This window comes from Oceanimonas smirnovii ATCC BAA-899 (assembly GCF_000381965.1).
Lineage (GTDB): Bacteria > Pseudomonadota > Gammaproteobacteria > Enterobacterales > Aeromonadaceae > Oceanimonas > Oceanimonas smirnovii.
The window spans coordinates 1-57,671 of the sequence record NZ_KB908465.1; the positions used below are offsets into that span (position 1 = coordinate 1).

53 protein-coding genes, 1 tRNA gene and 1 CRISPR repeat array (1 of these 55 running past the window's edge) are annotated in these 57,671 nt (G+C 56.3%); of the genes, 45 read left to right on the forward strand and 9 right to left on the reverse strand.

All coding sequences use genetic code 11. The features are described from left to right. Positions 1-120 precede the first annotated feature (120 nt). Entirely contained in the window at positions 121-1,521 is a 1,401-nt protein-coding gene (asnS, locus tag G364_RS0112185; RefSeq protein WP_019935428.1) for an asparagine--tRNA ligase, read from the reverse strand. Between the two features lie 111 nt (positions 1,522-1,632). Between asnS and G364_RS0112190 the strand changes: the two genes are divergently transcribed. From G364_RS0112190 to maiA, 20 genes are all read left to right on the forward strand, one after another. Then, on the forward strand, positions 1,633-1,980 hold the full coding sequence (locus tag G364_RS0112190; protein ID WP_040614637.1) for a hypothetical protein: 348 nt from the start codon (positions 1,633-1,635) through the stop codon (positions 1,978-1,980). A gap of 49 nt (positions 1,981-2,029) precedes the next feature. Further along, positions 2,030-2,419, forward strand: coding sequence for an HI0074 family nucleotidyltransferase substrate-binding subunit (locus G364_RS0112195; RefSeq protein WP_019935430.1), 390 nt, complete (start codon positions 2,030-2,032; stop codon positions 2,417-2,419). Beyond that, the gene (locus G364_RS16550; RefSeq protein WP_019935431.1) at positions 2,406-2,717 is read left to right on the forward strand and encodes a nucleotidyltransferase family protein; all 312 of its coding nucleotides are present in this window, start codon (positions 2,406-2,408) and stop codon (positions 2,715-2,717) included. Before G364_RS0112195 ends, G364_RS16550 begins: the two co-directional genes overlap by 14 nt. Before the next feature lie 144 nt (positions 2,718-2,861). Next, positions 2,862-4,007: an RNA-guided endonuclease InsQ/TnpB family protein gene (locus tag G364_RS0112205; RefSeq protein WP_019935432.1), complete on the forward strand. Its 1,146-nt coding sequence runs from the start codon at positions 2,862-2,864 to the stop codon at positions 4,005-4,007. A 182-nt stretch (positions 4,008-4,189) separates the two neighbouring features. Further along, the gene (locus tag G364_RS0112210) at positions 4,190-5,488 is read left to right on the forward strand and encodes a L,D-transpeptidase family protein (RefSeq protein ID WP_019935433.1); all 1,299 of its coding nucleotides are present in this window, start codon (positions 4,190-4,192) and stop codon (positions 5,486-5,488) included. Positions 5,489-5,781: 293 nt separating this feature from the next. Beyond that, the gene (locus G364_RS0112215; protein WP_019935434.1) at positions 5,782-5,997 is read left to right on the forward strand and encodes a Flp family type IVb pilin; all 216 of its coding nucleotides are present in this window, start codon (positions 5,782-5,784) and stop codon (positions 5,995-5,997) included. Positions 5,998-6,048: 51 nt separating this feature from the next. Beyond that, positions 6,049-6,567: an A24 family peptidase gene (locus G364_RS0112220; protein WP_083928719.1), complete on the forward strand. Its 519-nt coding sequence runs from the start codon at positions 6,049-6,051 to the stop codon at positions 6,565-6,567. A gap of 60 nt (positions 6,568-6,627) precedes the next feature. After that, positions 6,628-7,863: an ATP-binding protein gene (locus G364_RS0112225; RefSeq protein WP_019935436.1), complete on the forward strand. Its 1,236-nt coding sequence runs from the start codon at positions 6,628-6,630 to the stop codon at positions 7,861-7,863. A gap of 44 nt (positions 7,864-7,907) precedes the next feature. Next, entirely contained in the window at positions 7,908-8,705 is a 798-nt protein-coding gene (cpaB, locus tag G364_RS0112230) for a Flp pilus assembly protein CpaB (protein WP_019935437.1), read from the forward strand. A 51-nt stretch (positions 8,706-8,756) separates the two neighbouring features. Then, positions 8,757-10,142, forward strand: coding sequence for a type II and III secretion system protein family protein (locus G364_RS0112235; RefSeq protein WP_245541427.1), 1,386 nt, complete (start codon positions 8,757-8,759; stop codon positions 10,140-10,142). 22 nt (positions 10,143-10,164) lie between these two features. Further along, positions 10,165-10,434 (forward strand): hypothetical protein, encoded by a 270-nt coding sequence (locus G364_RS0112240; protein WP_019935439.1) that lies wholly within the window; start codon positions 10,165-10,167, stop codon positions 10,432-10,434. Positions 10,435-10,461: 27 nt separating this feature from the next. Then, positions 10,462-11,937 carry a pilus assembly protein TadG-related protein gene (locus G364_RS0112245; RefSeq protein ID WP_019935440.1) on the forward strand — a complete coding sequence of 492 codons (1,476 nt, stop codon included), beginning with the start codon at positions 10,462-10,464 and terminating at the stop codon, positions 11,935-11,937. Beyond that, a complete protein-coding gene (locus G364_RS0112250) occupies positions 11,937-12,410 on the forward strand; it encodes a TadE/TadG family type IV pilus assembly protein (RefSeq protein ID WP_019935441.1) in 474 nt (157 codons plus the stop codon). The genes G364_RS0112245 and G364_RS0112250 overlap by 1 nt, the downstream gene beginning before the upstream one ends. Further along, the gene (locus tag G364_RS0112255) at positions 12,410-12,868 is read left to right on the forward strand and encodes a TadE/TadG family type IV pilus assembly protein (RefSeq protein ID WP_019935442.1); all 459 of its coding nucleotides are present in this window, start codon (positions 12,410-12,412) and stop codon (positions 12,866-12,868) included. The genes G364_RS0112250 and G364_RS0112255 overlap by 1 nt, the downstream gene beginning before the upstream one ends. A gap of 11 nt (positions 12,869-12,879) precedes the next feature. Next, positions 12,880-14,088, forward strand: a complete 1,209-nt coding sequence (locus G364_RS0112260; protein ID WP_019935443.1) for a CpaE/TadZ family protein — start codon at positions 12,880-12,882, stop codon at positions 14,086-14,088. Positions 14,089-14,108: 20 nt separating this feature from the next. After that, positions 14,109-15,416, forward strand: coding sequence for a TadA family conjugal transfer-associated ATPase (locus G364_RS0112265; RefSeq protein ID WP_019935444.1), 1,308 nt, complete (start codon positions 14,109-14,111; stop codon positions 15,414-15,416). Between the two features lie 9 nt (positions 15,417-15,425). Further along, positions 15,426-16,394, forward strand: a complete 969-nt coding sequence (locus tag G364_RS0112270) for a type II secretion system F family protein (RefSeq protein ID WP_019935445.1) — start codon at positions 15,426-15,428, stop codon at positions 16,392-16,394. Between the two features lie 2 nt (positions 16,395-16,396). Next, on the forward strand, positions 16,397-17,335 hold the full coding sequence (locus G364_RS0112275; protein WP_019935446.1) for a type II secretion system F family protein: 939 nt from the start codon (positions 16,397-16,399) through the stop codon (positions 17,333-17,335). 94 nt (positions 17,336-17,429) lie between these two features. Further along, on the forward strand, positions 17,430-18,374 hold the full coding sequence (locus G364_RS0112280) for a tetratricopeptide repeat protein (RefSeq protein ID WP_019935447.1): 945 nt from the start codon (positions 17,430-17,432) through the stop codon (positions 18,372-18,374). Between the two features lie 143 nt (positions 18,375-18,517). Beyond that, positions 18,518-19,156, forward strand: a complete 639-nt coding sequence (maiA, locus tag G364_RS0112285; RefSeq protein WP_019935448.1) for a maleylacetoacetate isomerase — start codon at positions 18,518-18,520, stop codon at positions 19,154-19,156. Positions 19,157-19,176: 20 nt separating this feature from the next. Here the strand turns inward: maiA and bioA are convergent, their stop codons facing one another. Then, positions 19,177-20,445, reverse strand: coding sequence for an adenosylmethionine--8-amino-7-oxononanoate transaminase (gene bioA, locus G364_RS0112290; RefSeq protein ID WP_019935449.1), 1,269 nt, complete (start codon positions 20,443-20,445; stop codon positions 19,177-19,179). 108 nt (positions 20,446-20,553) lie between these two features. Between bioA and bioB the strand changes: the two genes are divergently transcribed. From bioB to G364_RS0112370, 16 genes are all read left to right on the forward strand, one after another. Beyond that, positions 20,554-21,576, forward strand: coding sequence for a biotin synthase BioB (gene bioB, locus G364_RS0112295; protein ID WP_019935450.1), 1,023 nt, complete (start codon positions 20,554-20,556; stop codon positions 21,574-21,576). A gap of 125 nt (positions 21,577-21,701) precedes the next feature. Further along, on the forward strand, positions 21,702-22,838 hold the full coding sequence (bioF, locus tag G364_RS0112300) for an 8-amino-7-oxononanoate synthase (protein WP_019935451.1): 1,137 nt from the start codon (positions 21,702-21,704) through the stop codon (positions 22,836-22,838). Positions 22,839-22,846: 8 nt separating this feature from the next. Continuing rightward, complete coding sequence (gene bioC, locus G364_RS0112305; protein ID WP_019935452.1) at positions 22,847-23,602, forward strand: malonyl-ACP O-methyltransferase BioC; 756 nt, start codon at positions 22,847-22,849, stop codon at positions 23,600-23,602. Next, positions 23,595-24,278, forward strand: a complete 684-nt coding sequence (gene bioD / locus G364_RS0112310) for a dethiobiotin synthase (protein ID WP_019935453.1) — start codon at positions 23,595-23,597, stop codon at positions 24,276-24,278. The genes bioC and bioD overlap by 8 nt, the downstream gene beginning before the upstream one ends. Before the next feature lie 75 nt (positions 24,279-24,353). Further along, on the forward strand, positions 24,354-25,229 hold the full coding sequence (htpX, locus tag G364_RS0112315) for a protease HtpX (protein ID WP_019935454.1): 876 nt from the start codon (positions 24,354-24,356) through the stop codon (positions 25,227-25,229). A 184-nt stretch (positions 25,230-25,413) separates the two neighbouring features. Beyond that, positions 25,414-26,769, forward strand: coding sequence for a type II toxin-antitoxin system HipA family toxin (locus G364_RS0112320; protein WP_019935455.1), 1,356 nt, complete (start codon positions 25,414-25,416; stop codon positions 26,767-26,769). Next, positions 26,766-27,089 (forward strand): helix-turn-helix transcriptional regulator, encoded by a 324-nt coding sequence (locus G364_RS0112325; RefSeq protein WP_019935456.1) that lies wholly within the window; start codon positions 26,766-26,768, stop codon positions 27,087-27,089. Before G364_RS0112320 ends, G364_RS0112325 begins: the two co-directional genes overlap by 4 nt. A gap of 71 nt (positions 27,090-27,160) precedes the next feature. Continuing rightward, on the forward strand, positions 27,161-27,997 hold the full coding sequence (locus tag G364_RS0112330) for a helix-turn-helix transcriptional regulator (RefSeq protein WP_019935457.1): 837 nt from the start codon (positions 27,161-27,163) through the stop codon (positions 27,995-27,997). 99 nt (positions 27,998-28,096) lie between these two features. After that, positions 28,097-29,074 carry a type I-F CRISPR-associated endonuclease Cas1f gene (gene cas1f / locus G364_RS0112335; RefSeq protein WP_019935458.1) on the forward strand — a complete coding sequence of 326 codons (978 nt, stop codon included), beginning with the start codon at positions 28,097-28,099 and terminating at the stop codon, positions 29,072-29,074. Continuing rightward, positions 29,071-32,373: a type I-F CRISPR-associated helicase Cas3f gene (cas3f, locus tag G364_RS0112340; RefSeq protein WP_019935459.1), complete on the forward strand. Its 3,303-nt coding sequence runs from the start codon at positions 29,071-29,073 to the stop codon at positions 32,371-32,373. Before cas1f ends, cas3f begins: the two co-directional genes overlap by 4 nt. A 47-nt stretch (positions 32,374-32,420) precedes the next feature. Further along, a complete protein-coding gene (gene csy1 / locus G364_RS0112345; RefSeq protein WP_019935460.1) occupies positions 32,421-33,716 on the forward strand; it encodes a type I-F CRISPR-associated protein Csy1 in 1,296 nt (431 codons plus the stop codon). Further along, a complete protein-coding gene (gene csy2, locus G364_RS0112350) occupies positions 33,709-34,668 on the forward strand; it encodes a type I-F CRISPR-associated protein Csy2 (protein WP_019935461.1) in 960 nt (319 codons plus the stop codon). Before csy1 ends, csy2 begins: the two co-directional genes overlap by 8 nt. A gap of 2 nt (positions 34,669-34,670) precedes the next feature. Continuing rightward, complete coding sequence (gene csy3 / locus G364_RS0112355; RefSeq protein WP_019935462.1) at positions 34,671-35,708, forward strand: type I-F CRISPR-associated protein Csy3; 1,038 nt, start codon at positions 34,671-34,673, stop codon at positions 35,706-35,708. A gap of 1 nt (position 35,709) precedes the next feature. Then, positions 35,710-36,273 carry a type I-F CRISPR-associated endoribonuclease Cas6/Csy4 gene (gene cas6f / locus G364_RS0112360; RefSeq protein WP_019935463.1) on the forward strand — a complete coding sequence of 188 codons (564 nt, stop codon included), beginning with the start codon at positions 35,710-35,712 and terminating at the stop codon, positions 36,271-36,273. A 129-nt stretch (positions 36,274-36,402) separates the two neighbouring features. Continuing rightward, positions 36,403-38,471: a CRISPR direct-repeat array (repeat unit 28 nt; unit sequence GTTCGCTGCCGCACAGGCAGCTCAGAAA). Between the two features lie 90 nt (positions 38,472-38,561). Continuing rightward, a complete protein-coding gene (locus G364_RS16555; RefSeq protein WP_019935464.1) occupies positions 38,562-38,999 on the forward strand; it encodes a DUF4144 family protein in 438 nt (145 codons plus the stop codon). Between the two features lie 19 nt (positions 39,000-39,018). Beyond that, positions 39,019-39,411, forward strand: coding sequence for a septal ring lytic transglycosylase RlpA family protein (locus G364_RS0112370; RefSeq protein ID WP_026344885.1), 393 nt, complete (start codon positions 39,019-39,021; stop codon positions 39,409-39,411). Here G364_RS0112370 and G364_RS0112375 read toward each other — a convergent pair. From G364_RS0112375 to cobT, 3 genes are read right to left on the reverse strand one after another with little or no spacing between them, the layout of a single operon-like run. After that, on the reverse strand, positions 39,368-39,937 hold the full coding sequence (locus G364_RS0112375; protein ID WP_019935466.1) for a histidine phosphatase family protein: 570 nt from the start codon (positions 39,935-39,937) through the stop codon (positions 39,368-39,370). The two genes, G364_RS0112370 and G364_RS0112375, sit on opposite strands and share 44 nt — an antisense overlap. After that, complete coding sequence (gene cobS, locus G364_RS0112380; protein ID WP_019935467.1) at positions 39,934-40,698, reverse strand: adenosylcobinamide-GDP ribazoletransferase; 765 nt, start codon at positions 40,696-40,698, stop codon at positions 39,934-39,936. Before cobS ends, G364_RS0112375 begins: the two co-directional genes overlap by 4 nt. Beyond that, a complete protein-coding gene (gene cobT, locus G364_RS0112385) occupies positions 40,695-41,747 on the reverse strand; it encodes a nicotinate-nucleotide--dimethylbenzimidazole phosphoribosyltransferase (RefSeq protein WP_019935468.1) in 1,053 nt (350 codons plus the stop codon). Before cobT ends, cobS begins: the two co-directional genes overlap by 4 nt. A 79-nt stretch (positions 41,748-41,826) precedes the next feature. Between cobT and G364_RS0112390 the strand changes: the two genes are divergently transcribed. Then, on the forward strand, positions 41,827-42,828 hold the full coding sequence (locus tag G364_RS0112390) for a metal-dependent hydrolase (protein WP_019935469.1): 1,002 nt from the start codon (positions 41,827-41,829) through the stop codon (positions 42,826-42,828). Here G364_RS0112390 and G364_RS0112395 read toward each other — a convergent pair whose 3' ends face one another. Beyond that, positions 42,829-45,933, reverse strand: a complete 3,105-nt coding sequence (locus tag G364_RS0112395; protein ID WP_019935470.1) for a transglycosylase domain-containing protein — start codon at positions 45,931-45,933, stop codon at positions 42,829-42,831. A 164-nt stretch (positions 45,934-46,097) separates the two neighbouring features. Here G364_RS0112395 and G364_RS16560 point away from each other — a divergent pair, with 164 nt between their 5' ends. After that, a complete protein-coding gene (locus G364_RS16560) occupies positions 46,098-46,649 on the forward strand; it encodes a peptide-methionine (S)-S-oxide reductase MsrA (RefSeq protein ID WP_019935471.1) in 552 nt (183 codons plus the stop codon). Here G364_RS16560 and mobB read toward each other — a convergent pair. After that, entirely contained in the window at positions 46,600-47,145 is a 546-nt protein-coding gene (mobB, locus tag G364_RS0112405) for a molybdopterin-guanine dinucleotide biosynthesis protein B (RefSeq protein ID WP_026344886.1), read from the reverse strand. The two genes, G364_RS16560 and mobB, sit on opposite strands and share 50 nt — an antisense overlap. Before the next feature lie 103 nt (positions 47,146-47,248). On the opposite strand from mobB, the gene tamA reads away from it, so the two are divergent. From tamA to G364_RS0112425, 3 genes are all read left to right on the forward strand, one after another. After that, the gene (gene tamA / locus G364_RS0112410; protein WP_156816508.1) at positions 47,249-48,964 is read left to right on the forward strand and encodes an autotransporter assembly complex protein TamA; all 1,716 of its coding nucleotides are present in this window, start codon (positions 47,249-47,251) and stop codon (positions 48,962-48,964) included. After that, positions 48,961-52,650, forward strand: coding sequence for an autotransporter assembly complex protein TamB (tamB, locus tag G364_RS0112415; protein ID WP_026344888.1), 3,690 nt, complete (start codon positions 48,961-48,963; stop codon positions 52,648-52,650). The genes tamA and tamB overlap by 4 nt, the downstream gene beginning before the upstream one ends. A 187-nt stretch (positions 52,651-52,837) precedes the next feature. Next, positions 52,838-54,670, forward strand: a complete 1,833-nt coding sequence (locus tag G364_RS0112425) for a PglL family O-oligosaccharyltransferase (RefSeq protein WP_245541428.1) — start codon at positions 52,838-52,840, stop codon at positions 54,668-54,670. Here G364_RS0112425 and G364_RS0112430 read toward each other — a convergent pair. Then, the gene (locus tag G364_RS0112430; RefSeq protein WP_019935476.1) at positions 54,667-55,059 is read right to left on the reverse strand and encodes a hypothetical protein; all 393 of its coding nucleotides are present in this window, start codon (positions 55,057-55,059) and stop codon (positions 54,667-54,669) included. The two genes, G364_RS0112425 and G364_RS0112430, sit on opposite strands and share 4 nt — an antisense overlap. Before the next feature lie 148 nt (positions 55,060-55,207). Next, positions 55,208-55,284: transfer RNA gene (locus G364_RS0112435), tRNA-Pro, on the reverse strand. Between the two features lie 208 nt (positions 55,285-55,492). On the opposite strand from G364_RS0112435, the gene hinT reads away from it, so the two are divergent. The 4 genes in view from hinT to nagZ are tightly spaced (at most 42 nt apart) and all read left to right on the forward strand, a layout consistent with a single transcriptional unit that may run on beyond the window. Next, positions 55,493-55,843, forward strand: a complete 351-nt coding sequence (hinT, locus tag G364_RS0112440; protein ID WP_019935477.1) for a purine nucleoside phosphoramidase — start codon at positions 55,493-55,495, stop codon at positions 55,841-55,843. A gap of 9 nt (positions 55,844-55,852) precedes the next feature. Continuing rightward, positions 55,853-56,455: a hypothetical protein gene (locus tag G364_RS0112445; protein WP_019935478.1), complete on the forward strand. Its 603-nt coding sequence runs from the start codon at positions 55,853-55,855 to the stop codon at positions 56,453-56,455. Beyond that, on the forward strand, positions 56,445-57,254 hold the full coding sequence (locus G364_RS0112450) for a choline kinase family protein (protein ID WP_083928720.1): 810 nt from the start codon (positions 56,445-56,447) through the stop codon (positions 57,252-57,254). Before G364_RS0112445 ends, G364_RS0112450 begins: the two co-directional genes overlap by 11 nt. A 42-nt stretch (positions 57,255-57,296) precedes the next feature. After that, positions 57,297-57,671, forward strand: the beginning of a protein-coding gene (nagZ, locus tag G364_RS0112455; protein ID WP_019935480.1) for a beta-N-acetylhexosaminidase. Its footprint extends 615 nt past the window's final position; the window shows 375 of its 990 coding nt (coding positions 1-375); the start codon lies at positions 57,297-57,299; its stop codon lies off the right edge, out of view.

Below are 57,671 nucleotides of genomic sequence, written 5' to 3' on the forward strand. Positions count from 1 at the left end.
CACCCTGACCCTCCCCTTAAAAAGGGGAGGGAACCCACAGCTCCCCCCTTATTTAAGGGAGGGAACATGCTTTTGCTCCTCCCCCTTTTTAAGGGGGAGGTCGGGAGGGGGTTAACGGGGTTAAAACTCGGCGTGGCGCGGAGTGCGGGGGAAGGGAATCACATCGCGCACGTTGCCCATGCCGGTTACATAGGCCACCAGGCGCTCAAAGCCCAGACCAAAGCCGGCGTGCGGCACTGTGCCATAGCGGCGCAGGTCGCGATACCAGCCGTAATCTTCCTTGTTCAGGCCCATTTCTTCCAGGCGGGCGTCCAGCACTTCCAGCACTTCTTCCCGCTGGGAGCCACCGATAATCTCGCCAATGCCCGGGGCCAGCACATCCATGGCCGCCACGGTTTTGCCGTCGGCGTTCAGCTTCATATAAAACGCTTTAATGTCTTTCGGATAGTTCTTCACCACCACCGGCGCTTTAAAGTGCTCTTCTGCCAGATAGCGCTCATGCTCGGAGGACAAATCAATGCCCCATTCCACCGGAAACTCGAACTTTTTGCCGGACTTCTGCAAAATCTCTACCGCATCGGTGTAATCCACCTGAGCAAAGTCTTTTTCCACAAAGCTCTGCAGGCGGGTAATGGCGTCTTTATCTACCCGCTGGGCAAAAAAGGTCATGTCGTCCATGCGCTCTTCCAGCACGGCGCGGAACACATATTTCAGCATGTCTTCTGCCAGTTTGGCGGCATCGTCCAGATCCGCAAAGGCCAGCTCCGGCTCCACCATCCAGAACTCCGCCAGATGGCGGCTGGTGTTGGAGTTTTCGGCCCGGAACGTCGGGCCAAAGGTATAAACCTTGCTCAGGGCGCAGGCATAGGTTTCGGCGTTCAGCTGGCCCGACACGGTGAGGAAGGCTTCTTTACCGAAGAAGTCTTCACCAAAGTCAATGTCACCCTTGTCGGTGCGGGGCAGGTTTTGCAGATCCAGGGTAGACACCCGGAACATTTCGCCGGCGCCTTCGCAGTCGGAGGCGGTCACAATGGGAGTGGCCACCCACATATACCCGTTTTCATGAAAGAAACGGTGCAGCGCCTGCGACAGACAGTTGCGCACCCGGGCCACGGCACCAATCAGGTTGGTGCGCGGGCGCAGGTGAGCATATTCGCGCAAATATTCAATAGAGTGGCGCTTGGCGGCCATGGGGTAAGAATCGGGATCGTCTACCCAGCCCACTACCTTCACCTCGGTGGCCTGCAGTTCAAAGTCCTGGCCCTGGCCCTGAGACTCGGCCACAATGCCGGTTACTTCCACCGAGCAGCCGGTGGTAACACGCACCACTTCAGACTGATAATTCGCAACGCTATTGGGCACCACAGCCTGCACCGGATTAAAGCAGCTGCCATCGTGAACGGCCAAAAACGAAATGCCCGCCTTGGAGTCACGGCGGGTGCGAATCCACCCCTTTACGGTAAGGGTGGTGCCAACGGCATATTTGCCAGCCAGCACATCAGTTACGGATGCGTGGGTCATGTAAATCGCTCTCCAGCTTTGAACTAAACCGGCTTATTGCCGATACACTATATAAGGCGACTAATGTTACCCGTGTAGCATCAGGACTCAAGCAAAAGATGGGAGGTGGCCATGGCAAAACGCTCCAAAGACCGCTTAGGTGCTCTGCTGGCCGCCCTCACTGCCGGCGGCTGGACACTTTATATACTGCTGCTGGTGCTGTTTCACTATGCCCGCCCCGAGCAGCAATATGGCTATATGCGCTACCTTGAGGTAGAAGTGCGCACCGGCTGGCTCACCTTGCCGGCGCTGTGGTTTCACCTGGGCATTTGGGGTGCCCTGGGGCTGGCGGTAACCACCTTTACCCTGGTGCACCTCAAGGGCCGCCGCCAGAGCCAGTATTTAAAAGTGTATCTGGCCATGCTGGGGGCCGCGGCCATCTTCACCCTGCTACTGTTCTATTTTTATCCGGCAGTTTGAGCGTTAGCGCTTGCCTCGGTACACTACCGCAAACATTTGGGAGAACCGCATGATCTTACTTGCCCCTCTGCAAAAAGCGCTGGCAACCTTACATTTGGCGCTGTGCCAGCCTAAAGACGAGTTTATTCGCGATGCCGTTATTCAGCGCTTTGAATACAGCTATGAGCTCGCCTGGAAGTTGCTTCGCCGTTATCTGGCTGAAGACGTAGGCACCGAAACACTGGCCCCCTTAAGCCGTAAAGACCTGTTTCGTCTTGCTGCCGATAAACAAATTATTGCCAGCCCCAATCCTTGGTTCGACTACCATTATGCCCGCAATATCACCTCACATACCTACGACGAAGCAGTGGCTGAACAGGTATATCAGGTAGCCATTCTTTTCTACGATGATGCCATGGCGCTGCTGGCCGAGCTGGAGAAAAGAAATGCCGCAGATTGATGACGGCGACATGCAATTACTGCTTGCCTGCCTTAAGCAGGCTCTGCCGGAGCAAGAAAATATTCGTGTTTATGTGTTTGGCTCCCGGGCAAAACACAAGGCCCGCCCATATTCCGACTTGGATCTGGCTCTGGAGCACCCGTCTCAAGCCCTGCCGCCCGAGTTGATGTTTCGCGTAAAGGCTGCGCTCGGTGAGTCTGACCTGCCTTTTATGGTTGATCTGGTTGATTTAAGAGCCATCAGCGAGGAATTCAGACACGCCATTACCCCCGACTTAATTCCTCTCATACTGAACTAACCCGCCCTTGCATCATCATCAATTTTGCGCGGGAAACCCCGTCCTTTTAGGGCGGGAAGGGATAGCGCGGCGGCGTCAGCCGCCCCTGTTCCCGCCTCTCCTTTTAAACTGGTTATCTATACAGTGGTTTACTAAACTAAGCGCATGACAAAACGCGCTTATAAATATCGGTTTTACCCGACACCCGAACAGACTGAGCTGTTGGCGCAGACCTTCGGCTGTGTGCGTTTTGTCTATAACGCCATACTGCGCTGGCGTACCGATGCTTTTTATCAGCGTCAGGAAAAAATCGGCTACGTTGGTGCTAACGCCCGACTGACCGAACTCAAGAAAGATCCTGAGCTGGCGTTTCTGTCTGAGGTGTCGTGTGTGCCCTTGCAGCAATGCCTTCGCCACCAGCAAACCGCCTTCAAAAACTTCTTTGAAGGCCGTGCCAAGTACCCGGTATTTAAGCACAAGCGGCACCGCCAGTCGGCGGAGTTCACCCGCTCGGCCTTCAAATACCGAGGTGGTAAGTTGTACCTGGCCAAGAGCAAAACCCCGCTGAATATTCGCTGGAGCCGTGAACTGCCCGGCGAGCCCAGTACCGTGACCGTTTCCAAGGACTCGGCAGGCCGTTACTTTGTGAGCTGCCTGTGTGAGTTCGCGCCCAGTAAACTGCCGGTTACTCCCAACATGACTGGCATTGACCTGGGCCTGACAGATCTGTTTATCACCGACCAGGGTGAACGGGTCGGCAATCTCCGCCATACTGCGAAATACGCCGCCAGACTGGCCAAGGCACAGCGCCGACTGAGCAAGAAAAAGCTCGGCTCGGCCAATCGCGCCAAGGCCCGCCAGAAGGTGGCGAAACTTCACGCTAAAATCTCCGATTGCCGACAGGACAACTTGCACAAGCTGTCCCGCAGACTGATTAACGAGAACCAAGTAGTCTGCGTTGAATCCCTGACAGTGAAAAACATGATCCGTAACCCTTCCCTGAGCAAAGCCATTGCCGATGCAGGCTGGGGCGAGTTCGTGCGCCAGTTGGCGTACAAGGCAGAATGGGCCGGTCGCTCACTGGTCGCCATTGACCAGTGGTTCCCCAGCTCCAAACGCTGCTCGGGTTGCGGGCATACCTTGTCATCGCTGCCGTTGTCGGTCAGAAAATGGGACTGCCCCGAATGTGGTGCACACCATGACCGCGACATCAACGCGGCGACAAACATTAAAGCCGCCGGGCTGGCGGTGTTAGCCCTTGGAGAGAATGTAAGCGGCATGGGGCCAGTCTCCGTGTCCGGTTCTCGGTGAATTGGGAATCCCCTTCCTTTAGGGAGGGGTGCAGTCAAGGCTAAGCCTCGCCCAACCCTGAGTCATTCCGGCCCCGCGCCGGAATCCATGCTGCGGGCAACAGTGAATTCCCGGTACTCTCCGCCAACCTGCTCACCGCGCTGGTCCATACTGTGTAAACCAGTCCCACGGAGGGGAACCGTATGCGAGCCTTACTGTTTTTATGTGTGTTACTCAGCAGCCATGCCTGGGCCGGGCTGCTCTGGCACAGCAATAACCAGCTTAACGACGCCGGGCAAACCCTGCAGCAGCTGCTGCTGCCAGACTCAAGCATAAATGCCATGAGCACCGCAGAGCGCGATGCCTGGTTTACTCGGCAGTGGCGCACCGTGCTGAAAAACCGCGAGCGCTTTGCTCAATATACCCTGCCCGAACACTGGCGCACTCAGGGCTTTGAACGCGCCATGGCGCAACACACCCTGGCCGGCTACATGCGCGGGCAGGTGCCCGACTATCACGGCTATCGTGCCCTGCATCAGCATTATCAGCAACTGGGCCAAGGCCCCGATTACACGCCCTTGCCTCCCGGCCCCGAGGTGCGCATGAACGAACGGGATCCGGCCATAGTGGCGCTGCGCACCCGGCTCACCGAGCTGGGCCAGCCGGCACCGGCCCCGCTTGGCCGCACCGATGTGCTCGACACCGCCCTGGCCGGCCGGCTGAAACAGCTGCAACAGGCCGGCGGCCTGGAAACCAGCGGCAGCCTTGATGCCGCCACCCGGGCCCTGCTGAACCGCTCGCCCGCCGAGCTGCGCGCCGAAATAAAAATTAACCTGCAGCGCTGGCTGCTGCTGCCGCCGGCCACCGAAGACTATGTGTTAATTAACATTCCTTCCTACCGCCTTACCCTGGTGCGCGGCGGCCGGCCAACCCTGGCCATGCCGGTAATAGTGGGCCGGCCAGACTGGCCCACGCCCGAGCTGGCCACCTATTTGGGCGCGCTCAAGGTCAACCCCGACTGGACCCCCACCGCCAACATTATTCGTGAAGATCTGTTGCCCGCCCAGCAACAGGACGGCGGCTTTCTTGACCGCAACGGCTTTAATGTGTGGCTGCCGGGCCAGCGCACGCCGGTGCCGCCGTCGGCCATTAACTGGCAGCAGCCCCCGCCCGGGCTGCGCCTGGTGCAGCAGCCCGGGCCGGCCAATGCCCTGGGGCAGCTCAAGTTTGAAATGCAAAACCGCTTTAGCGTGTATTTGCACGACACCCCCGACAAAACCCTGTTCCGCCGCGACCAGCGCGCGTTAAGCCACGGCTGTGTGCGCCTGAGTGAGCCTCAGGCGCTGGCCACCGGCATTGGCTGGGCGCTGCCTGAGCACGGCCGCACTCAGCTGCTGCCGCCGCCGCAGCGCCTGCCGGTGTATATGGTGTATTTCACCACCTGGATGGACGGCCGCAGCCTGATGTTTGCCCACGACATCTATCGAAAAAACAGAACATGAACGGCAAAAAAACCGCCAAATCATTCTAAAAGTTGCATGCATAAAGTGCCTTGTGCCAAAGAAAACTGCGCTATAACTAATAACAAGTAAATAAAGAAAGGCGCGGCACGTAAAACACCCGTAACCAATTAACGTAACGGGTTAACGTGCCGGAACATATAATCGAGCAGAAGGGAGGCAGCGCGGCTATATGATAAACCGGCACAGGAGTGCCATTAACCAGCACGTTTTAACCAGGAAGGTTTTCTGTAAAACAGGGACCTGAAAACACAAGCAAGGAAGAGGGTTTTCTTATGTTTATTGCCAAAGAATTACTGCGTTTAGTGAATGATGAAGAGGGTCTGACAACTGTTGAATATGCTGTTGCAGGCGCGTTGGTGGCTGCTGCTGTTGTGACTGCATTTACTCAGTTGGGACAAAATGTAGGTGAGCAGATTGAAAGGCTTTGTGATGCCACTGGTACTGGCCTCGATGCTGCTGAGGCTGCTACATGTGATAAGGATGCATAAACTAAGTAAAGGGAATAGGAAAGCCTATTCCCTTTCTTTATTGGTGACTCTATGGAACAGCTACCATTATTAATCTTTCTTATGGCGGCGTGCTGGATGGATCTGGCCCGCCATAAAATTCCCAACTGGCTAACACTGAGCTTTATTCCGCTGGCGTTAGCATTTCATAATTTTACTGGTGCAGGGCTGGCCTTTGCCTTAACCGGCCTGGTTTATTCCTTTATTCTGTTGTTTCCGTTATTTGTATTTCGGTTTCTGGCCGGTGGCGATGTAAAACTCGGCATGGCCATTGCCACCTTTACCGGCTGGCAGGTATTTCTGGAAGGGCTGCTTTATGGCTTGATTATCGGCTTGCCGCTGGTGTTAATTCTGGCCTGGCGCAAAGTGGGCTGGCAGGGGTTTAAAACCAGCTTCAGCCGCTATGGCATTATATTGGGCACCCGCCGCTATCTGGCCCCAGTCGAGAATGAAATGGCCGGCCTTAAGGTGCCCTACGGCCCGGCGCTGGCGCTGGGAGCCGCCCTGGCGGTGGTGCTTAACGAATTCCAGATTTTTACGTTAGTTTCCTGAAATTTCGGTCAGCTGTTAGCTTCCAGCTTCCAGCTTCCAGCTAAACAGGGGGTAACACGGATGTTTCTGCCCAAACCCAAAACCCTGGCCGACACCGGCCTGTCTAAAGAGCTGCTGTTCCGGCTTGTGCTGCGCCACCTGCAGGAAGAAGCCAGCCTGGCTCTGCCCGCACTGGCACAGCGTTTGTGCCTGCGTGGCAGCATAGTGGAGCCGCTGCTGCAGGAGCTGAAAACCCTGCAGCTAGTGGAGGTGCGCGCCTCGGGCCGCATGGATGAACCCGTGCGTTATGCCCTCACGCAAAAAGGCCAGTACGAGGCCCAGGTGCTCAACGAGCGCGACGGCTACATAGGCCCGGCCCCCATTCCGCTTGCCGCCTACAACAAGCTGGTGCTGGCCCAGTCACTGGGTGAGCGCAGCATCAGGCGTGAGCAGCTGGAGCAGGCCCTGACCGACATGGTGATCAGCCCCGAGCTGATCAATGCCCTTGGGCCGGCGCTTAACTCGCGCCGGCCTTTGCTTATTTATGGCCATGCCGGCACCGGTAAAAGTTTTTTATGTCATCGCTTTAATAAAGTCTTTGATGAACATATATATGTGCCCCACGCCATTGCCGTGCAAAACACCATTATTCCGCTGTTCGACCCCCTTTATCACTGGCGCACCGAGCAACAGGATGACGAGCAGGACGCCCGTTATATTTCCTGTAAACGGCCCCTGGTGATGGTGGGCGGTGAGCTCAAATTAAATATGCTGGAAGTACACTTTGACCGGCAATCCCGCCAATACAGCGCGCCATTGCAAATGAAAGCCAACAACGGCGTATTTTTAATAGACGACCTGGGCCGGCAAAGTTTTTCTGCCGACGAGCTGTTTAACCGCTGGATTGTGCCCATGGAAGAGCGGCGCGATTTTCTGTCGCTGCCCAACGGGCTGCATTTTGATATTCCCTTTGAGCAGATATTGGTGTTTTCCACCAACCTGGATCCGGAAACCATTGCCGACGAGGCGTTTTTACGCCGCCTGGGTTACAAGCTGCAGTTAAGTGCCATGCCCGAACACCTGTATCGTGACATCTGGAACAGAAATCTGGAAAGCTATCAGCTGTCAGCAAATGAATCTGACTTTCGCTTTATGGTAGACAAGCTGCATAAAGAAAGCGGCAAGCCGTTAATTGCCTGCTACCCGCGGGATATTCTGGGCATTGCCAGAGACATTATGCATTTTAACGGTCAGGCCGGCATGCCTTTAAATCAGGATATTCTAACCAGGGCCTGGCACATGTATTGCGTGCACTGACTATACTGTTTTTACGGAGCATATTTACAACCAAGGAACCGGTTATGAAAACTCGCACATTACTGCTGTTTGTTCTCTCCATTGTCTTTGGGGTGGGTGCTGCCTACATGGCCAATAACTGGCTTAACCAGCAAAGTCAGGTGGCCAAGGCCAGCGCCGAGGCCAACACCAGTCAGGTGGTAGTGGCCGCCGTTGATCTTACTCCCGGTGCCCCCATTGAGCCCATTCATGTACAGCTTAAAAACATCGACTCCCGCCTGGTGCCGCCGGGTGCCCTTACCAGCATTGAGCAGGCCCAGAGCATGGTGGCCAAAAACAACCTTTACCGCGGTGACGTGCTGCGCATAGAGCGGCTGGCACCGGCGGGCGAGGGCAGCACCCTGTCTGTGCTGCTGGAGCCGGGCATGCGGGCGGTAACGGTGCGGGTGAATGACGTCATCGGCGTGGCCGGCTTTTTGTTGCCGGGCAACCGGGTAGACATTTTGTTCACCGGCGGCAACAGCACCCGCACTGTGCTTAAAAACCTGAAAGTGCTGGCGGTAGACCAAACCCAGCACACCGACGAAAACCGCCCCAAACTGGTGCGCGCCGTGACCCTGGAAGTGAACCCCGAGCAGGCCGAGCAGCTGGTAAATGCCAGCTCCAACGGCCGCATTCAGCTGGCCCTGCGCAACCCCAATGACGAACAGGACATCACAGAAACCACAGTGGCCGCCGTGGCTGAGCCGCCTCAGCAGGAAGTAACCGAGCCGGAGCCCAAGCCGGTGGTGGTGCGTCCGCGCGCCTCTACCATTGATCTGATAAAAGGCACCAGCCAGCAGCAGGTGCCGGTAAAAAGCTAACAACACATTAGTGCACAGGAGGTGGCTATGAAAACCCTTACAGGATGTCTTTTGGGGTTAACGTTACTGGCAGCAACCGGCACCGCCGTGGCCGGTGGCAACCTTAACCAGGCGGGCAATGACATGCAGTTGCCCATTCATAAATCCCGCTCATTAATGCTGGACCGGCCCGCCAGCCGGGTGTCGGTGGGCAACCCCGCCATTGCCGACGTGCTGGTGCTGCAGGATCGCGAGCTTTATCTGGTGGGCAAGTCGCTCGGCCATACCAACCTCATGGTATGGGACATGAACGACAACTTAATGCAGGTGTACGACATTGAAGTAAGCCACGACCTGCAGGGGCTGAAAGAGCGGCTTTACCGCTTTTTGCCCAACGAGCCCATTCAGGTGCATACCTCTCAGGGCCAGCTGGTGGTGAGCGGCGAAGTCTCCAATTTAGATCGGCTGAACGCCGCCTATGAACTGGCCCGGGGCTATGTGGTGGCAGCCGAGGGCGGTGTGGCCCGCTCGGAAGTGATGAACATGATGAGCGTGGGCGGCGGCCAGCAGGTGATGCTGGAAGTGACCGTGGCCGAGGTGGCCCGCGACACCTCCCGCAGCTGGGAGTCGGCCTTTGAGCTGCTGGAAAGCTCGGGTAACTGGGGCTTCTCGCTGCTGCGCGACAGCGTAAGCCAGCTGCAGAACTTTGGCACCAATACCATTGTTGGCGGTTTTGCTAGTGCCGACACCGTGTTTAACGTGGCGCTCGATTTGGCCAAAACCCGCGGCCTGGCCAGGGTGCTGGCCGAGCCGCGCATTACGGCCATCAGCGGCCAGTCGGCCGAGTTTCTCTCCGGCGGTGAATATCCGGTGCCGGTGCCCACCGAAGACGGCATTGCCATTGAGTTCAAGGAATTTGGCGTGGGCCTCAAGTTTACTCCTGTGGTGCTGGGCAGCGGCAAAATCAACCTGAATCTGAATGTCTCGGTCAGTGAGCCGGTGGTGGCCAACTCCGCCAACGTGCCGCTGTTTGGTGAAATTACCGCCCTCAGCAAGCGCAGTGCCGGCACCACCGTAGAGCTGGGCGACGGCCAGACCATCAGCATTGCCGGCCTGCTCAGTGAAAACACCCGTGAGCAGGTAAGCCAGCTGCCCTTTGCCGGCGACATTCCCATTTTGGGCAACCTCTTTACCAGCCGCCGCTTTGCCAAGGGCGAGTCGGAGCTGGTGATTATGGTGACGCCACGGCTGGTGCGCCCCTTTAACAAGCAGCAGGTGTCGTTGCCCACCGACGGCTTTATTGAGCCCAATGATCTGGAGTTTTATCTGCTGGGCCGCATGTCGCAGCGCGCCAGAGTAAGCGATCAGGCCCCGGCGGTTCAGCCCGAAAGCAACACCGGCATTAACCCGGCCATGAACGAAGGTGGCATGGAGCAAACCTATGGCCAGTCACTGTAGCAGCACAACAAGGAGAAACACCATGAAGGTATCACTGCTTGCCCTGCTGACAGCAGGCCTGCTCACCGGCTGCGCCAACGAGCTTCATTACGGCTTTGACATGGGGCAAGACACTCGGCAGCTGGACACACTGCAAATTCTGGACCCGGGTGCCGCCGAGCGTAACGACGGCAAGCTCACCGCCCTTACCCTTAACGGGGAATATGGCGTGGCCCTGCACGACAAATACGTGAAAGGGGCCGAAGCCCCCAGCGAAGGCAAAACCCAGGTCACCCTTAACTTTGGTGATTAACCAACACAGGTAAGCGAGGAACACATCATGAAAGCGCTGCCAACCCCAAGGAAACAGAAAGGTGCCGTACTGATCCTGGTCACGGTAGCGCTGTTCACCCTGCTCGGCTTTGCCGCCCTGGCACTGGATGGGGGGTATTTGATCCTTAATAAAAACCGGTTGCAGGATGCCGTTGATACCGCTGCATTAAGTGGCGGTAAAACGCTCAGCTCGACGGATCTGGACAAAAGCACTCATGATGAAGCCCGGCGAGCAGTAAGAGATACGCTTAAAGCCACCTTTGAGGGGGACGGCTTTAGAAAAATGAACGTAGATACCACCAAATTGGCGGATACCGTTACCATAGAGTTTTCTCATAACCCCGTACCCTTTGAGCCTACACTGGATGCCGACGCCAAATACATTAGAGTGCGCATGGAGACAGTGCCGGTCACTCAATTTCTTTCCCAGTTATTGGTGGATACCTGGCAAGTCAGAGCCTCTGCGGTTGCGGGTAACTTACCACCTATTGATGGAAATGAAATTTGTGACGTGATCCCGCTACTGATGCTGGTAGATAGTAACAAAGCTGGTGAGGGTGATTTTTACGGATACAACATGGCATCTACCGAGCCCGGAAACAAAAAAGACGGGGACATGATAGTTATAAAATCCCCGGCCGGAGGAAATCCTAATATGGCTCCCGGTAATTTCCAGGCATTAAGGCTGGGTGAACAAAATGGTGCCGATGGTTACAGGGATGGTCTTGCCGGAGGTCACTGTATTACCCTTGATGAAGACTATGAAGTTGACGAGTGTCCAGAAAGTGAGCCTAACTGCACTTTGACTGTAATCGATACCGATAGTAAGACAGGGAATATGGCTGGCCCTACACGTCAAGGACTTAATACCCGCTTTAATAATTATAATCCAGGTAAATACAAGGCACCTACAGTGCCTGTGGCAGAGGCAAGTCCTGGTGATGAGAATTACTACTCAGATTGCTCTCTTGTTAAGAGTGGTTACTTGGTTGACTTTAAAGATAATAAGCTAACAGAGCATCTTGAAGATTTATTTAATGATGGAAGTGCTAAAAAAACAGAGATTGATGATTATTTTCAGGCGATTATAGATAATCCAGCTTCGGCAAATAACGATGTGAAAGAGGCAGAGAAATATAAGGGTGGCTTTTCTGGAGTGCAGACTTATAACCAGTATTCTGATAAGTCTTCGCCGCAATATGAAGAGTATAATAAAAACGGTAAAAATGTTGACTGTATCGATGGGCGTCGAATTGTAAAGGTTCCTGTTGCTGTCGGAGGAGAGGGTGTAGGAAAAAATATCCCTATTATTGGTGTTGCCTGTATGTTCCTTAATCAGGAAGTGACTGGTAATGGTCTTAGTCAGTATGTTGTTGGGGAAATTATTCCTGAGTGTGATTCTGATGCAACTGGTGGTGATGATGACTTCGGTAAGAAACCTCAGCTGGTACTGTATAACGATATTGGTAGCGGAGACTCCTGATGCGTGCTTGTCATAAATCCAACAGGCAAAAGGGGCTGGCAGCTGTTGAAGCGACCATAGTGCTTCCTCTTATTCTCTTGCTAATGCTGGCAATTGGCGAGTTCGGGCGGGCATTATATCAGTACTCCAGCTTGACTCAGGCGTTGCGGGGCGGAGCCCTGGCTCTGGATCGGGGTGGCAGATATTATGAAAATATTGATACTCGCTCAGAGAGTGAAGACAAGGTAAAAAATATTGTTGTATATGGCAACGCCGCCGGAACAGGTGATCCATTATTAACTGGGTTGTCAAAATCTGATATCAGTTTCAGCGCTATTTATGAAATGCCGGCAGACAGCGGCGACTTTTATGTGGATATCAGCGCCAGCTACAGCTGGCAGCCGGTATTCGGAAAAGATTTTAACACTTTTGTGGCCGGTGTTATTTCACTCGACTTTCCACTGAACACCAGTTTAACAGTGAGGGTAGAGTAATGATTAAGCGCAAAAATCAGCAAGGTCTGGCCATTGTCGAATTTGCCATTGTTGGCTCCGTTGTCTTTCTGGTGTTGTTTGCGGTAATGGAGCTGGGGCGCTTGCTTTATACCTGGTCAGTGCTTAATGAGGTTACCAGGCAGGCCGCAAGGGTCGCTACTGTATGCTCACCGGATGAAAGGGTGGCGGTAGCCGACAGCATTATCAGCCGGCTGGGAGGGAGCGTGCCCGGTTTAACCGGCGGTAATGTCAATATTGAATATTTGTCTGATGCTTTTGTGCCGGTTTCAGGCACCGATTATCCCCGCTATGTCAGAGCCGGCATTACCAATTATCGCTTTGAAATGATTTTGCCCCTGTCTGTGGACTTGTCCATGTTCAGTCCGGATTTTTCAACCGTAGTGAGGGCAGAAAGCCTGGGAGAAACACCAGACGGCGTGGTGCCCTGTTTCCCGTAAATGGAGTGGTTATGACAGACGCCAAAATAGTAGAACTGGAGCGAGAGAGCATGCACACACTGCCGGCGTTGTCTTGCCCGTTGCAGCTGAATGTCATGGATCCCGACGAGCAGGTGTGGCCTCTGCTTAAAATCAAATTTCATAACAGCAGCCAGCTGCAGCTTAAAAAGCTCAGCGATCAGGACTTTTTGCCCAAAGGTGACCGCCAGGTATTGCTGCTGGTCGATCATTCAGTCATGGCACCGGTTTACGACGAGCTGGAGCGCAAGGCCGGTGAACGCCGCCATTTGGTGTTTATGGGCAACCCTGCCAACACCGCCCTGGTGCGCCGGGCCATGCGCATGGGGGCCGCCGACTTTTTGCCCCAGGACGGTGACCTCACCGAGCTGTGGAGCGCGCTGGTGCGGGTGTCGGCGGCGGTGTCGGCCAGCATCAGTCTGGCACCGGTTACCGTGGTGGTAAACGGCAAAAGCGGCTCCGGTGCCAGCTTTGTGTGTGCCAATCTGGGCCATGCCCTGCACAGTGAGCAAGACAAGGTGCTGCTGCTGGATACCAACCGCCGCTACGGCTCGCTGGCCGACTACCTGAATATTCGTGACAAACACAGCGGCCTTACCGAAGCGCTGCATAAATCCGGCGAAATGGACGCCATGGCCCTGGCCGGCATGGTGAACAAGGCCCGCGACGGCTTGGATGTGCTGCCGGCATCGGTGTCGCCTCTGCACGACGACACCGCCATTAGCGCCCGCCAGTGTGCCCAGCTGCTGCATCTGGTGCGCGGTCAATATCAGCGGGTGGTGGTGGATATGTCGCGCGGGCCGGAAAGCTGGAGCCTGCCGCTGCTGGAAAATGCCAGCCAGGTGGTTGTGGTAATGCAGCAAAGTTTAAGTGCGCTGCGTGAGACCATTTTTCTGCTTAAGCAGCTGCGCCATGAGCTGGGCATTGGCCGGGATCGCATTCTGCTGCTGGTTAACCGCTACGACAAAAGAAAAGACATGTCGCTGCAGGAAATAGAAAAAGCCACAGAAATCAAAAATATGGTTACTTTGCCCAACGACTTTGCCATGGCTGAAACCTGCACCGATCTGGGCCGGCTGGTGGCGGAAGAAAAACGCAATCACAAGCTGGTGCAGGGCTTTAATGCGCTTTCGGCGGCGCTGCAGCCCACAACCAGTAATGCAGAAAAACCAGGATTATTTAAACGACTGTTCGGTCATTAGCCGGACATAGGGGGTCACGGATGAACCTTGAAGACTATATCCTTAATCAGGAAGAGCAAAACCACAAACAGCGTTTGCACGAAAAACTCATGGACATGCTGGACTTGCCCATGCTGCAAACGGTGTCCAACGAGCAGGCCAGTGAGCAGATAGAGCGGCTGGCACACCAGCTGATGCAAGACTCGCCGGTGCCGCTGTCCATGAGTTCGCGCCAGAAAATTGTGCGCCAGATTTTGGATGAAGTGCTGGGCCTGGGGCCGCTGGAGCCGCTGCTGGCCGACCCCGGCATTGCCGACATTATGGTAAACGGGGCCAAAAACATTTATGTAGAGCGCCGGGGCCGCATTGAGCGGGTGCCGCTTACCTTTGCCGACGACGACCACTTAATGGGCGTAATAGAACGCATTGTGTCCAGTGTGGGCCGGCGCATCGACGAGCTGTCGCCCATGGTGGATGCCCGCCTGAAAGACGGCTCCCGGGTCAATGCCATTATTCCGCCGCTGGCGCTGAACGGGCCTACGCTTTCCATTCGCCGCTTTACCGTAGAAAAGCTGGCAATAGATACCTTAATTGACTTTGGCACCATCACTCCGGCCATTGCCGAGGTAATGGAAGCGGTGGTTAAGGGCAAGCTCAACATTCTTATCTCCGGCGGCACCGGCACCGGTAAAACCACGTTCCTGAATATTCTGTCCAGTTTTATTCCGTCCAATCAGCGCATTATTACCGTGGAAGACTCCGCCGAGCTGCAATTGCAGCAGCCTCATGTGGTGCAGCTGGAAAGCCGTCCGTCCAACGTGGAAGGCAAGGGCGAGGTCAGCTTGCGGGATCTGGTAAAAAACACCCTGCGTATGCGCCCCGACCGCATTGTGGTGGGGGAGGTGCGGGGCGTGGAAGCCTTTGACATGCTCACTGCCATGAACACCGGCCATGAAGGCTCGCTCACCACCATTCACGCCAACACCCCGCGTGATGCCCTGGGCCGGCTGGAGAACATGGTGTCGATGACCGGGTTTGATATGCCGGTAAAAAACATTCGCACCCAGGTGGCCTCGGCGCTGGATTTAATTATTCAGCTGGAACGCCAGGAAGACGGCAAGCGGCGCATGATCAGCATGCAGGAGGTGCACGGCATGGAAGGCGAGACCATTACCATGTCGGAAATTTTCACCTTTGAGCGCACCGGCATAGACAGCGAAGGCAACGTCATCGGCCGGCACAAGGCCACCGGCGTGATGCCCAACTTCTATGACCGCCTGGCCCGCCGGGGCATGGTGCTGCCGCGCAGCCTGTTTGGCGACGAAGACCTGCACAAGGGCATTTTTTAGGAGGCGCATATGAATATGCTGATTTTTCTGGCGCTGGTAGGCCTGGCGGTGGTGTGCCTGAGCATGGCCATGTTTGTGCCCATCAGTCAGCCCCGGCTTAAATATTCCACCCTGCTCAAGCGCCGGGTGCAGGCGCTGGCCGATGAAAACCAGGCTCAGGCCCAGGCATCCATTTTTCGTACCAAAAAGCTGGATGCGCTGTCGCCGGCCATGCGCCGCATAGAAACCCTGCCCATGATGGAGCGGGTGGCGTTTTCACTGGAGCTGGCCGGCTCGCGCCTGTATGCCTACCAACTGGTATTTATGCTGGCGTTTGTAACCCTGGTGCTGGTGGCGGCCAGCTGGCTGTGGCTGCATAATATCTGGCTAAGTCTTGTGTTGCTGGTGCTGCCGTCGCTGGCGGTGTGGTTCAAGCTGCGCCGCAACTATTTGCAGCGGCTGGCCCTGTATGAACAGCAAATGCCCGAAGCGCTGGATATTATGAAACGCGGCCTGCAGGCGGGTTATTCCTTTGCCGACACCATTAAGCTCATCAGTGAAGAAATGCCCAACCCCATTGGCCGTGAGTTTGCGCTGGTGTTTGCCGACATCAACTATCGCAAAGATGTGCGCAAGGCCATGACCGGACTGCTGGAGCGGGTGCCCAGCATCTCTAACATGGCGCTGGTCAGTGCCGTGCAGGTGCAGCGGGAAACCGGCGGTAACCTGGTGGAAAACATCGACAAGCTGGCCAAAATTATTCGCGACCGTTTCAAGTTTAACCGCCAGCTGCGCACCCTGTCGGCGGAAGGGCGCATGTCGGGCTGGGTGCTGGTGCTGACGCCTTTTGTGTTATTTGCGGTGATATTTTTAACCACGCCCGGCTACATAGTGGAGCTGGTTAATACACCGGAAGGCAACAAGCTGCTGATTGCCGGTGCTGTGGGCATGGTGCTGGGCACCTGGTGGATCAGTAAAATTATCAAGATAGAGGTGTAGCCATGGATACACTCAATCAGTTACTGGGCCAGGTGCTGGCCGATCCGCAAATGCGCCAGTGGGTGCTGGTGGGTGGGGTGGCATTCAGCGTGATCACCCTGTTCTGGGGCGTGACCCTGGTGGCCAGTGGCATTAACAGCCCCTATCGCCGCGAACTGAAACACATTCAGCAAGAAACCGAAGACGAAGAGTCTCTTGAGCAACGGCTGATTATTGCCAAAAAGCACGGCAGTGGTTTTAACGGCCACCGCATTCGCACCCTGCTGGTGCATGCGGGCTTTCAGAAGAGCTCTGCCTACAGTGTGTTTGTGGGTATTCGGGTTATTACCGTGCTGAGTGCACTGCTGCTGGCATTTGTGGCCTTTAACCTGCTGACCCAGTTACCCCTTAATATTATTTTTATGGTGATGCTGGGGGTGGGCTATATCGCTTATATTTTGCCTGTGTTTATTCTGGAGCGGCTGGCCAACAAACGCATGACTCAGCTCAAACTGGCCATGCCCGATGCGCTCGACCTGCTGGTGGTGTGCACCGAGGCCGGCATGGGCTTCAAAGCAGCATTACAGCGGGTGGCCGGTGAAATTGGCATGAGCCATGAAGAGCTGGCCGAGGAGCTGAGCCTGATTTCCGCCAAGCTCAGAGCCGGTTTTACCATGCAGCAGGCGTTTGAGGAGTTTATTTTGCGCACCGGGCTGGAAGACTTTCGCAGCCTGAACGTGGCCATTAACCAGTGCATTCAGCTTGGCACCAGCATTGCCGAAACCCTGCGGGTATACGCCGATGAATATCGCATTAAGCGCAAACAGGAAGCAGAAGAGCTGGCCGCCAAGGTAGGCACCAAAATGATCTTCCCGCTGGTGCTGTTTATCTGGCCTTCGTTTTTCATTGTGGCCATAGGCCCGGCCCTGATAAAGGTCTTCCGCGTCTTCGGTAATATGTAAGTGAGGTTAATACTGGCCCGATTGAACCGCACCGACTAGCATAAGAATCATAACAACACTTGCTTACGCCACGGACAAGGCATGAGGAGTACACATGAAACACATTGCTTTGGCACTGACTCTGGCGCTGCTGTCTGGCTGTGCCGCTATGTCGGACGACAGCGACACCAGCATGCCGGCCAACACGCCCGGCGCAGGGGCCATTAAACCCACCAACGGCAAAGAAGCCCAGATGCTGATTGCCCAGTCACAAACCTCCGGCGACATAGACGCCATGGTCTATGCCTACACTCAGGCGCTGGCTTTCAGAGAGTTCGACACCACCGACATTTACCTCAACATTGCCCGGCTGGAGCGCCAGCGCAATAACAACTCCCGCGCCGAGCAGGCTTATCGCAATGTGCTGCAAAAAGACAAAAATCAGCAGCAGGCCAAAGAAGGGCTGGCGCTGCTGTTAATTGACATGAAACGTCATAACGAAGCAGAAACCCTGCTTAAAGAAGTGATTGCCGCCGATGCAGCCCGTCTGGGCCAGGCCGCCGCCACACCGGAAAACTGCGTAACCGACAGCAGCTCGCCCTGGCGCAGCTATAACGGTTTAGGTCTGCTGGCCGACATGATGGAGCAGGGCACAGCAGCAAGGGCATATTACCAGTGTGCCCTGCAGGTGCAGCCGGGCCTGGCCATGCTGCACACCAACCTGGGCTTTTCTTACTATTTGCAGGGGGAATACCCTCAGGCCGAGCGCGCCATGCTGCGGGCGGTGAATCAGCAGCCGGAATATGAAAGGGGCTGGAGCAATCTGGGCTTGCTGTATTACCGCTGGGGCCGCCATTCAGAGGCATTAATGGCACTGCGCAAGATTATGCCGCAGGCTGAAGCCCTGAATGATCTGGGTTACATTGCCATGATGGAAGGCGAATATGACATTGCCCAGAGCTTTTTTCAGCGCGCCATTGATGCTTCACCCCGTTATTATCCCAAGGCGGTAGAAAACCTGAATCAGGCCAAAACCATGCAATCGGCCAGTAACCGTTAGGCCACCTTTCCCCCTTTCCTTTTTAAGGAGTGACACCCACATTCTCCCTCCCTTTTTAAGGCGGACCACCCACATTCTCCCTCCCCTTTTTAAGGGGAGGGTTGGGGAGGGGTTAAGCGGGGAGGGGTTAAACCGAGGCACATATGCATCTTTACAGCTTTTTCAACAGTTCCACCTCTTACCGGGTGCGCATTGCCCTTGCCATCAAGGGCATTGAGGCTGACTACCACGGCGTAGACCTGCGCACCGGTGCTCACCGGGAGCAACGCTTTAAGGCACAAAATCCTGCCGGCGGTGTGCCCATGCTGATAGACGAACAGGGCAATGCTCTTGGTCAGTCGTTGGCCATTATTGATTATCTTGAAGCACTGCATCCCGATCCGCCGCTGCTGCCCGCCAAGCCCTTGCTGCGCGCCAGAGTGCTGGAGCTGGCCAATTTAATTGCCTGCGATATGCACCCGCTTAACAACCTGCGAGTGCGTAACTACCTGGCCAATGAGCTGGCACTGAGTGAAGAGCAGCAACAAAACTGGATTAAACACTGGACCGCCGAAGGCCTGGCTGCCGCCGAAACCTTGCTGCAGCGCCACGGCATGGGTGACTATTGCTTTGGCGATGCACCAACACTGGCAGACTGCTGCCTGGTGCCCCAGGTGGCCAACGCCATTCGCACAAACTGCAGCCTTGAGCCTTATCCGCGCATTATGGCTATCTATCACCACTGCCAGCAGCAGCCCGCCTTTCAACGCGCCGCGCCCAAACAACAGCCGGATTATCGGTAACATGTTGGGACTCGTCCCACCTACAAGTGCTCTACCACCGCCAGCATGGCGGACGTTAACCGGCTCAACTCCTCGGGCTTAATCACATACGGCGGCATAATATAAAACAGCCTGCCAAAGGGCCGTATCCACACGCCCAGCTCCACCAGCTGTTTTTGCACCTCGGCCACCTTGAGTGGCTCGTGCAACTCAATCACACCAATGCCGCCCAGCACCCGCACATCCGCCACCGCATCCAGCTCACGCGCAGGGGCCAGCTCTTGCTGCATTTGCGTTTCTATGGCGGCAATGCGCTGCTGCCAGGGCGAATCCAGTAACAGCTTCAGGCTGGCCAGGGCCACGGCGCAGGCCAGCGGATTGGCCATAAAGGTGGGGCCGTGCATCAGCACACCGGCGGGGCCGTTGCAAATGGTCTCGGCCACAGCCTGAGTGGTAATGGTGGCCGCCATGGTCATATAGCCGCCGGTGAGCGCCTTGCCAATGCACATAATATCCGGCGTTATGCCCGCCCATTCACAGGCAAACAGCTTGCCGGTGCGGCCAAAGCCGGTGGCAATTTCATCGGCAATCAGCAGCACGCCGTAGCGATCACACAGCTTGCGGGCACCTTTCAAATAGTCGGGGTGATAAAAGCGCATGCCGCCGGCACCTTGCACCACCGGCTCCAGAATAAAGGCCGCCAGCTCATGGTGGTGCCGCTCAAATACCGCTTCCAGCGCCTGCAGATCTGCCGGATTAAATTCGTCGTTAAAGGTGCTTTCGGGCTGAGGCACAAAAAGATGCTCGGGCAAAAAGCCCTTATACAGACTGTGCATGCCGCCGTTGGGGTCGCATACGCTCATGGCCCCAAAGGTATCGCCATGGTAGCCACGGCTTAGGCAGGCAAAGCGGGTTTTGGGTGTGCCTTTGCCATGCCAGTATTGAATGGCCATTTTCAGCGCCACCTCTACCGACACCGAGCCCGAGTCGGCCAGAAAAAACCGGTCCAGCCCGGCAGGCAAAATAGCGCTAAGTGCCCGGCACAGCTCAATGGCGGGTTCATGGGTTAACCCGCCAAACATCACATGAGCCATTTTGCCCAGCTGAGCGGTGGCGGCGGCGTTCAGCTCGGGCACATTATAGCCGTGCAGGCAGGCCCACCAGGACGACATGCCGTCCACCAGCCGGCGGCCGTCTTTTAACTGCAAGTGCACGCCGCTGGCGCTGGCCACTTCATAACAGGGCAGGGGGCGAGTGAGGGAGGTGTAGGGATGCCACAGGTGGTGCAGGTCAAACTCTTGATTGGTCATAAATAAATCAAACGTAAACGTGTATGCTGTTTTGTGATTGACAGGCTAACACCGGCCCTTACACTTGGCCAGCAATCGCCACATCACATTTAATAAAAAAGGCACCTCATGAGCTGGACCCGCGAGCAAGTACTTGACCTGTTTAACCGCCCGTTTTTTGATCTGTTGTTTGAAGCCCAGCAGGTGCACAGAGCCAACTTTGATCCCAACGAAGTGCAGGTAAGCACGCTGCTGTCCATTAAAACCGGAGCCTGCCCGGAAGACTGCAAATATTGCCCCCAGAGTGCCCGCTATAACACCGGCCTGGAAACCGAACAGCTGATGGAAGTGGAAAAAGTGCTGGAGCGGGCCCGCGAGGCCAAAAGCAACGGCTCCAGCCGGTTTTGCATGGGCGCGGCCTGGCGCAACCCCAAAGAGCGGGACATGCCTTATTTGCTGAAAATGGTGCAGGAAGTCAAAGCCATGGGGCTGGAAACCTGCATGACACTGGGCATGCTGAACGCCGATCAGGCCGGCCGGCTGGCCGACGCCGGGCTCGATTATTACAACCATAACCTCGACACCAGCCCCGAGTTTTACGGCGACATTATTACCACCCGCACCTATGCCGACCGGCTAAACACCCTGGAAAACGTGCGCGACGCCGGCATGAAGGTGTGCTCCGGCGGCATTGTGGGCCTGGGTGAAAGCCCGGAAGACAGAGCCGGCCTGCTGCTGGCCCTGGCTAATCTGCCCCGCCAGCCCGAAAGTGTGCCCATTAATATGCTGGTAAAGGTAAAAGGTACGCCGCTGGAGCAGCAGGAAGATCTCGACGACTTTGACTTTATCCGCACCATTGCCGTGGCCCGCATTTTAATGCCCCAAAGCCATGTGCGCCTTTCCGCCGGCCGGGAAAAAATGAACGAGCAAATGCAGGCCATGTGCTTTATGGCCGGTGCCAACTCCATCTTCTACGGCTGCAAACTGCTCACCACCCCCAACCCCGATGAAAACAGCGACATGCAGCTGTTCAAACGGCTCGGCATTCGGCCCAGCGGCGTGAGCCAAAAGCCCGACGAAATGACCGAAATAGAGCTGCACGAGCAAATAGCCGAGCAAAACGCGCCAACACCCTTGTTTTACGAAGCGTAAAACACAGCTGTCAGCTTTAAGCTGTAAGTCGATGGGTGTGGTGTGTGATCAACGGTGATCATAAAACCCACTCTCGACTCGGGCTGCTGACAGCTTACGGCTTATAGCTTACAGCTGGAATCTCAATGCCATTTAACTTATCTCTTGCCGAACGCGAGGCCGCCGGGCTGAAACGCTCGCTGCCGGCCATTGAGCGGGTAGACGGCCGCTGCCTGTATGCCGGCGGCAGGCAATATCTCAACTTTGCCGGCAACGATTATCTCGGTTTAAGCCGCGCGCCCGAACTGCTGGCCGCCAGTGAGCAGGCCGCACGGGAATACGGCGTTGGGGCCGTGGCCTCGCCGCTGGTGGTGGGGCATCAGGCCATTCACCGTGAGCTGGAACAGGTGCTGTGCAACTGGCTGGGGCTTGAGGCGGTGATGCTGTTCAGCTCGGGGTTTTCTGCCAATCAGGCGGTAATAAAAGCCCTGCCGGGCAAGGAGCACACCCTGTGGCAAGACAAGCTCAACCATGCCTCACTGCAGGAAGCCGGCCTGCTCAGCCCGGCGCGCATGGTGCGCTTTGCCCATAACGATATGCGTGCTCTTGAGCGTAAATTAACACCCAACGCCGGGCTCATTATCTCGGAAGGGGTGTTCAGCATGGACGGCGACACTGCGCCCTGGCCCGGGCTGGTGTCGCTGGCAAGGCAATCCGGTAACTGGCTGATGATAGACGATGCTCACGGTTTGGGTGTGCTGGGCAAAGAGGGCAGGGGCACGCTGAATGAACAGGGCCTTGAAGCCAGCGAGGTGAACATTTTTATGGGTACTTTCGGCAAGGCACTGGGCGTGAGCGGGGCCTTTGTGGGCGGCAGCCGCGCGCTGATTGACTATTTGCACAACCTGGGCCGCAGCTACATTTACAGCACCCACCTGCCGCCGCCCCAGACCGCCGCCGTGCTGGCCGCGGTGCGGCTGGTGCAGCAAGCCGATGATAAACGCGACCACCTGCAAACGCTTATTCATCAATTCCGTGACGGGGTGGCCGGTTTGCCATTCATGCTGCTGCCGTCCAACACCGCCATTCAGCCACTGATAGTGGGGGAAGAGCACAAAACCCTTGAACTGGCCGCCGCCCTTAAACAGCAAGGTCTGTGGACCGGTGCCATACGCCCGCCCACCGTGCCCAAAGGCAGCGCCCGGCTGCGCATTACCCTCAGTGCCGCTCACACCAAAGCCGATGTGCAGCAGCTGATCAATGCATTACACGCCGCCCTGTAGAGAAAACCATGCAACATATAGACAAACAAAAAGTCGCCCGTGCCTTCAGCCGTGCCGCCCACAGTTACGACCACCACAACGAGCTGCAGCGGCGCAGCGGCGAGACCTTGCTGGCGCACTTGCCAGCTCAGGCAGAAGTAGGGCTGGATCTGGGCTGCGGCAGCGGCTGGTTTGGGCCGGCGCTCAAACAACGGGCGAACAGGCTGCTGGCGCTGGACTTGTCTGCCGCCATGCTGGAGCAGGCCGGCACCCGTGCCGACATAATTCCCCTGTGCGCCGACATGGACGCCCCGCCGCTGGCCGAGCAAAGCCTCGACTTTATTTTTGCCAACCTGTGCCTGCAGTGGAGCAGCAACACCGCCTCCTGGCTCAGCAACTGGAGCGCCCGGCTCAAACCCGGCGGCGTTATGGTGTTCTCCACCCTGCTGGATGGCAGCCTGGCTGAGCTGGCCCGCAGCTGGCATGCAATAGACTCGCACACCCATATCAACCAATTTATGCAAGCGCAGACATTGCGGCAGCAACTGGCCGCCACCGGCCGGCGCTGGCAACTGCACACCGGCACCGAGCAGCTGTGTTATCCCGAGCTGAAAGCCCTGCTGCAAGACTTAAAAGGTATTGGTGCCAACCAGATAAACCAGAACCGGCGCACCGGCCTGCTGGGCAAAAACGCCTGGCAGCGGCTTAATCTCATCTATCCTAAAAATCAACAGGGCCACTGTGTGGCCACCTACCGGCTGGCATATGGAGTTATTTATGGCTAACACCTTTTTTATTACCGGCACCGACACCGAAGTGGGCAAAACCTTTGTTACCCGCGCGCTCATGCAGGCCGGCAAAGAAGCCGGCAAACAGGTGCTGGGCTACAAGCCCGTGGCCTCGGGCTGTGAGCTGATAAACGGCGAGCTTAAAAACGAAGACGCTCTGGCCCTGCAGGCTGAGTCCAGCATTAAACTGCCTTATGCCATGCACAACCCCTACGCCTTTGCTCCCGCCATTGCCCCGCACATTGCCGCCGAGCAGGCTGCCGAGCCCATTGAGCCGGCGCGCATTACCGAAGGCCTGGCCCGCCTGAAAGAAACCACCGCCGACTGGATTTTTGTGGAAGGCGCAGGCGGCTGGCGCTTGCCGCTGGGGCAGGGCCGGTTTTTATCCGACTGGGTAAAAAAAGAGCATATTCCCGTTATTCTGGTGGTGGGTGCGCGCCTGGGCTGCATTAACCATGCGCTGCTCACCCTTGAGGCCATTCGTCACGACGGCCTGGTGGTGGCCGGTTGGGTACTCAACCGGGTAGATGCTCACATGAGCCACTATGAAGAAAACGCCGCCACCCTTAAGGCCTTGATCAAAGCGCCGTTTCTGGGGGAGCTGCCAAGGCTCACGGAAGAAGAGACCAGCACTGCCGTCAGCTATATCGATCCGGCCCCTTTGCTGAAATAATTCATCAGGGAGATCTTGAAATTCCCGTTGCCGGACATATTATGTCTTTAGTTCCCTGATGTAAGGAAAGCATTGATGAAACGCATATTGTTGTTTATTGCCACCAACCTGGCCGTGGTGCTGGTGTTGGGCGTGGTGCTGAACATCGTATTCTCCGTGTTGGGCATAGACAGCCGCAGCATGGGCGGCCTGCTGGTGTTCTGCGCCGTGTTTGGTTTTGGTGGTGCCACCATCTCGCTGTTCATCTCCAAATGGATGGCCAAGCGCAGCTATGGCGTGCAGGTGATTGAACAACCCCGTAATGAAATGGAGCACTGGCTGCTGACCACAGTGCAGCGCCAGGCTCAGCAGGCGGGCATTGGCATGCCGGAAGTGGGCATTTACGACTCACCCGACATGAACGCCTTTGCCACCGGTGCCAGCCGCAACAACGCCCTGGTAGCGGTGTCTACCGGCCTGATGTACAGCATGAGCCGTGACGAAGCCGAAGCCGTGCTGGCCCACGAAGTAAGCCACGTGGCCAACGGCGACATGGTGACCCTCACCCTTATTCAGGGTGTGGTAAACACCTTTGTGATGTTCTTTGCCCGCATTGTGGCCAACGTGATCAGCGGCTTTCTCAGCAATGATGAAGAAGAGCAGGGCGGCGGCATGGGCGGCATTGCCTACTTTATTACCGTTATGGTGCTGGAGCTGCTGTTCGGTATTCTGGCCTCCATTATTGTGATGTGGTTCAGCCGCCAGCGCGAATACCGCGCCGACGAAGGCGGTGCCCGCCTGGCCGGCCGTGAAAAAATGATCGCCGCCCTCGAGCGCCTGCGCCACGGCCACGAATCACAACTGGAAGGCTCCCTCGCGGCCTTTGGTATTAACGGCAAGCAGCAAAGCGAGCTGTTAATGAGCCACCCGCCGCTGGAAAAACGTATTCACGCGCTGCGAACCATGCGCTGATAGTTGCAATAACCCTGTAGTTTGGTCTCTTTAACCCCGGCACGCCGGGGTTTTTTTATTCAAATATTCCCCATGAGCAAGAAAGTGCTCAATTTTATCGATAACACTTTATTTTGAGCGTAAATTTGCTCAAAAATCACGTCTTGATGTATATTTGAGTAATAATTTGCACATTGGTGATGTTATGCCTCCTCTTGCTCTGACCATTCAGATATTTCATGGTGACGCCTGGCACGATGCCGCCGAGCTGACCCTTGAAAAGCCGCTGCTGGGAAGAAGTGGCCCTGTACGGCTGGACTATCAATTTGATTACGCTGTTAACCATCAATATCGCGATGATGAACATGCTTGCGGGTTAACGCTGCCGGTTGAACTGATGATTCCCCATGAGGCACCAGTATGGTTTGGCTTTCTTGATGACATTATGCCTGCGGGGGCAGCCCGCCGATATTGGGTGAATCAGCTCGGGTTAAGCAATACCACGCCAGAGCGGCAAGACACAGAGCTGCTGCGCCATGGCACCATAGCGCCGGTTGGTAATTTACGTATCAAGGAATCGTTGCCCGAGCTGCCGGCAAAAAGCACTCTTAAGCAACGTCGCTTTGCCATAACGGAAGTGGTAGAGCGCAATACTGATTTTCTGGAATATGCCCAGCAAATGGGTGCTGCCAGTGGCGGTGCCACCGGTGCCGGAGGCGAGGCCCCAAAGCTGTTGCTGCGCTGCTCTGCTCAAAATGAAGTTTGGATAGATACCTTTCAGGATGATCTTTACACGCCGGATGCTCATTATCTGGTGAAGTTTCCACGTAATAACAGAAGCGCCATCGACTGCGATATTTTGCGTGCCGAATATCATTATTATCAAGAGCTGCAGAGCCTTGGCATAGAGACCATCAGCACAGCCAATATGAAGCTGCTTGAAGGTGAGCGCTTTCCTTCTCTCTGGTTGCCCCGCTTTGATGTGGCCATAAAAAAGGGCAAGCTAACTCGCTATGGGCTGGAGTCGGTATATTCGGTGTTAAATAAGGCACCCGGCAGCTATCTGAAACATCAGCAGGTGTTACGTAGCGTGATTGCGTTATTGGAGCAGCAATATCGCATTACCGAACTGGGCGAGTCGTTTGATCGCCAGGCGTTTGTGATTGAATGGGTGAAGCGGGATCTGTTGAATGTAGCTTTTGGTAATTCCGATAACCACGGCCGTAATACGGCTTTGCTTAAAACGCCTGAAGGTATTTGGCTGGCACCAGTATATGACTTTGCTCCCATGAAAGCAGATCCGGAAATGGTGCCCCGCTCCACCAGCTGGGGCAGCCCTCTGGAAGAAGGGGGTAAGTACAACTGGCAGGCTATTGCCGAGGAGCTTGCCGACCTTGCCGAGCCCAGCCATCTGCTGCAGGAGCTGCAAACGCTTGCCGGCAAGCTGACGGGGCTGAAGCCAAGACTAGCCGCACGGGGTGTGCCCGACAGCATATTGAATATGCCGGTAATGGGGTTTGATTATCTGGACGACAAACTGAAAAACTGGGGACTGGTATGAATAAAAAAAGTCCCGCCGCACGAGAAGCCTTGCTGTTCTCACTGCTGGATAAATTATTCAGTGGCGACATCACCGAAGGCGAGCTGTTGCGAACCCTGCGTAAGGAACTGCTGGAAATGTCGCAAACCGATTACGCCAATATGGTGGGAGTGAGCCGGCGCACCCTGTCGGATATTGAGCGCAACGCCGGCAGCCCCACCCTGGCGGTGCTGAACGCGGTATTTCGACCGCTGGGGCTGAAAGCCGGCCTGGTGCCCAGAAGCCCGGCCATGATGAGAAAAATGCTGATAAAAAAAGACAGCTCCGAGATTGAGGAGTAGAAAAAGACACATATCCTTGTTATTTCCGTGCTAAATGCCTTTAATGGTGAAAAACAAAAAGCACGGACGCCATGATAAAGCCCGAACTACACCGCCGTTACTGGTTAATTGAGCTAATCAGCTATTGGGAAGGCCGGCTGACCACCGGCCATTTACGGCAGTTTTTTGGCATCAGCCGGCAGCAGGCCAGCAAAGATATTAACCAATATCAGCAGGATCACACCGGTAACCTGGAATATTGCCCGTCACGCAAGGGCTATTTGCCCGGCAAACATTTCAACCCTGCCCATATTTCCGCTGACGTGGCGGAATATCTCAACTGGGTGACCGGCCAAAGCGCACACACCATGCCCGCCGACCCAGGCTACCGGCTGGAACATGCCATTCTGCTGCCGCCGGCCAGAAATGTATCTCCAAATGTTATTCGCCCGCTGGTGCACGCCCTGCGTCATCATGAACGGCTGGACGTGGACTATGGCGCGGTAAGCAGCACTGACCGCGATGGCCGCATTATCGTGCCGGTGCGCTTTGTGAATACCGGCAGCCGCTGGCACCTGCGCGCCTGGTGTGAAAAAGCGCAAAACTACCGTGATTTTGTTCTCAGCCGCTTTCACGGTGTGCCAGCACCGGAAGGCAAACCCCTGGCACCACTGCCGCCCGACACCCGCTGGAACACACACATCACCCTTCACATCACCCCCGATCCCCGCTTAAGCCCCGAACAACAACAAGCCCTGATCCACGACTACGCCATGCATAACGGGAGGCTCGAAATAAACACCCGCGCCGCCCTGGCCGGCTATTTGCTGCGTGAAATGCAGATAAACACCAAAATGCTCGACATCAACCCCGCCGCCCAGCAGCTCATTCTGGCCAACCAGAATGAAGTGAAGGAGTGGTTGTTTTAAAGACCTGTAAAGTGACGCGACATGTTTTTTGTACAGGGTTGGCCTTTGGTAACAGAAAGGGCAGAGTAGAAAAGTAGCTATTTAAGTAAGGGCAATATCATGGATGATTTTTCACCATCAGATCTGAAAACCATACTGCACTCCAAGCGCGCCAATATTTATTATCTGGAATATTGCCGGGTGCTTGTGAAGGGCGGTCGAGTGGAATATGTCACCGATGAAGGTCGTCGCTCTCATTACTGGAATATTCCCATTGCCAACACCACCACAGTTTTACTGGGTACTGGCACTTCCGTGACTCAGGCCGCGATGCGGGAGCTGGCCAAGGCGGGAGTGCTGGTTGGTTTTTGTGGCGGGGGCGGAACACCTTTGTTCAGCGCCAATGAGGTGGATGTTGATGTAGCCTGGTTTTCTCCACAAAGTGAATATCGGCCCACGGAATATTTACAGAATTGGGTACGGTTCTGGTTTGACGATGAGCAACGGCTGCAAGCGGCACGAAAAATTCAGTTGGCCAGACTGAAGCAGTTGCAAAAGCACTGGCTGGATAACCGTCAGTTAAAAGAGCAGGGATTTGATATTGCCGCTGATCATCTGGTGCCGCTGCTGGAGCAGCACCGGCAGAATATTCAGCAGGCGGTTAACGTAACCGGTTTATTAACCGAAGAAGCGCGCCTGACCAAACATCTGTTCAAACTGGCGGCCCGAGCCGTGTCTTATGGCGATTTTGTGCGAGCCAAGCGGGGCAGCGGCACCGATCCGGCCAACCGTTTTCTGGATCATGGAAACTATCTGGCTTATGGCCTGGGGGCAACCGCCACTTGGGTGCTGGGCTTGCCTCATGGTCTGGCGGTGCTGCACGGCAAAACCCGTCGGGGAGGACTGGTGTTTGACGCCGCCGATCTGGTGAAAGACGCCCTGGTCTTGCCTCAGGCGTTTTTGTCGGCGGTGAAAGGTGAAGAAGAGCAGGAGTTTCGCCGGCACTGTATTGAATCGCTGACCCGCGCCGAAGCCCTGGACGTTATGGTGGACACTCTCAAAGACATAGCAACAGAGCTTGGGGGAGTGGCCTCATGAATGTGCTGCTGATTTCCCGTTGCAATAAAAACGCCCTGACAGAAACCCGGCGCATTCTGGATCAGTTTGCCGAACGAAAGGGCGACCGGGCCTGGCAAACCCCCATTACCTGGGATGGTCTGACCACCCTGCGCAGGTTATTGCGCAAAACCGCCCGTAAAAATACGGCGGTAGCCTGCCACTGGATTAGAGGCAAGGATCATAGTGAGCTGATGTGGGTCGTGGGTGACAGCAGCCGTTTTAATGCGGAGGGCACGGTGCCGACCAACATCACAGGGCGCAACATTTTGCGTCAGCAGGATGAAAACGACTGGCATACCGCAGAAGACATCAAGTTACTGGCGGCGCTGGCGGCATTGCTCCACGATGTGGGCAAGGCTTGTAAGGCGTTTCAGCAAAGGCTGCTGGGCAAAGGTCCGCAAGGTGCCAACATTTACCGTCACGAGTGGATATCGCTGCGTGTATTTCAGGCATTTGTCGGTAAGGATGACGATGCTGGCTGGCTCTCTCGCCTGGCTGATGCGGATAGTCTTCAGCATGATTGGCTGGATAATCTGGTAAAGGACGGAATGGATAACACGGCTCCTTATCCATTTCGCTCGCTACCGCCGTTGGCTCAGGCCATAGGTTGGCTGATTATCACTCATCATCGCCTGCCAGGCAGGCCCACTCTGGAAGGCCTGAGAGCGCAAGAGCTGGAGTTACCGCTAACAGATATAGACTCACAGTGGAATCAACGCACTGACCATTCTGATCCCGAAGAGATAGCACCTTACTGGATCTTTGACGCGCCACTGCCGGTGGCGACCAAGCGCTGGCGTACACAAGCTGCAAAATATGCGCAACGTTTACAGCAGCGTCTGGAGAGATCTCCTGATGGCTGGCTGAGTAATGCTTATGTAATGCACCTGGCCCGTTTGTCGCTGATGCTTTCTGACCATCATTATTCCAGCCTGTCTGCACCCAACCAGCGTGTTAAGGGCGAAGCTGATTATCCTCTCTATGCCAATACCAACCGCAAAACCGGCGAGCTTTGTCAGCGGCTGGATGAGCATCTGCTGGGCGTGGCCAAAGTCAGCCGCAGTGTCAGTCATCATCTGTCCACTCTGAATGAAAACTTGCCCCGTCTGGCCCGCCATAAAGGTTTCAGAAAGCGCAGCCAGCATGCGCGTTTTCGGTGGCAGGATCATGCTTTTGATCTGGCTGAAGGGTTAAGGGCGCGCGCTGCTCGTCAGGGCTTTTTCGGTATTAACATGGCCTCCACCGGCTGTGGCAAAACCCTGGCCAATGGTCGCATTCTTTATGCGTTGGCCAATCCTCAGCAAGGTGCTCGATTTTCCGTGGCATTGGGGTTAAGAACGCTCACATTGCAAACTGGTCAGGCTTATCGTGAGCGCCTGCATCTGGGAGATGACGAGCTGGCTGTCAGGGTTGGTGGCAGCGCCAGCCGCCAATTATATGAATTTTATGAGGCTCAGGCTGAGGCCAGTGGCTCGGCATCGTCTCAGTCTCTGGTACCGGAAGACAGCCATGTGGTGTTTGAAGGCAACTTTTCCGAGCACCCGGTACTGAAAACGGCCTGCCATGATGACAGGATAAAGGCCCTTATTTCGGCACCTGTGCTGGTGTGTACGGTGGATCATCTGATCCCGGCAACGGAAAGCGAGCGGGGCGGTCATCAGATTGCGCCCATGTTACGTTTGCTCAGCAGCGATTTGGTGCTGGATGAAATAGATGATTTCGACATTAACGACCTGCCTGCCCTTACCCGCCTGGTTTACTGGACTGGCTTGCTTGGCAGCCGGGTGTTGCTGTCTTCGGCCACTATTCCTCCTTCTTTAGCAGAGGGGCTGTTTCGTGCCTACAAGGCAGGGCGTGAGCAATTTCAGCGCAACAGGGGAGAGCCGGGCACGGCAGTAAATATCTGTTGTGCCTGGTTTGATGAGCATGACCGCCAGCATGATGACTGCCCGGATGAAGCGAGCTACGCTCGGGCACACCAGCGTTTTGTGGAAAAACGTGCTCAGAAGCTTGCCCGGGACGACGTACGCCGGCGGGCAGAGCTGGCGCGTTTGTCCACATTAACCGGCCAGACTCAGCTGTTGCGCTACGGGTTTGCAAAGGATCTGATGCAGCAGGCCATGGTGTTGCATCAGGCTCATCATTCGGTGGATCCTTACTCACACAAGCGGGTGAGTTTTGGCCTGGCGCGCATGGCCAACATTGAACCCATGGTTGAGGTGGCCAAGGCCATGTATGCCATGGGTGCTGAAACCGGCACCCTTATTCACCTTTGTGTTTACCACTCTCAATATCCGTTACTGCTCCGCTCAGCCATTGAGCAGCAGCTGGATAGCGCACTGAACCGAAAAGACAGCAATGCCGTGTTTGAGCTGCCGGAAATACGCCGGCAAATTGATGGCCATGCTGAGCAGGATCAGCTGTTTATTGTGCTCGCCAGCCCTGTAGCAGAGGTCGGCAGGGACCACGACTATGACTGGGCTATTGTGGAGCCTTCCTCCATGCGCTCGCTTATTCAGCTTGCCGGCCGGGTTCGCCGTCACCGGCCGGAAGTGTACGAGACACCTAATATTGCGCTGTTACATACCAACCTGAGAGCGCTGGAGCACAAGGGCAAGCCCGCATTCTGCAGGCCCGGCTTTGAAAGTGCTGACTTTTTGCTGAGCAGTCATGATCTGGAACAGCTGCTGTTGCCTGAAGAGCGGAATGTGATTGATGCCAGACCACGAATTTTGCCCCGTAGCGAGCTGAACGCTAAAACCAGCCTGGTGGATCTGGAGCATGCCCGGCTGCAGGCTCAAATGCTGGGCCAACAAATACCACAGGTAAGTGCTGGTGGTAACCGCCGCCGGCGCAGGGCTGAGCCAGTGCAGCCATTGTCTGCTGCCCGTTGTTATCTGCACTCTGGTGCCATGCTGACGTCCATTCTGCAGCGCCGCCAGCCGTTTCGGGAAAGTCATGCCATACAGGATGACCTGGTGCTGCTGCCCGATGAAGACGGTGTAAACGTGCAACTGCACAAGGTTGAGTTCAGCCGAGAACACCGCACAGACCTGTACATTCCGGTAGATCATCTTCTTCATCAGGTTCAGCTTGCATGTGCCCAAGGCGTCGTGACCTGGGGCGCAGCAGACTATCTGGTTGCACTGGAGGCGCTGGCCGAAAAAATGGAGCTGCCTCTCGATGTATGTGCAAAGCGCTTTGGCACACTGTCACTGGATCAAAAAGACAATGGCTGGGAGTTTCACCCGGCCCTTGGGTTTACCGTGCGCCGATAATGAGGCGCTTGTGGCTTAACGTTATGGATTTAACTAAAGGAGGCAACATGGCATTGGAGCCCGGCGCACGAAGCGCAGAGCTGCGCCAGTTGATGCAGTCATTTATTGATGAGCGACTGGCGGCCAAGCTTGAAAAACTGGAGCCTGATGATCCCAAATATCAGGATTTGCAGCTTCAGTATCGGTTTGAAAATTGGGTGGAAGATGCAGCGCGTCGTGTTGGGCAGCTGCAGGTTGTTTCTCACACGCTCAAAGCAATACATCCAGATGCCAAAGGCACGAGCTTGTTTGCGCCACTTGAGCTCTTGGCCGCTCACCCCTGGGTTGGAAGCCATTTACTTGAAGAAAATTATGCCACCGATGTAGTTGGCAACGCGGCTGCACTGGATGTCTATAAATTCCTCAAACTGGAATATCAAGGCAAAACACTGCTGGCCAGATCGCTGGAGCGGGATGCGGCCTTGCTGTCGGCCTTGAATGATGATGCGTCAAAGGCACAGGAGTGGCTTGATGCTTTTGCATCCATTACTGATAACAAAAGTAAAGTAAGCTCCAGTACGCGCGCCAAGCAGATTTACTGGCTTACCGGCGATGATCCCACCCAAAATGATCATTTTCATCTGTTGTCGCCACTTTATCCGTCATCATTGGTACACAGGGTATACCAGCATATTCAGCATGACAGGTTCAGTGAAGAGGCCAAGGCTGCCCGGCAGGCAAGGCGTGATAATAAAGCATCGGAAACAGGGTATGCCGATTATCCGAACCTGGCTGTTCAGAAACTGGGCGGCACCAAGCCTCAAAATATTTCTCAGCTTAATAGCGAGCGTGGTGGCAATAATTACTTGCTGTGCTCGCTGCCGCCGGTCTGGCAAAGCCGTGACCAGCGCCCACCCCTGAAGACAGATTCAGTGTTTCCGCGTTTTGTGCGTCAGCAGCAGCCCCGCTGGCTATTGGCCAAATTGCGTGATTTTTTGCTGAGCAACCCGCCGGCCAATGTGCGGACCCGCACACGGGTAGATGCTTATATTGATGCCCTGATCGATGAAATGATCCTGTTCAGTGCTTATTTTCAGCAACTGGAGCCGGGCTGGTCTGCCGACCCTGATTGTCAGCTGGTGGAGGCCGAGCAACTCTGGCTTGACCCCATGCGTGCCGAACAGGATGAAGACGTTGCCGCTCGCCGAATGGCGGGGGAGTGGGTAAAGGAGGTACAGCATCGTTTTGCCAACCAGGTAAACAAGGCGCTGGGCAAATTGCCGGTAGGGGATGGTGAGCACAGTGAGTGGATGAGCCGTGTTCATAAAAAACTGAATGCACTGCGGGAGGTGCTTGATGACTGAACCAAATACCCTGCTTATTTTGCCGCGGTTGCGCATTCAAAATGCCAATGCCATTTCTGGCAACCTGACCTGGGGCTTTCCGGCCATGACGGCCTTTGCTGGTCTGAGTCATGCGCTTGAACGCAAATGTGCTGACGCCGGCCTGAAAGTGGCTTTTCCAGGCATTGGCGTGGTGTGCCATCACCATGAAGCGCAAGTTACTCAGGGAGGGTATCAGCGGGCGTTTCACCTTACACGTAACCCCGTGGATAAAACCGGCAAAACCGCCGCCATTGTAGAGGAAGGGCGTATTCATCTAGAGATTAGCTTGATCCTGGAAGTGGATCTGAAGGATGAACCGCTAAATGACCAGACGGCATTTGCTCAACAAGTGGCAGACCTGGTTGCCACCCTGCGTGTGGCCGGTGGCACAGTGCAGCCAGCCTTGCCTGGCCAAAGGGTACATCAGCCCTGGCTGATTAACGTGGATGAAGCCGCAGACGTTCGTAAAAGGCAGCTGCGCCGTTTAACACGACAGCTGTTGCCCGGCTTTGCCCTGGTGCTGCGGGATGATCTGTTGCAGCAGCACCTTGAACTGAGGCAACAGCAAAATCCAGACGCCGATTTGCTTGACGCCTGGCTGGATCTGTCTCGCCTGAATCATGAATGCCGGCAAGTAGACGACAGTGTTGAATGGAGTATTCGGCGGGATTATCCGGGTTGGCTGGTGCCCGTTCCTATCGGGTTTGCCGCATTATCTGAGCTGTACGATGCCGGCACAGTGGACGCTGCCCGTGATCAGACTACCCCTTTCCGGTTTGTGGAAGGGCTGTACTCCATCGGGCAATGGCTCAGCCCCCACCGTTTTGAGCGCTTTAACGATTATCTCTGGTATGTGGACAATGGTCTTGATACCGGTACTTACCGTTTAAATAACGATTATTCCCTGAACCTGCAAGACAAGGAGTTTTGAACATGGCCAAGCAAGATACTTTGAAAACTGCATCCGTACTGGCGTTTGAGCGCAAGCTGGATGTGTCCGATGCGCTGATGTTTGCGGGCAACTGGGAAGAGCGAGACCAGACGAGCAACTGGCAGCCTGTGGAAGTACGTGAAAAGTCTGTACGCGGCACCATTTCCAACCGCTTGAAGACCAAAGATCAGGATCCGGCCAAGCTGGATGCGGCCATTGAAAACCCCAACCTTCAGACCGTGGATGTGGCGACTCTCCCCGCAAATGCTGACACCCTGATGGTGAAATTCACGCTGCGTGTATTGGCGGGAGCCGGTATACCTTCTGCCTGTAACAATGCAGATTATCAGCACAAGCTGACCGAAGTGATTAAGGAGTATGTGCAGCAACATGGTTTTGCGCCGCTGGCACAACGTTACGCCTGTAACCTCGCTAATGCCCGGTTTCTGTGGCGTAACCGGGTTGGAGCAGAACAGGTGGAAGTGCAAGTCGCCAGACTTAAACAGGGTAAGCATGAACAGGTATGGAATTTTGATGCTCACAGTTACTCTTTGCGCAACTTTGAGGAAGCTGGCAACAATCCCGCAGGTTTACAAGAGCTGGCGCAGCATATTGAGCTGGGTCTGGCCAATGAACAGCATGTATTACTGGAAGTGACCGCTTTTACCCGTTTGGGTGCCGGCCAGGAAGTGTTTCCGTCTCAGGAGTTGATCCTTGATAAAGGCAAGAGTGACAAGAGTCGTACACTTTATCAGGTGCAAAGTATTGCCGGCATTCATTCCCAGAAAATCGGCAATGCGCTGCGTACCATCGACACCTGGTATCCGCAGGATGAAAATGTGCTGCTGGGCCCTATTGCCGTTGAACCTTATGGCTCGGTGACCACACAAGGCAAAGCCTATCGTCAGCCCAAGGCCAAAGCCGACTTTTATAACCTGCTGGATAACTGGGTGCTGAAGGACAAGGTACCGGCAGAAGGGGATCAGCATTTTGTTATGGCCACCCTGATCCGTGGCGGGGTGTTCGGGGAGGCGGGTTAACATGGATACCTATCTTGAAATCAGGTTGCTGCCGGATCCTGAGTTTTCGCAGCATTTTTTGATGGGAGCTTTGTTCGGAAAGTTGCACCGTGCGTTGGTTGAACTGAAAGCCAACAATATCGGCCTCAGTTTTCCGGACTACAGCCTTGCTCCCCGAGGCCTGGGGGAGCGACTTCGGCTGCATGGTACCAAGCAGGCGCTGTCAGTTCTGATGGAGCAGCACTGGCTGAAAGGCATGAGCGATCATGTGCAATGCTCGGAAGTGTTACCTGTGCCGAATAATACTCAGTTCCGAACCGTGTCACGGAGGCAGTTTAAAACCAGCTGTGAGCGTTTGCGCCGCCGCCGAATGAAACGCAAAGGTGAAACTTATGAGCAAGCGGCAGAAGCAATTCCCCGCCATGTAGAACGTTCACCGGAGCTACCCTATGTGCAATTGCGCAGCCAGAGCACCGGACAGAACTTTCACTTGTTTATTGAGCAGGGAAAGCTGTTGGCTCAGCCTCAAAAAGCAACCTTCAGCAGCTATGGGTTAAGCTCTGTGGCAACCGTGCCCTGGTTCTGACCCTTTTTTCTGGCTAAAAAACTAACTTAACTAAATCAATCACTTACTTTGCCCCAGAATAAAAGGGGCAAAGGATGATTCATAGACTTTGTTCTTTAACAATCAGGACGTTACAGTTTTTAATGTCTAGTTCGCTGCCGCACAGGCAGCTCAGAAAAGTAAATCATGTTTCGCTTGCAGGCTGGCGCTGTTCGCTGCCGCACAGGCAGCTCAGAAAATCCTTGCCAGTACGTTATGGGTTTTCATGTTGTTCGCTGCCGCACAGGCAGCTCAGAAAGCTGGCAAACCTCATTTTTCGTTTAAAATATAGTTCGCTGCCGCACAGGCAGCTCAGAAAAGAGACCCAGTGGGAGCGTAACCTAAAGCGGTGTTCGCTGCCGCACAGGCAGCTCAGAAAAAGCGCCGACAAGGTTTCGTGCGTAGTGAAGAGTTCGCTGCCGCACAGGCAGCTCAGAAATCGATGACACCGATTATGTCTATGCCGTCGATGTTCGCTGCCGCACAGGCAGCTCAGAAAACTTTGACGCTTAAAGAAGGTGATACCGTTGTGTTCGCTGCCGCACAGGCAGCTCAGAAACGGTCACGCTCATCGTTCGCCAGGGCATTGGCGTTCGCTGCCGCACAGGCAGCTCAGAAATGCAATGCAAGTTCACGAAAGCCAGCAGCAGAGTTCGCTGCCGCACAGGCAGCTCAGAAATGCTCTCTTGATGGTCAAAATATAACTTTTAAGTTCGCTGCCGCACAGGCAGCTCAGAAAATTTTCGACGAAGTGACTCGCGGCATGAATATGTTCGCTGCCGCACAGGCAGCTCAGAAACCAATGACTGTTGCGCCGCCGTAGGTCATGCCGTTCGCTGCCGCACAGGCAGCTCAGAAAATGCTGCGAGGTTCGATGGGTAAGGCTGACAAGTTCGCTGCCGCACAGGCAGCTCAGAAATGTAGCATGATGCGGTCTATCAGCGCGTCGATGTTCGCTGCCGCACAGGCAGCTCAGAAAGTGTTGTCATTGCCCGATAAATACCATTCCACGTTCGCTGCCGCACAGGCAGCTCAGAAATTAACCGCTGCCCGCAACCAGTTAGAGCGGATGTTCGCTGCCGCACAGGCAGCTCAGAAACAGTGGATGGTGATGTGTTAGTTGATATTTTTTGTTCGCTGCCGCACAGGCAGCTCAGAAATGGCTATGGTGATGTAGATTATTCTGATGATGGTTCGCTGCCGCACAGGCAGCTCAGAAATTAATTCGAGAATGAGCATCATCAGAATAATCGTTCGCTGCCGCACAGGCAGCTCAGAAACCGAGAGGCAACGTTTTGAATTTTACCCCAAAGTTCGCTGCCGCACAGGTAGCTCAGAAAGGCGAGCCCTTGCCAGTGACGTACTTGTTTAGGTTCGCTGCCGCACAGGCAGCTCAGAAAGCTAACAGTAATGAAGATGAATTCGCCGGTTAGTTCGCTGCGGCACAGGCAGCTCAGAAATGCTGATAATTTTGTGCAGTATTCCAAAATCGGTTCGCTGCCGCACAGGCAGCTCAGAAAGTAAGCAAACTCTAAAAAGCTGGTGCCGTAATGTTCGCTGCCGCACAGGCAGCTCAGAAAAAAAGAAGAAGCCGACATGAAGACGGCATTCAGTTCGCTGCCGCACAGGCAGCTCAGAAAATAGGCAAAATCTTATTGACAAGTTGCATCAAGTTCGCTGCCGCACAGGCAGCTCAGAAAGGTGTGGGGTCGCCAAAGGTGAACGCCTCAATGTTCGCTGCCGCACAGGCAGCTCAGAAATGATTCCATGTGTAGCCCCGGCCCAGGTAGTGGTTCGCTGCCGCACAGGCAGCTCAGAAATACGTTAAAAACGAGGCCGGCATCCTGACCAAGTTCGCTGCCGCACAGGCAGCTCAGAAAAAGTACACGCGCCGCGGGTTGGAAGACGGCCAGTTCGCTGCCGCACAGGCAGCTCAGAAAATGACCTGGTGTCGTTCAGCCGCGTAGCCGTGGTTCGCTGCCGCACAGGCAGCTCAGAAAACAGCGCCAAGCAGGTGGAGCAATGGTATTGGGTTCGCTGCCGCACAGGCAGCTCAGAAAGTGAGCAAAGCCATTGCCGAGGCCATAGGTGTGTTCGCTGCCGCACAGGCGGCTTAGAAATCAAGCACAACATGACATGCCTGAATCTACAGGTTCGCTGCCGTACAGGCAGCTCAGAAATGATCGGGCACGGCGTTGCCTTGATGTGTTAGTCCGCTGCAATCTAGGCGACTTAGAAATATTCATAGAAATATTCAAAGAGGGCCAGCCATGGTACTTGACCTCATCAACGCAGAAAGCGTTGGGCCCGTAAGCGATTACGGCGGTTGGCCCATTCCTCAGCTTTTCCCCGCCTGTTATAGTTTTCTTTTTTGTCTGAGTTTGCTTATGAACTGTCAGTTTCCCGCTATTGTCGAGTGTGCGGATACCCATGATTTTATTCATATTGCCGGGGCTTCCGTGCTTGATGAGCACCATTGGCATGAGGGTGACAGGCTTATCGACTGTGCCGGTGGCGTGCATGTTTTGTCGCAGGGCTGGAACGAAGGGCTGTACTGGCGGCCGTTACCGGGGCTAGTATGTTTGCCGGAACTGAACGTCAGCCTGCGCCATTTTGCCGCCGGGCTGGGTATTTGCTGCATTCCCAAATTGACGGTGCGCTCTGCCGAGGAGGCGGTGGCGCTGGTGGTCTGGTTGGAAATGCAATAATCAACCGAGTGTTTTGATTATGCGTTTATTTTTGCGCTGTTGTTGTGTGGTGTTGTTGTTGGGAGTGTCTGCCTGTGGCTCTCAGACAGGGGCCAGTGCGCCGCCGTCTGAGCAGGGTTTGCTGCTGGGTGAAGGCAAAGCCTCTTTTTATGGTGCCCGCCACCATGGCCGCAAAACGGCCAGCGGCGAGCGGTTTAATAAAAATGACCTTACTGCTGCCCATAAAACCTTGCCTTTTGGCACCCGGGTCAAGGTGACCAACCTGCGTAATAACCAGGTGGTTGTGGTGCGCATTAACGACAGAGGGCCTTATGCCCGCGGCCGGGTGATTGACTTGTCCGAGCAGGCCGCCCGTGAAGTGGGCATGATCAGGGCCGGTGTAGTGCCGGTGCGGCTGGAAATTCTGAAATAACCACTCGCTGCCGGTAGTCCACGGATCTGGGCCAGTGTGCGGGCTGCGCGGGTGCTGCCTGTCCGTTGGCAATCAGGCGGGCGGCATTAATCCAGCCTGCATGGCCCACCGCCAGCACAGGCTCTGGGGGTAATTGGTCAAGCCAGCTTTTTGCCCGGGCAAACAGTTGTTGCAGGCTTTCGCCGCCACGCGGGGCAAAGCCGGCAAAGTCGGCGCACCAGGCGTCTATTTCTTCTTTGCTTATGTCACTCCAGGGGCGTCCGTCCCAGCTGCCAAAGTGTATTTCTGCCAGTGCCGGTGTTACTTGCCATTGCCAGCCTTGTTGTGCCAGCAACCGGCCCACGCCGGCGGCGCGCTGCAGCGGGCTGGTGTAAATCATGTTTGGCAGCCGGTTTTTGCGGGCAAACCCTTGGATTTGATTGGCCAGCCGGCGCAGTTTGCGGGCCTGCACGGGAGCATCGGTGTGCCCCAGGCAAAGTCCCTGTACCTTTACCGGTTTGGGATGACGCCATATATACAGCGTCATAACCAGGCTGCCAGGCCGGCATAAATGGCGATTTCTGCCAGTTGCTGAGTGGCTCCCAGGCCGTCTCCGGTATAGCCGCCGAGCCGGCGCTTTAACAACCGGTGCATATAGGCTGTTGTGGCTACCGCCAGCAGGCCCGCCAGCAAAAGTTGCATATGACTTAACTGAGGGCCAAACCACCACAGTGGCGGCAGCAGCCAGAGACTGGCCAGCCCCCATTGAAAGGGCGTGAGCTGCTGGGCCATGGGTTTGGCTTTGGCGTGCTCCACATCGCCGCCATAAGGCAACAGTGTAATCAAACTGATACAGGCCAGCCGTGAACCGCCATGGGCCAGCACCAGTGCCGTCATGGCCAGTGCCGGATTAAGGCTGGCCAGCAGGGTAATTTTAAGCAGCAGCGCCAGCACCAGCCCAAGGGTACCAAAGGTGCCCAGGCGCGAGTCTTTCATGATAGTGAGCGCTCGCTCTTTAGTGAGCCCGCCGCCCAGGCCGTCGCAGGTGTCGGCCAGGCCGTCTTCATGAAAGGCACCGGTGATATAAATGCTGAACGCCGTGGCCAGCACGGCAGCAGGCAGAGGCCCGAATACCAGTTGCGCCGGCCAGTAAATAAGGGCACTGAGCGCACCCACCAATAGCCCCACTGCCGGAAAATGCCGGCTGCTCTGGTGCAGCCAGTCGGGGTTAAAGTGCGTGAGTGCGGGCAGGGGCAGCCGGGTTAAAAACTGGGTGGCCACCAGCAGCAGGGTGAGTTCGTGCCTCATGCGCCGGCTCCGCTGATGCCGGCATCGGCAAAGCTGGCCATGTCGTTGAGATAAGCACAGGCCGATTGCAGCAGCGGATAGGCCAGGGCGGCACCGCTGCCTTCGCCCAGGCGCATGTTCAGCTGCAGCAGCGGCTCTGCTTTTAGTAACCGCAGCAGCTGGCGGTGGCCGGGCTCGGCAGAGCCATGGCCGAATACCGCATAGTTGCGGGTGCCCGGTGCCAGTTGCTCTGCCACCAGCAGCGCCACACCGGCAATAAAACCGTCCATCAGCAAAATGCGCCGTTCGCTGGCGGCCTGGATCAGCGCACCTGTCATCATGGCAATTTCCAGCCCGCCCAGTGCCGCCAGTGCCTGCAGGGGCGTATTGGCATCACTGTGGTGTTCCAGCACGGCCTGCAATACGCGGGTTTTATGGTTAAGACCCTGATCGTCAAGTCCGGTGCCGCGGCCGGTGCAGTCCGCTACCGGCAAGTTGCCCAGTCGTGCCAGCAACAGGCTGGCAGCCGAGGTGTTGCCTATGCCCATTTCACCCACCAGCAGCAGGTTGCCGGGCAGGTCACGCACCAGCGCCATACCGGTGTGCAGGGCTTTACAGCATTCTGCCATGGTCATGGCGGGCTGATGCCGGCTGTTTTGGGTGCCTTTGCGAATTTTGCGGTCAATCAGTTGCGGGTGAGGGGCAAAGTCGGCATTCACGCCGGCGTCCACTACCTGCAGTGTCAGTTGGTGCTGCCTGGCAAACACATTAATGGCCGCGCCGCCCTGCAAAAAGTTATGCACCATTTGCGGAGTGACTTTCGCCGGAAAGGCCGAGATACCTTCGGCGGTCAGGCCGTGATCGGCGGCAAACACCAGCACCTGCGGCTGAATAATGGCGGGCGAGGTGGTTTGCTGAATCAGCCCCAGCTGTATGGCCAGACTTTCCAGTAAGCCCAAAGATCCCGGCGGCTTGGTTTTGCTGTTAGTCTTGTGCTGAAGCTGCTGCTGTAACACCGGATTGGCAACGGGGGCAATGGCGGGCAAAGTAATCGGGTCTGAATGTGACATGGCGATGAGTACTTAACAATCAAGGACTCACATGCTATCAGATTGTAGAGTGAAAGCTGACTTTTTAGCGTGAGGCATTATGGACTCGGTTTCTCAAATGGCACTGGGTGCCGCTGTGGGTGTGGCGGCAATGGGGCGTCGCTCGGGCGTGGGCAAGGCAGCACTGGCGGGGGTCTTTTTCGGTACCCTGCCCGATCTGGATGTGATCATTGATTATGGTGATCCCATCAGCAATATGACCAAGCACAGAGGCGCCAGCCATGCCTTGTTATACCTGACTCTGTGCGCCCCCTTGTTTGGCTGGCTGCTGGGCCGGCGTGGGGGCTGGCTGCCCTGGACTCTGGCCATCTGGCTGATATTCATGACCCATGTGCTGATTGATTTTATGACCGTATATGGCACTCAGCTGGGGCAGCCGTTTACCGATTATCCTTTCGGGGCCGGCAGTGTGTTTATTATTGATCCCCTGTATACCCTGCCGCTGCTGGTGGGGTTGTGGTTTGCCCTGCGCCGCCGCCGTTTGCGGGCCAATCAGCTTGGTTTGCTGCTCAGCACTGTGTATCTGGGCTGGAGTCTGGTGGCTCAGGGCATGGCAGAGCACAGGGCCGGGGCGCTGCTGGCGGAACAAGGCATTCGCGCCGAGCGCCTGCTGGTCACGCCGGCCCCGCTGAATACGGTGCTGTGGCGGGTGCTGGCCATGACAGAAAACGGGTATTGGGAGGGGCATGTGTCTTTGCTGGATGACGAGCCCACGCCTTTTGTGTTTCAGCCCACCGATGCCGCCTTGCTGGGCGAGTGGCAGCATCAGCCTTATGTGGCGCGCATGATCTGGTTTACCAAGGGGTTTTTCCGCCTGAGTGAGCGGCACAATGAGCTGGTGATCACCGATCTGCGTATGGGGCAGGAGCCGGGATATGTGTTTAATTTTACGGTGGCCGAGCAAGACAGCAGCGGCCGCTGGCAGACCCTGAGTCAGCCCCGCCAGTTCAGTGAGGGCCACAGCCGCACACAGTTTGCCTGGTTGTGGCGGCGCACCCTGGGTCAGCCCATTATGCCGTCGTTTAGCGCGGTAAGCCGGTAGTCAGCCGTCGTTGCGTGGTGTGCTTTCGCTGGCGGCAAACTGCTGGTGGCACAGGGTCTGGGCACCGGGCTGCAGATAGGGACGTAATATCGGCTCCATGCCTTTCAGCACCTGCACCGGCAGGGCCGAGGTAAAGCGGAAATTATCGGCCTGCTCGCCGGGCACATAGGCGGTGAGGGTACCAAAGTGGCGCTCGCCCAGATAAAACACAAAGGTGGCGGTGCGGTTGCGGGCCTGAGATTTTATCACCTGACCATAGCGGGTAACGGTTTCTATGCGGTTATCGCCGGTGCCGGTTTTGCCGCCCAGCACCAGCGGCGTGCCGTCATTCAGGCTGAAGCTGCCCTGCAGCCGGCGTGCCGTGCCGCCTTCCACCACCTGAGAAAGTGCTCCGCGCAGCGCCCGGGCCACTGCCACCGGCATGACTCGTGTGGCGCGCTGCATATCCGGGCCCAGATGCACTTCATAGGGAGTGTTACTGGCAAAGTGCAGTGAGTTAATGCGTACTACCGGCAGGCGCACCCCGTCGTTGAGAATAATGCCAATCAGCTCTGCCAGGGCGGCAGGCCGGTCGCCGGAGCTGCCAATGGCGGTGGCCAGCGAAGGCACCAGCTGATCAAACGGAAAGCCTACCTGCTGCCAGCGCTCGTGAATATCAGTAAATACTTCAATTTCCAGCATGGTGCGCATGCGGCTGTCACGGGCGCTGCGGTGGCGGGTTTTAAACAGCCAGCCATACACTTCCTGGCGTTGTTCGGCACTGGCATTGACCACATCGGTAAAGGTGGCGTCCGGGTGCTGGCGCAAATAGCTCAGCAGCCACAGCTCCAGCGGATGTTTGCGGGCAATATAACCCTGATCAGGCAGGCTCCAGGCACCGGGCCCGTGCTGATCATAGAGTTTTTCAATATGGCTGCTGGTGAGCTTGTGATCATAAGGCAGGCGCTCTCGCATAAAGGTGCTGAACTGCGCCAGACTGGCTTCCGGCAACAAATAGCGGTGTGCCGCGGCCATGCGGCTGCGCAGAGGGCGCACACTGTCAAAAAATGCCGCCAGTTGTTGCTCAGTGGGTTTGCCCTGATATTTATTCCAGAACCGGCGCAAAAATACCGTGCCTTCCTTGTCGGCAAACTGGCGTAAATAGATAAGCCGTTGCGGATCTTTGTCGTCGGTGAGCAGACTGGCCCTTTGTTCATCCTGATACAGCGAGTGGCGCACCAGCTCATGCATCAGGCGAATAAAGGGCAGGTTAATGGACTCCCGCAGGGCTTCGGTCAGTGTGGGGCGGCGGTAATTATCTTCTTTGCGGAAGTTGGCAAAGGTATGCAGGCCGCCACCGGTAAAAAAGCGCTCGTGGGGGCTGGCAGAAAAGCGCCGCTCAAGCGCGTCGGCCAGCATATGTTCAAGGTTGCGCTCAGGATGGCGCATTAAATAGTCAATGGCCCAGTGGCTGAGCCGGTCGTTTTTGTGCGGTGCCAGCTCTTTCAGGGCCGGCAGGGTTTTGTTGCCGTGCAGCCGGTGCATGTCTGCCACCATTTGCAGATAGGTGGTCAGCACCCTGAGCTTGGCGGTGGAGCCCAGCTCCAGTTTGCTGCTGTCGTTAATATCAAAGGGCTGGCCGGTGTTGTCGGTTTGCACGCGCACATTAAAGCTGTGCTCGGTGCGTTCAAACAGGGTAAAGCTGTAACGCACGTCACCGGTTTTTTCCGGAGACAGCAAACGCTCGCCATAAAGGCCAATTTCCCGGGCTGTGTCCGGATTGGCCAGCGAGGTTAAATAGTGACTGACCTTTTGCTGCAGCTCGGCATTGAGGGTGGTTTGCGCGCTCAGATCAAGCCGGTCCAGCTGGTAATAGCCAAGCCCCAGCAATCCGGCCAGCCGCCCCCGGGAGGCATACAGCAGTTTATTGCCTTCCACTCTGTGTTGCACCGGCTCTGTGGTGAAATTACGAAACTGCAGCCGTTGCTCAAGGGCGGCATCGCGCAGCGCCGGTGCAATCAGCCCGGCGTCTGCCTGCAGTCGTAAATAACTGTCGGTCGTGGCTTCCAGCTCGTTACGGCCGGCAAACAAATAATAAGACGGCCGGCGGTGCGCCACCATCAGGGCCACCACCCGACGCAGGGCAAGCCCGCGCTCTGCCAGAGTAAAGCCGGCACCGGTGGCCGGGTTCAGCAGCCTGTTAACCTGCTCAGGGCTGGTATTGAACCAGATCCACAGGCCGTCACCCAAACCATGCACTTCACCATGGCCCGGTGCCGCGGCCAGTGGCACCGAGTTCAGATAAGCCAGTGCCACTTGTTTGCGGGCGGCCAGGGTTTCCGGCCCCATCTGATAGGCGCGCACACTGGCCGAGACCATCTGGCGCAGTTTTTCCTGAGCCGAGTGAGTCAGCCCGCCCGGTGAATGCCGGTATTTTTCAATTTGGGTAGCCAGGGTACTGCCGCCGGATGAATCGTCCTGCAGCTCCATGGCTCTGCCTACCTGCGACAGGGCCGCTTTCATAAAGCGCGGCCAGTCAACCGCCGGGTTAGCCAGCGGCTGGCTGTTGTCGAGCAGGGCACGGTTTTCAATAAACAGCAGGGTATTAATAATCTGTGGCGCTATCTCATCAAAGTTCGCGAACTGATAGGCAGGATAGGCGTGCTCATAAATCGGCTCTGCCCGGCAGTCACCCAGGGTCAGTCCGGCATGGGTTTTTTCGGTATAGGGCACATAAAAGCCACGCTTGCTGTAGTTGAGCAGAGCGTTGGAAAAACGGGTTTGCTGTTCTACTACAAAATGTTGCTGCTGCAGGCGGTTAATCAGCTCGGGCAGCTGAGTGTATCCCAGGCGCTCATTAAAGGGGCCGGCATGAGGAAAGGTAACGGCGGAACTTGGTCCCGGTGCCAGCTGCCAGGTGAGGGTGGCGGCATAGCGGGACAGCTCGCGGCTTTGCAGCCGTGACGTGTGCAGTTCGTAAGCAACCGCCGCCGCCAGCGCTGCCAGCAGCATGAATATCAATAACCTGAACAGCCAGCGCCAGCGGCGTTGGGTAGCGGAGCTGCCCGCGGACGGCTGATCCTTCGGCCGGTCCTGAGCGGGTTTGGTGTGCGGTATCACATCCATAATCTGCCTCTGCGCCCCCTTTCAGGGGTTCTTATTTATACAGTTTAGCTGCACTACCAAGGTTTGTTCATTACCACCACACAATGCGGGGTTTTCAAATGGTTTCAATCGGTTAGCATAGGGGCTTTGAGGCAGCGGAAAGGGACTGCGTGAACCGGATTTTAATGTTGATCATGCTGCTGGTGCCTGCTGCCGGTGCACAGGCAGGCACAGCCGTGTTTGCCGGCGGCAGCTTTTGGGTCATGGAAGCCCTGTTCAGTGGCCGGCCCGGCATTGCCGGTGTTGAACCCGGCTGGATGCAGGGTGATATTCGTCAGCCCCGGCGGCAGGTGGTGCGGGTGACCTATGATCAAAGCAAGCTGACCTATGGTGACTTGCTCAATCTGTACTGGCAGGCGGTAGACAGCCGGGACGCGAAGGGACAGTTTTGTGATCGTGGTCAGGAATACAGCCCGGCCATCTTTGTACAGGGCTCATTACAGTTAAAGTGGGCGAGACAAAGCAGGGCCCGATTGTTGCTGGAGCAAAATCAGCCACTGGCAGTACGCATTTTACCGGTGGGCCGGTTTGAGCCGGCAGAGCCCAGGCATCATGCCTTTGCGCAGCAGCACCCCTTGCTGTATTTCGCCTATCGTCAGGTGTGTGGCTACTCGAACGGCACCAAAATTAGCATGCAACCCTTGTTAAGCGATCTTCCGCCAGCCACTGAAGAATGACATCGGCAATGTGGCGGGGCTGATTAAGCGCAAGCAGGGGCACGGGCGCGCTGACGGCGCTGCTGTCGGTAGCCACGGCAAGAATATGTGGATCATGCCGGCACAGCAGGGGTTTGCCATGAGCAGGGCGATGGATTTCCAGCTTGGTAAAGGGCTCATCCCGAAAGCCTTCAACCAGGATTAAATCCAGCCCGGGCTTGTGCAGCTGAGCCAGTGACTGCTGCAACGACGGCTCGTTACCGGCCGGATATTCCTGTGTGAGAATGCTGCGCCTGGGGCCGGCCAGCAAGGTCTGAGCGGCACCGGCGTGGCGCAGTTCATAGCTGTCTTTACCCGGGCTATCCTGCTCTACATCGTGATGGGTGTGTTTGATCAGAGCCAGGTTGAGCCCCTGCTCTGTTAACAATGGCAGCACCGCTTTCAGCAGCGTGGTTTTTCCGCTGCCGCTGAACCCGGCAATGCCCAGCATGGGGCAGCTTGTTGAAGCGAAAGACATTTTATACTCCGAAGAAATTGAGTCAGCGCACAGTGTGCCATGCTCAGAGCACTACGCCGATGCACAGGATCAATCATTAATGAATAATAAAGCGGGTGGCGCCATGAACGCATTATTTACCGGACTGACCGCGCTGATGCTGCTCAGTATGCCGGCTAGAGCCGACGACATTGATCTGCGTTTGCGCGGCCTGGACGGTGAGCTGAAAGACAACACGCAGATTTATCTGAATCAGCTGCCAGCCATCAAGGTTGAACAGCTGTCCCGTTTTCGTAATGAAATTATCACCGCCGTGACCGACAGTCTGCAGGCCCTGGGCTATTACAACCCGGAGATCGCGCTGCAGCAGAGCCCTGACAATCCTGACAGGGTAACCGTGCAGGTGAATGCCGGCGAGCCGGTGCGCATCAGCACGCTGACCGTGACGCTGAACGGAGACGCTCAGCAGGATCCGGCGTTTGCCAAGCTGCAGCAGAACTTTGCCATTAAAGAAGGCGATGTGCTGCACCATAATCGCTATGAGCAGGCCAAAGGCAGCCTGCTGAGCCTGGCATTACGCCGGGGATATTTTGATGCGGCTTATCAGCTGAGTCAGGTGCGGGTGAGGCCCTGGGACAAGGCGGCCGATGTGATCCTTGATTTTAATTCCGGCCCCCGTTATTACTTTGGCGAGCTGCAAATAGACTCGGACAGGCCCGCTGATCGGCTGGTGAAGCCGCTGGTGAACATTCATCCCGGTGATCCCTATCACGCGACACAACTGGCAGAGCTGAGCCGCTCCTTGTCTTCTACCCGTTACTTCAAGCAGGTAGAAGTGCTGCCCCGGGTGTCGGAGGCCGACGACGAAAACAGAGTGCCTGTGTCTGTGCTGCTGAAAGCCCGCGCCGATAACGAAGTGGAGCTGGGCCTTGGCTATTCTACCGACGAAGGCCCCAGAGCCTCGGTTAACTGGGAAAAGCCCTGGATCAACAGTCTGGGCCACAGTCTGAGTACCAACCTGAAAATATCAGCCCCCTCACAAGATGTGACCCTGGTTTATAAGATCCCCCGTGGCCATCCGCTGGAAGAGTATTACACCATTCAGGGCGGCTATCAGCGTCTGGATCAGGATGACACCGAAAGTGATCGTCTGGTGGCCGGTGTGCACCGCTGGAACATTGATGAAAATGACTGGACCCGGGACGTGTTTCTGCGTGCCGAGTATGAGTCTTATACCCAGGGCAAGCAGGAAGACTCCAGCTTTTTGCTGATCCCCGGCATCAGCTACAGCCGCACGCGGGTTCGTGGCGATCTGGACCCTTATTGGGGTGACAGCCAAAGCGTGACTTTTGAGCTTTCCGAGCCCTGGTGGGGGTCGGATACCCGTTTTGTGCGTGTTTGGGGACGCAGCAAATGGCTGAGAACCCTGACAGAAGATCATCGCGTGCTGGCGCGGGCCGAGCAGGGAGCTGTGTGGGTGGATGAGGTGCAGGATCTGCCGCCTTCGCTGCGCTTTTTTACCGGTGGTGATACCACGGTGCGCGGCTACAGCTATCAGTCTATTACTCCTGTCGATGCCAACGGTGACCGGCTGGGGGCCAAGTACGCCACTGCACTCAGCCTGGAATATGACTACCGGTTTGCCCCCAAGTGGCGGCTGGCCACCTTTGTGGATGGCGGTACCGCCACCAACGATTACCGTGACGACTGGAAAATCGGCACCGGCCTGGGCGTGCGCTGGCTGACGCCGGTAGGGCCGGTGCGGCTGGATCTGGCGTTTGCCGTGACTGAAGAAGACACGCCCTGGCGTCTGCACTTTACTCTTGGACCGGAATTATGATGCGACTGAAAAAGCTGCTGCTCGGGCTGTTTATTACACTGTGCGTGCTGCTGATGCTGCTGGCCGGGTTATTACTGACGCATGCGGGTAACCAATGGCTGTGGAGTCTGGCCAAAAAGCAGGTGCCCGGATTGCAGGGCACCATGGAGTCTGGCCAGTTGATGAGCGGCTGGCATTTTTCCGAGCTGGCCTATGAGCAGGACTCACTGGCTTTTCGGGCCAGTGAGATCCGTCTGGACTGGCAGCTGGGCAAGGTGCTGGACGGTCGTTTCTGGGTGCGGCGGCTGGCAGCGGCTGATATAGCAGTGGAAATCCGGGATTTGGCGGAAAGTGAGCCCGCGCCCGAGAGTGAGCCCATGACCAGCCTGAGCCCGCCGCTGACCATCGATTTGGATGAGGTGGTTGCCGACAGGGTCAGCATTACCTTACCCGGTCAGCAGATTGGCTGGCAAAGCCTGAAAGTGGCGGCCCACTGGAATAACGACGGCATGGTGATCACAGGCCCGCAAATGAGCGGCCTGCGCATTGAAATGACAGCGCCTGATAATACGGACACAGCCACATCACCGGCTGCGCCTCGTCAGGAGATTGAACTGCCGGAAATTGTGTTGCCGTTCCCGGTGAATATTGAACAGCTGGAATTAACCGACAGCGCCATCGTGCAAAACGGCCAGACCCAGGCGTTTCGCCGGCTGGCGGTGGCACTGCAAGGCGAGGGCAGTGTGGTGCGGCTGGCGCAGCTTGAGCTGGCCCATGCGTTTGCTGATGTCAGCCTTACTGCCGATGTAACCCTGAGCGGAGACTACCCGCTGACAGCAGCGCTGAATGCCAGCGTGCACGAGCCGCTGCTTGATGGCCAGCTTAACGGCCAGAAGGTGTCTCTCGACCTGAGCGACAGTCTGGCCAGCCTGGCCGCTGAACTGAGGCTGGAAGGGCCGGTAACGGCCAGTGCCAGTGTAAAGGCCGAACCTCTTAAGCCCGAGTTGCCGCTCAATGTGCTGCTCAGCTGGCAACAATTGGGCTGGCCCCTGTCCGGGCCGGAATGGAAGCTGGATGACGGCCGGCTGGAGCTTACCGGCGCGCTGGAAGATTATCGGCTCAGCGTTAACACCACGGCCAGCGGCCCGGGAGTGTTGTCGCTGGGGCTCAGCCTTGAAGCCGGCGGAAATTTACAACAGGCGCGCATTGACCCCTTTACTGTGACCTTGCCTGAGGGCAATACCCGTCTCTCCGGCGAGCTGGACTGGAGTAAAGGCGTACGCTGGCAGGGTGATCTGGTGCTGAACGGAGTGGATCCGTCGGCTTTTGCCGAGGGCTTTGAAGGCCAGCTGAACGGGACCATTGCCAGTCGTTTTGTGCTGGAAGGCAGCCAGTGGCAGCTGAATGCCAGCCCGAATGTGACCGGCATTTTGCGCAACCATCCGCTGTCGCTTACCGGTGCCGTGGATCTTAATCAGGATCTGGAAGGCGAGATTGATAATCTGGCCCTCACCAACGGCAATAACCGCCTGACAGCCAGCGGCCGCATCGACAGCAACTGGAACCTGAAAGGTAATCTGAACGCGCCCAGACTGGCTGTTTATGCACCCGGGCTGTTTGGGAATGTGAACGGTAACTTTGCCGTCACCGGACCGCGCAAAACGCCCGGCATCAAGGCCAGCTTTACCAGTCAACAGGCGGGCTTTAACGACGCCAAAGTCAGCCAGCTTGCTTTGCAGGCCAATGTAACCCTGGGTGATGATCCCGCCGGTGAACTGGCCCTGACCGTTAATGAGCTGAATGCCGGAGGCATGGCATTTAACAATCTGGCGGTAAATGCCGGCGGTAATAAGGCCTCGCACCGGCTTAGCGTAACTGCTGACGGTGAGCCGCTGGCGGTGGATGTGGCGCTGAGTGGCAGCCTGAACGACGCCGGCTGGCGCGGCCAGCTGCAGCAGGCCGGGCTGAACACGCCGCTGGATGACTGGTCTGCGGCAGTGCCGGTGGCGCTGGCCTGGCGTAATAATGACGGCCGTTTTACTGCGGCTGCTCATTGCTGGCGCTCCCTTGATGCGGCCGTGTGCTTTGATGAAATTAACGCCAGTGCGCAGGCTGGCAGGGCCGGATTAAGCATTCGCGACTTTGATCTGGCCCGGCTGGCGGCGTTCTTTCCGGAAGGATTTGCCTGGGAAGCGGTGCTGGAAGGTCGGGTGAATGCCAGCTGGAAAGCCGGCGAGGCACCGCGGGTCAATGCCGATATCGGCACTAATGCGGGTGTGTTTGTCAGCGGAGATACCCGCCTTGGCTATGAGCAGCTGCGGTTACAGAGTGAAGTGGTGAATAACCGGCTTATCAGCAACCTTAGCTTTAACTCAGAGCCACTGGGCCAGCTTAGGCTCAATGCCAATGTAAACCGCCTGGACGGTGCCCGCAATCTGGAGGGAAATCTGCGCATTACCGACCTCAGGCTGAACTGGCTCGCACCCTTGCTGCCAGAGGTGGCCAGGCTCGAAGGCGCACTGGAAGGGGATGTACGGCTGGCCGGTACACTGAGCAACCCCATGATGTATGGCGATATTGCGCTTAACGGTGGTGAGGTGGATACCTATTCCGATATGGTGGTGGTACGCGATTTGACCACCCGGCTGTCGGTGCAGGGCAACCGCGCCGCCATAGACGGCCGCCTGCTGGTGGGTAAAGGGCCGCTCACCATTGAGGGGGAGCTGGACTGGAGCACCATGCCGGTTAACGGCGAAATACGGCTGAAAGGTAATGAGCTGGAAGCCGGCTATCCGGGCATGGGGCGGGTAAGAGTCAGCCCGGATTTACAGATTTCTCTGGGGGAGCAGGCCAGGGTGCGCGGCGAAATCTTTATTCCCTGGGCACGTATTCAGGTAAAAGAGTTGCCGGAAAGCGCCGTATCCAAATCGTCCGACGTGGTCATAGTGCAGCCGTCGGGCGTGATTCCTGAAACCGGCCCCGCACTGCCGCTGGATATTCGGCTTAGCGTGCGCTTTGGCGATAATGTGCGGCTGCAGGCGTTTGGCCTGAATACGTTACTGGCCGGTCAGCTCAGGGTGGTACAGCCGCCGGGCCGGATTATGCGTGGTAACGGTGAGATCCGTCTGGAAGAGGGCAAGTTCAAGGCTTATGGCCAGAATCTGGTGATCCGTGACGGCAGTATTCTGTTCAGCGGACCACTGGATCAGCCCAACCTGAAAGTGGAAGCCATTCGTAATCCGTCCAGCATGTCAGACAGCAGCATAGTGGTGGGCGTGCGGGTAACCGGTAATGCTGCTCAGCCCGAGCTGAAGGTGTTTTCGGAGCCAGGCATGCCTCAGGCCGAGCAGCTGTCCTGGCTGTTGCGTGGCCGAGGTCTGGAAGGCGGCGACGGCAGTGACGGTAACGCCCTGGTGCAGTCACTGTTGCTGGGTGCCGGTGTGGGTAAGGTAGGCGGCCTGGTAACAGGCGTGGGTGAGGCTCTGGGCTTTCAGGATGTGGCGGTAGATACCAGCGGCTCCGGTGAAAGCACTGAGGTGAATATCAGTGCCTATGTGCTGCCCGGCCTGCAAATTGGTTATGGCGTGGGAGTGTTTTCTTCCATTGGTGAGCTGCGCCTGCGTTATGAGCTGATCCCCCGGTTGTATCTGCAGGCCACCAGCGGCCTGAGTCAGGCGATTGATGTGTTTTACAAGTTCGAGTTCTGACCTCACCCCTGACCCTCCCCTTAAAAAGGGGAGGGAGCTTTGTTTGCTTCTCCCCCTTTTCAAGGGGGAGGCTGTGAAGGGGGTTAAAATACAGCGCCGGTTTTTGCCGGTGCGCTGATGCAGTACTCATGCTTTTTGGCATTGTCTTGGTTAAAGTAGAGCATCTGAAATTGCCAACCGGCTGTGAGTGTCTTTTCCGTTGATGATGTCTGTGCAATTGCAAAAACAAGAGCAACTGGCGCGCCTGATGCTGATGTGCATGGGCGTGCTGACTCTGTTTGGCATGCACCTGTATTTGCCCCACCTGTTTGGCACCGGACTGCAGCTGCCCTTTAATATTGCCGGCTGGCTCTTTGTCGGGCTGATGACCACCCTGGGGCTGTGGCACTGGCACCAGCGGCGTTTGCTCACCAGCCGTTTCTGGTTGGGAGTCATGGCAGCCAGCCTGTTGCTGTGGCTGCCGTTCTTTTACTGGCATAACAACTCGGTAGCAGGCCAGGCACTGCCGCGCATGCTGGGGCTGACCGGCGGCCTGCTGTTTTATCTGGCGTTGCAGCAATGTCGTTTTAATGAGCGCGGCCGGCGCTGGCTGCTCTATGGGTTGCTGCTGGCCGTCAGTGTGGAAATGCTGCTTGGGCTGGTGCAGTTTTTTGTGCTGGAGCCCGGTAATATTTTTAACTACAACACTGATGTACGCTCGCCTTACGGTATTTTTCAGCATCGCAATGTCATGGCCAGCTTTGTGGCGACCGGCATGGTACTGGCGGTGTATTTGTGGCTGAACGAAGCCAAGTCGCCCTGGCGTCGGTTTTTATTTAAATCCTGCTGGTTTGCTGCTGTGCTGGCCGCCGGGGCCATGCTGATAGTGCTGCTGCAGTCCCGGGCCGGTCAGCTTGGCCTCTTGCTGGGGTTGTTACTGTTGTTACCGTTGCTGTGGCAAAGTTTGTTGCGCACCCGCTCCAAGCGGTTACTGGCCAGTCTGTTGCTGATTCCGCTGGGCATTGCGCTTGGTGTATTCGGGCTGGATATGTTCGATATGAGCAAACGCAGCCTGAATATTTACACTCAGATAGACGGCCGCTTTGATATTTATGCCCATGGCCTGCGCATGTGGCTGGCACAACCCCTTGACGGTTATGGCTATGGCAGTTTTGAGTCGGCGTTCTACCGCACCTATGCCGACTGGCGGGAAGCCACGCCGGGTGCCCAGCCGCTGTTTACGGAAATGGGACACCCGCACAATGAGTTTTTGCTCTGGGCCATTGAAGGCGGACTGGCACCCGTGCTGGGGCTGATTATCATGATTTGGCTGGTGATAAGGTTGCTGGCTCAGGTGCCCTTTGTGCAGGCGCTGGCCTGGGTGGGTATGCTGATGCCGGTGTTTGTGCACAGCCAGACCGAGTTTCCGGTTTATCACTCGCTGCCACACTGGTTAATGATTCTGGTGTTGTTATATGTGATTGATGCCGGGCACGGCAAACGGGTTATGCTGCCGGCACCGCCTCCCTGGAGCCGCTGGCCGGTGCGGGCCTGGGGGCTGGGGGTGATGTTGTTTATGGCCACCGGGCTTGTCGCCAGCCAGCAAATCACTGCCTACGCTCATGCCAAGGAGCGTGATCCGGCGGCGCTTGAGCGAGTGATTAATCCGCTTATCTGGCATGACAGAACGGCGTTTTACCGGCATCAGGCGAGGCTTGAACAAGCCATGCTGGCCTTTGACCGGCAGGCGCTGCTGGATTACGCCAGCTGGGCCAGGCGTTTTTTACAGCACACGCCGAGGGCGGGCATTTATTATAATGCCTATCTGGCACTGATGCAGGCGGGAGAGCCGGAGCGGGCCGGGCTAGTGCTGGCAGAAGCAAGACGGTTATATCCCAATGTGGTGCTGTTGCGAGAAAGCAGTATTAACCGGGCCCTGACTCACCTGCAGCAGCTGAATACGGGGATGAGCCGGGCCCGGCTGAATGACTTTGTGCCTTTGTATGACAATTTACGCCCTGCCATCGGGGGCGCTTATTAGCCCTGTGCCGGGGTCATGTTATAGCCGGTAAAGTCGTGTGCACCTTCCAGCTGGCTGACGGTAATATTCTGTTGCGACCAGTCGATGGTTTTGCCGGTGGCGGCATAGAGGGTGTCGTTGATGTTGTCGGGAGTCAACTCGGGCTGATGCTCGGCACGGCCGCCGGGCAGATAAATGGTGCCGTTGGAGAAGTCCACCGCAAAGGCAATTACGCCCGGCACCAGAAAGAACAGCAGACCCACGCCATCAGCAATGGCCACCACAGGATCTATGCGGCCGCTGCGCTGGCCCTTGCGCTCCGGATAAAAAATGGTGCCGCAGGCAGCCAGCTGGGTAGTGAGTATGCCGGCCAGCGCCAGTACCATGGTTTTTTTTCTGAGTGTTGTCATAACGACTCCTTGAATGGAAGTAACCACAAGAGTGTATATAACAATACGGTGATCTGAATCCCGTTGCTGCTGGCACCGGACAAAGGCTGGCGAATAAAACTCACCAATACAAAAAGCCCACCGTAAGGTGGGCTTTTTGAGGATGATTTGGTCGGCGTGAGAGGATTTGAACCTCCGACCCCTGACACCCCATGACAGTGCGCTACCAGGCTGCGCTACACGCCGAGACGTCATTCGTGATGACGGAGCGCATAATAGGAAAGCTGCCCGGTGCTGTCAATACGAATTCGTGCGTCAACAGATTAACTGCTGCTAATTTGTACGTTTGTGGCGTTCAGTATCAATGGCTTAGTCATTCACTTGTGAGTATGACAGGCTATAATATCCGCTCTGCCGCATTGGCCGGCAGGCCACCCACTGAAGGAGACAGGCAATGGCAGAAGAGACCATTTTCAGCAAGATCATTCGCAAGGAAATTCCCGCCGATATTCTGTATCAGGATGAGTTGGTCACGGCCTTTCGCGATATTTCTCCCAAAGCACCCACCCATATTCTGATTATTCCCAATGCGGTGATCCCGACGGTAAATGACGTGACAGCCGAGCATGAGCAGGCACTGGGCCGGTTGTTTACCGTGGCCCGCAAGCAGGCGGCTGATGCCGGTATCGCCGAAGACGGTTATCGTCTGCTGGTAAATTGTAACCGCCATGGTGGCCAGGAGGTGTATCATATTCACATGCATCTGCTGGGTGGTCGCCCGTTAGGGCCCATGCTGGCACAATAAGGAGCTGACATGACTGCTTTTCGTATTGCGACGCTGGCCTCTGCCGTGCTGGCGCTTACTGCCTGTTCGTTGCCCAACCCCTATTCGTCCCAGCCGGCACCGGTCACCCCGGCCACGCCCGAGCCGGTGCGCCCGCCGGTGGTGACGCCGCCGCCGGCCCCGCCGGTGATTGACTTGCCAGCGCCGCCGCCGGCCCCCATGCCGGAAGCCAATAATGCCACCCTGCAACAGCTGGCAGATAACCTGGCGGCCCGGCTGCGCGCCAGTGCGGCCATTAACGAAGTCACCGGCCCCGTTTTGCTTGACGATATTCGTAATGAGGCCGGCAGCCCGGTCGATACCCGCGGCCTGACCGAGCGTCTGCAGGGGCAGCTGAGCGGCTCCCTTAACTTTATTACCGGCCCTGAAGTAAACAGTTTGCGTCAGCAGCTGGCTTATCAGAGCGGCCGCGCCGACATTGCCTCGCTGGTGCGTCTTGGCAAGCAGAGCGGAGCCGGCTATCTGCTTTCCGGCAGTCTGAACCGGGCCGGCAGCGGCTTTAAACTGCAGGCCCAGCTGATGGAGCTTGCCAGCGGCGAAGTGCTGTGGTCCGACAGCGTCAGTGGACGCTGAGACGCTGCTGCCTTGCCTGCCGGCCAGGTGGCGCGGCAGGCTGACTCCGTTAACAGGCGGACTGACCAACCGCTGCTTTCATCTGGCCACAGGGCAAGGACAGTTCTGGTTGCGATTGGGGTGTGAACAGCCAGCACGGCTGGGCATTAACCGCCATCATGAGCTGACTGCCCACCGTATTGCGGCAAATGCCAGCCTGGCCCCGATCATTCGGTTTGCCTACCCTGAGGCGGGCATATTGATCCTGGACTGGCTGAATGAGCCGGACTGGCGTACTGAGCCCGGATCGACCGGCGTGCTGATGCGGCAAGCAGCAAGGCTGCATGGTCTTGCTCCGCCGGCGCTGCCAGCCCTGGAATTATCCGAACGGGTGCGGTTTTATACAAAACAACTGACACACATACCACACTGGCTGACGCCGGTGCTGAGTGCTTTTTGTCGTCCGGCACTGAACCCGCGTTTTACGCCTGTGCTGTGTCATTGTGATTTAACCGCCGGCAATTTGATGGGGCAGCGGCCCTGGCTGCTGGACTGGGAATATGCGGCGCTGGCAGATCCGGCCTTTGAGCTGGCAGTGATTGCTGACGACAGAAACCTGAATAATGACGAGTGCGCTGTCATGCTGGCCCACTATCAGGCTGCCGGCGGCAACATGAGCCTGAGCAGGCTGCAGGCACGGCTGCCCTGGGTGCATTTGCTGACCCTGCTGTGGGCGCTGGTGCAGCATCAGCATACCGGCGAAGCGGAGTATGCCGCCCGGGTGCAGACTGCCCGCAACAAGTTAATGTTTTTTCTGTAATAAGTTATTTCAATACGGCCGCAGGGCGGCCCCGGAGCAAACATGGGACCTTTTCTTCTTGATGTAAACGGCTGCGAGCTGGATGCCGAAGAGCGTGAGCTGCTGGCCCACCCCAGTGTGGGCGGGGTGATATTTTTCGCCAGAAATTATCATGATCGCAACCAGCTCAGCGCCCTGGTCAAGGCCATTCGGGCGGTAAAGCCCGGTCTGCTGCTCACCGTGGATCATGAAGGCGGCCGGGTGCAGCGTTTTCGCGACGGCTTTTTTAAGCTGCCGGCTCCGGGCAGACTGGTGCAGGTGGCTGAACCTCAGCGGCAGCAGGTGTTGCAGGATGCGGGCTGGGTGATGGCCGCCGAGCTGCTGGCTCATGATATTGATCTCAGCTTTGCGCCCGTGCTGGATCTGGAGCGGGGCAGC

Bases quoted from the DNA above. Each gene is read 5' to 3' on its own strand.
- G364_RS0112395 (WP_019935470.1), bottom strand. From the start codon at position 45,933: ATGGATGTGATACCGCACACCAAACCCGCTCAGGACCGGCCGAAGGAT.
- G364_RS0112280 (WP_019935447.1), top strand. From the start codon at position 17,430: ATGAAACACATTGCTTTGGCACTGACTCTGGCGCTGCTGTCTGGCTGT.
- G364_RS0112195 (WP_019935430.1), top strand. From the start codon at position 2,030: ATGATCTTACTTGCCCCTCTGCAAAAAGCGCTGGCAACCTTACATTTG.
- G364_RS0112270 (WP_019935445.1), top strand. From the start codon at position 15,426: ATGAATATGCTGATTTTTCTGGCGCTGGTAGGCCTGGCGGTGGTGTGC.
- bioA (WP_019935449.1), bottom strand. From the start codon at position 20,445: ATGACCAATCAAGAGTTTGACCTGCACCACCTGTGGCATCCCTACACC.
- G364_RS0112275 (WP_019935446.1), top strand. From the start codon at position 16,397: ATGGATACACTCAATCAGTTACTGGGCCAGGTGCTGGCCGATCCGCAA.
- bioC (WP_019935452.1), top strand. From the start codon at position 22,847: ATGCAACATATAGACAAACAAAAAGTCGCCCGTGCCTTCAGCCGTGCC.
- G364_RS0112375 (WP_019935466.1), bottom strand. From the start codon at position 39,937: ATGACGCTGTATATATGGCGTCATCCCAAACCGGTAAAGGTACAGGGA.
- G364_RS0112210 (WP_019935433.1), top strand. From the start codon at position 4,190: ATGCGAGCCTTACTGTTTTTATGTGTGTTACTCAGCAGCCATGCCTGG.
- cobT (WP_019935468.1), bottom strand. From the start codon at position 41,747: ATGTCACATTCAGACCCGATTACTTTGCCCGCCATTGCCCCCGTTGCC.
- G364_RS0112220 (WP_083928719.1), top strand. From the start codon at position 6,049: ATGGAACAGCTACCATTATTAATCTTTCTTATGGCGGCGTGCTGGATG.
- G364_RS16560 (WP_019935471.1), top strand. From the start codon at position 46,098: ATGTTGATCATGCTGCTGGTGCCTGCTGCCGGTGCACAGGCAGGCACA.
- cas3f (WP_019935459.1), top strand. From the start codon at position 29,071: ATGAATGTGCTGCTGATTTCCCGTTGCAATAAAAACGCCCTGACAGAA.
- hinT (WP_019935477.1), top strand. From the start codon at position 55,493: ATGGCAGAAGAGACCATTTTCAGCAAGATCATTCGCAAGGAAATTCCC.
- cobS (WP_019935467.1), bottom strand. From the start codon at position 40,698: ATGAGGCACGAACTCACCCTGCTGCTGGTGGCCACCCAGTTTTTAACC.
- csy2 (WP_019935461.1), top strand. From the start codon at position 33,709: ATGACTGAACCAAATACCCTGCTTATTTTGCCGCGGTTGCGCATTCAA.
- asnS (WP_019935428.1), bottom strand. From the start codon at position 1,521: ATGACCCACGCATCCGTAACTGATGTGCTGGCTGGCAAATATGCCGTT.
- csy3 (WP_019935462.1), top strand. From the start codon at position 34,671: ATGGCCAAGCAAGATACTTTGAAAACTGCATCCGTACTGGCGTTTGAG.
- G364_RS0112260 (WP_019935443.1), top strand. From the start codon at position 12,880: ATGACAGACGCCAAAATAGTAGAACTGGAGCGAGAGAGCATGCACACA.
- G364_RS0112265 (WP_019935444.1), top strand. From the start codon at position 14,109: ATGAACCTTGAAGACTATATCCTTAATCAGGAAGAGCAAAACCACAAA.
- G364_RS0112445 (WP_019935478.1), top strand. From the start codon at position 55,853: ATGACTGCTTTTCGTATTGCGACGCTGGCCTCTGCCGTGCTGGCGCTT.
- bioB (WP_019935450.1), top strand. From the start codon at position 20,554: ATGAGCTGGACCCGCGAGCAAGTACTTGACCTGTTTAACCGCCCGTTT.
- G364_RS0112430 (WP_019935476.1), bottom strand. From the start codon at position 55,059: ATGACAACACTCAGAAAAAAAACCATGGTACTGGCGCTGGCCGGCATA.
- cpaB (WP_019935437.1), top strand. From the start codon at position 7,908: ATGAAAACTCGCACATTACTGCTGTTTGTTCTCTCCATTGTCTTTGGG.
- G364_RS0112320 (WP_019935455.1), top strand. From the start codon at position 25,414: ATGCCTCCTCTTGCTCTGACCATTCAGATATTTCATGGTGACGCCTGG.
- tamB (WP_026344888.1), top strand. From the start codon at position 48,961: ATGATGCGACTGAAAAAGCTGCTGCTCGGGCTGTTTATTACACTGTGC.
- cas1f (WP_019935458.1), top strand. From the start codon at position 28,097: ATGGATGATTTTTCACCATCAGATCTGAAAACCATACTGCACTCCAAG.
- G364_RS16555 (WP_019935464.1), top strand. From the start codon at position 38,562: ATGGTACTTGACCTCATCAACGCAGAAAGCGTTGGGCCCGTAAGCGAT.
- G364_RS0112330 (WP_019935457.1), top strand. From the start codon at position 27,161: ATGATAAAGCCCGAACTACACCGCCGTTACTGGTTAATTGAGCTAATC.
- bioD (WP_019935453.1), top strand. From the start codon at position 23,595: ATGGCTAACACCTTTTTTATTACCGGCACCGACACCGAAGTGGGCAAA.
- G364_RS0112250 (WP_019935441.1), top strand. From the start codon at position 11,937: ATGCGTGCTTGTCATAAATCCAACAGGCAAAAGGGGCTGGCAGCTGTT.
- bioF (WP_019935451.1), top strand. From the start codon at position 21,702: ATGCCATTTAACTTATCTCTTGCCGAACGCGAGGCCGCCGGGCTGAAA.
- G364_RS0112370 (WP_026344885.1), top strand. From the start codon at position 39,019: ATGCGTTTATTTTTGCGCTGTTGTTGTGTGGTGTTGTTGTTGGGAGTG.
- csy1 (WP_019935460.1), top strand. From the start codon at position 32,421: ATGGCATTGGAGCCCGGCGCACGAAGCGCAGAGCTGCGCCAGTTGATG.
- G364_RS0112205 (WP_019935432.1), top strand. From the start codon at position 2,862: ATGACAAAACGCGCTTATAAATATCGGTTTTACCCGACACCCGAACAG.
- maiA (WP_019935448.1), top strand. From the start codon at position 18,518: ATGCATCTTTACAGCTTTTTCAACAGTTCCACCTCTTACCGGGTGCGC.
- G364_RS0112325 (WP_019935456.1), top strand. From the start codon at position 26,766: ATGAATAAAAAAAGTCCCGCCGCACGAGAAGCCTTGCTGTTCTCACTG.
- G364_RS0112255 (WP_019935442.1), top strand. From the start codon at position 12,410: ATGATTAAGCGCAAAAATCAGCAAGGTCTGGCCATTGTCGAATTTGCC.
- G364_RS0112390 (WP_019935469.1), top strand. From the start codon at position 41,827: ATGGACTCGGTTTCTCAAATGGCACTGGGTGCCGCTGTGGGTGTGGCG.
- G364_RS0112245 (WP_019935440.1), top strand. From the start codon at position 10,462: ATGAAAGCGCTGCCAACCCCAAGGAAACAGAAAGGTGCCGTACTGATC.
- tamA (WP_156816508.1), top strand. From the start codon at position 47,249: ATGAACGCATTATTTACCGGACTGACCGCGCTGATGCTGCTCAGTATG.
- htpX (WP_019935454.1), top strand. From the start codon at position 24,354: ATGAAACGCATATTGTTGTTTATTGCCACCAACCTGGCCGTGGTGCTG.
- G364_RS0112225 (WP_019935436.1), top strand. From the start codon at position 6,628: ATGTTTCTGCCCAAACCCAAAACCCTGGCCGACACCGGCCTGTCTAAA.
- G364_RS0112240 (WP_019935439.1), top strand. From the start codon at position 10,165: ATGAAGGTATCACTGCTTGCCCTGCTGACAGCAGGCCTGCTCACCGGC.
- G364_RS16550 (WP_019935431.1), top strand. From the start codon at position 2,406: ATGCCGCAGATTGATGACGGCGACATGCAATTACTGCTTGCCTGCCTT.
- mobB (WP_026344886.1), bottom strand. From the start codon at position 47,145: ATGTCTTTCGCTTCAACAAGCTGCCCCATGCTGGGCATTGCCGGGTTC.
- G364_RS0112215 (WP_019935434.1), top strand. From the start codon at position 5,782: ATGTTTATTGCCAAAGAATTACTGCGTTTAGTGAATGATGAAGAGGGT.
- G364_RS0112190 (WP_040614637.1), top strand. From the start codon at position 1,633: ATGGCAAAACGCTCCAAAGACCGCTTAGGTGCTCTGCTGGCCGCCCTC.
- cas6f (WP_019935463.1), top strand. From the start codon at position 35,710: ATGGATACCTATCTTGAAATCAGGTTGCTGCCGGATCCTGAGTTTTCG.